This is a genomic window from Haloarchaeobius sp. FL176, from assembly GCF_024609245.1.
Classification (GTDB): Archaea; Halobacteriota; Halobacteria; order Halobacteriales; family Natrialbaceae; genus Haloarchaeobius.
In genome coordinates this window covers 1-48,515 of the sequence record NZ_JANJYH010000018.1, presented here as the reverse complement: position 1 = coordinate 48,515, position 48,515 = coordinate 1, and the positions used below count along the sequence as shown (strand labels likewise).

38 protein-coding genes and 3 pseudogenes are annotated in these 48,515 nt (G+C 54.8%); 18 read left to right on the top strand and 23 right to left on the bottom strand.

All coding sequences use genetic code 11. The annotated features are described in order from the left end of the window. Positions 1-127 precede the first annotated feature (127 nt). Positions 128-296, top strand: a pseudogene (locus NO978_RS19190) (IS5/IS1182 family transposase); the annotation flags it as partial. A 92-nt stretch (positions 297-388) separates the two neighbouring features. Here NO978_RS19190 and fni read toward each other — a convergent pair. Then, positions 389-1,471 (bottom strand): type 2 isopentenyl-diphosphate Delta-isomerase, encoded by a 1,083-nt coding sequence (gene fni, locus NO978_RS19185; protein ID WP_257301144.1) that lies wholly within the window; start codon positions 1,469-1,471, stop codon positions 389-391. A gap of 661 nt (positions 1,472-2,132) precedes the next feature. Further along, positions 2,133-3,179 carry a LamG domain-containing protein gene (locus tag NO978_RS19180; protein ID WP_257301143.1) on the bottom strand — a complete coding sequence of 349 codons (1,047 nt, stop codon included), beginning with the start codon at positions 3,177-3,179 and terminating at the stop codon, positions 2,133-2,135. A gap of 684 nt (positions 3,180-3,863) precedes the next feature. Between NO978_RS19180 and NO978_RS19175 the strand changes: the two genes are divergently transcribed. After that, on the top strand, positions 3,864-5,138 hold the full coding sequence (locus tag NO978_RS19175; RefSeq protein WP_257301142.1) for a hypothetical protein: 1,275 nt from the start codon (positions 3,864-3,866) through the stop codon (positions 5,136-5,138). 177 nt (positions 5,139-5,315) lie between these two features. Here the strand turns inward: NO978_RS19175 and NO978_RS19170 are convergent, their stop codons facing one another. After that, positions 5,316-5,816 carry a hypothetical protein gene (locus NO978_RS19170; RefSeq protein ID WP_257301141.1) on the bottom strand — a complete coding sequence of 167 codons (501 nt, stop codon included), beginning with the start codon at positions 5,814-5,816 and terminating at the stop codon, positions 5,316-5,318. An 18-nt stretch (positions 5,817-5,834) separates the two neighbouring features. Then, a complete protein-coding gene (locus NO978_RS19165; protein WP_257301140.1) occupies positions 5,835-6,590 on the bottom strand; it encodes an exonuclease V in 756 nt (251 codons plus the stop codon). Between the two features lie 991 nt (positions 6,591-7,581). On the opposite strand from NO978_RS19165, the gene NO978_RS19160 reads away from it, so the two are divergent. Then, the gene (locus NO978_RS19160) at positions 7,582-8,409 is read left to right on the top strand and encodes a hypothetical protein (protein WP_257301139.1); all 828 of its coding nucleotides are present in this window, start codon (positions 7,582-7,584) and stop codon (positions 8,407-8,409) included. 118 nt (positions 8,410-8,527) lie between these two features. Here NO978_RS19160 and NO978_RS19155 read toward each other — a convergent pair whose 3' ends face one another. Then, complete coding sequence (locus NO978_RS19155) at positions 8,528-9,541, bottom strand: nucleotide kinase domain-containing protein (RefSeq protein WP_257301138.1); 1,014 nt, start codon at positions 9,539-9,541, stop codon at positions 8,528-8,530. 118 nt (positions 9,542-9,659) lie between these two features. On the opposite strand from NO978_RS19155, the gene NO978_RS19150 reads away from it, so the two are divergent. The 4 genes from NO978_RS19150 to NO978_RS19135 are packed head-to-tail and all read left to right on the top strand — an operon-like array spanning position 9,660 to position 12,087. Beyond that, positions 9,660-10,547: a hypothetical protein gene (locus NO978_RS19150; RefSeq protein WP_257301137.1), complete on the top strand. Its 888-nt coding sequence runs from the start codon at positions 9,660-9,662 to the stop codon at positions 10,545-10,547. Then, the gene (locus NO978_RS19145; protein WP_257301136.1) at positions 10,544-11,116 is read left to right on the top strand and encodes a hypothetical protein; all 573 of its coding nucleotides are present in this window, start codon (positions 10,544-10,546) and stop codon (positions 11,114-11,116) included. The genes NO978_RS19150 and NO978_RS19145 overlap by 4 nt, the downstream gene beginning before the upstream one ends. Before the next feature lie 15 nt (positions 11,117-11,131). Beyond that, entirely contained in the window at positions 11,132-11,572 is a 441-nt protein-coding gene (locus tag NO978_RS19140) for a DUF4231 domain-containing protein (RefSeq protein ID WP_257301135.1), read from the top strand. 44 nt (positions 11,573-11,616) lie between these two features. Further along, a complete protein-coding gene (locus tag NO978_RS19135; protein ID WP_257301134.1) occupies positions 11,617-12,087 on the top strand; it encodes a TIR domain-containing protein in 471 nt (156 codons plus the stop codon). 55 nt (positions 12,088-12,142) lie between these two features. Here NO978_RS19135 and NO978_RS19130 read toward each other — a convergent pair whose 3' ends face one another. Then, the gene (locus NO978_RS19130; RefSeq protein ID WP_257301133.1) at positions 12,143-12,406 is read right to left on the bottom strand and encodes a hypothetical protein; all 264 of its coding nucleotides are present in this window, start codon (positions 12,404-12,406) and stop codon (positions 12,143-12,145) included. 382 nt (positions 12,407-12,788) lie between these two features. Further along, positions 12,789-13,532, bottom strand: a complete 744-nt coding sequence (locus tag NO978_RS19125) for a hypothetical protein (protein ID WP_257301132.1) — start codon at positions 13,530-13,532, stop codon at positions 12,789-12,791. A gap of 131 nt (positions 13,533-13,663) precedes the next feature. Between NO978_RS19125 and NO978_RS19120 the strand changes: the two genes are divergently transcribed. Then, on the top strand, positions 13,664-14,251 hold the full coding sequence (locus tag NO978_RS19120) for a hypothetical protein (RefSeq protein ID WP_257301131.1): 588 nt from the start codon (positions 13,664-13,666) through the stop codon (positions 14,249-14,251). A 614-nt stretch (positions 14,252-14,865) separates the two neighbouring features. Here the strand turns inward: NO978_RS19120 and NO978_RS19115 are convergent. Beyond that, the gene (locus NO978_RS19115; RefSeq protein ID WP_257301130.1) at positions 14,866-15,666 is read right to left on the bottom strand and encodes a helix-turn-helix domain-containing protein; all 801 of its coding nucleotides are present in this window, start codon (positions 15,664-15,666) and stop codon (positions 14,866-14,868) included. 650 nt (positions 15,667-16,316) lie between these two features. Between NO978_RS19115 and NO978_RS19110 the strand changes: the two genes are divergently transcribed. Continuing rightward, positions 16,317-17,027: a hypothetical protein gene (locus tag NO978_RS19110; RefSeq protein ID WP_257301129.1), complete on the top strand. Its 711-nt coding sequence runs from the start codon at positions 16,317-16,319 to the stop codon at positions 17,025-17,027. Positions 17,028-17,369: 342 nt separating this feature from the next. Here the strand turns inward: NO978_RS19110 and NO978_RS19105 are convergent, their stop codons facing one another. From NO978_RS19105 to NO978_RS19055, 11 genes are all read right to left on the bottom strand, one after another. Next, the gene (locus tag NO978_RS19105; protein WP_257301128.1) at positions 17,370-20,846 is read right to left on the bottom strand and encodes a UvrD-helicase domain-containing protein; all 3,477 of its coding nucleotides are present in this window, start codon (positions 20,844-20,846) and stop codon (positions 17,370-17,372) included. Continuing rightward, complete coding sequence (locus NO978_RS19100; protein WP_257301127.1) at positions 20,839-22,077, bottom strand: hypothetical protein; 1,239 nt, start codon at positions 22,075-22,077, stop codon at positions 20,839-20,841. The genes NO978_RS19105 and NO978_RS19100 overlap by 8 nt, the downstream gene beginning before the upstream one ends. Beyond that, the gene (locus NO978_RS19095; protein WP_257301126.1) at positions 22,074-23,033 is read right to left on the bottom strand and encodes a hypothetical protein; all 960 of its coding nucleotides are present in this window, start codon (positions 23,031-23,033) and stop codon (positions 22,074-22,076) included. The genes NO978_RS19100 and NO978_RS19095 overlap by 4 nt, the downstream gene beginning before the upstream one ends. A gap of 435 nt (positions 23,034-23,468) precedes the next feature. After that, positions 23,469-23,843 (bottom strand): hypothetical protein, encoded by a 375-nt coding sequence (locus tag NO978_RS19090; RefSeq protein WP_257301125.1) that lies wholly within the window; start codon positions 23,841-23,843, stop codon positions 23,469-23,471. Between the two features lie 930 nt (positions 23,844-24,773). Beyond that, entirely contained in the window at positions 24,774-25,940 is a 1,167-nt protein-coding gene (arsB, locus tag NO978_RS19085) for an ACR3 family arsenite efflux transporter (protein WP_303647386.1), read from the bottom strand. 6 nt (positions 25,941-25,946) lie between these two features. After that, positions 25,947-26,792 carry an arsenite methyltransferase gene (locus NO978_RS19080; RefSeq protein WP_257301123.1) on the bottom strand — a complete coding sequence of 282 codons (846 nt, stop codon included), beginning with the start codon at positions 26,790-26,792 and terminating at the stop codon, positions 25,947-25,949. Then, the gene (locus NO978_RS19075; RefSeq protein ID WP_257301122.1) at positions 26,785-27,228 is read right to left on the bottom strand and encodes a low molecular weight phosphatase family protein; all 444 of its coding nucleotides are present in this window, start codon (positions 27,226-27,228) and stop codon (positions 26,785-26,787) included. The genes NO978_RS19080 and NO978_RS19075 overlap by 8 nt, the downstream gene beginning before the upstream one ends. Beyond that, positions 27,225-27,623 (bottom strand): metalloregulator ArsR/SmtB family transcription factor, encoded by a 399-nt coding sequence (locus NO978_RS19070; protein WP_257301121.1) that lies wholly within the window; start codon positions 27,621-27,623, stop codon positions 27,225-27,227. Before NO978_RS19070 ends, NO978_RS19075 begins: the two co-directional genes overlap by 4 nt. Before the next feature lie 99 nt (positions 27,624-27,722). After that, a complete protein-coding gene (locus NO978_RS19065; RefSeq protein ID WP_257301120.1) occupies positions 27,723-27,929 on the bottom strand; it encodes a hypothetical protein in 207 nt (68 codons plus the stop codon). A 298-nt stretch (positions 27,930-28,227) separates the two neighbouring features. Beyond that, complete coding sequence (locus NO978_RS19060) at positions 28,228-28,767, bottom strand: hypothetical protein (protein WP_257301119.1); 540 nt, start codon at positions 28,765-28,767, stop codon at positions 28,228-28,230. A gap of 3 nt (positions 28,768-28,770) precedes the next feature. After that, entirely contained in the window at positions 28,771-29,355 is a 585-nt protein-coding gene (locus NO978_RS19055; RefSeq protein WP_257301118.1) for a helix-turn-helix domain-containing protein, read from the bottom strand. Between the two features lie 457 nt (positions 29,356-29,812). Between NO978_RS19055 and NO978_RS19050 the strand changes: the two genes are divergently transcribed. The 5 genes and pseudogenes from NO978_RS19050 (at position 29,813) to NO978_RS19030 (ending at position 36,361) form a co-directional block, all read left to right on the top strand. Beyond that, complete coding sequence (locus NO978_RS19050) at positions 29,813-30,211, top strand: hypothetical protein (RefSeq protein ID WP_257301117.1); 399 nt, start codon at positions 29,813-29,815, stop codon at positions 30,209-30,211. Further along, on the top strand, positions 30,204-30,872 hold the full coding sequence (locus NO978_RS19045) for a recombinase family protein (protein WP_257301116.1): 669 nt from the start codon (positions 30,204-30,206) through the stop codon (positions 30,870-30,872). The genes NO978_RS19050 and NO978_RS19045 overlap by 8 nt, the downstream gene beginning before the upstream one ends. Before the next feature lie 84 nt (positions 30,873-30,956). Then, positions 30,957-32,185 (top strand): annotated as a pseudogene (locus NO978_RS19040) (AAA family ATPase). Next, complete coding sequence (locus NO978_RS19035; RefSeq protein WP_257301114.1) at positions 32,185-33,942, top strand: McrC family protein; 1,758 nt, start codon at positions 32,185-32,187, stop codon at positions 33,940-33,942. Before NO978_RS19040 ends, NO978_RS19035 begins: the two are co-directional and overlap by 1 nt. A 58-nt stretch (positions 33,943-34,000) precedes the next feature. Next, complete coding sequence (locus NO978_RS19030; RefSeq protein WP_257301113.1) at positions 34,001-36,361, top strand: hypothetical protein; 2,361 nt, start codon at positions 34,001-34,003, stop codon at positions 36,359-36,361. A 72-nt stretch (positions 36,362-36,433) separates the two neighbouring features. On the opposite strand, the gene NO978_RS19025 is transcribed toward NO978_RS19030, so the two are convergent. The 3 genes from NO978_RS19025 to NO978_RS19015 all read right to left on the bottom strand — a co-directional run bounded on the left by NO978_RS19025 (position 36,434) and on the right by NO978_RS19015 (position 40,476). After that, complete coding sequence (locus tag NO978_RS19025; RefSeq protein ID WP_257301112.1) at positions 36,434-36,817, bottom strand: hypothetical protein; 384 nt, start codon at positions 36,815-36,817, stop codon at positions 36,434-36,436. Between the two features lie 67 nt (positions 36,818-36,884). Further along, complete coding sequence (locus NO978_RS19020) at positions 36,885-37,421, bottom strand: hypothetical protein (protein WP_257301111.1); 537 nt, start codon at positions 37,419-37,421, stop codon at positions 36,885-36,887. A 391-nt stretch (positions 37,422-37,812) separates the two neighbouring features. Then, the gene (locus NO978_RS19015) at positions 37,813-40,476 is read right to left on the bottom strand and encodes a DUF1156 domain-containing protein (protein ID WP_257301110.1); all 2,664 of its coding nucleotides are present in this window, start codon (positions 40,474-40,476) and stop codon (positions 37,813-37,815) included. An 86-nt stretch (positions 40,477-40,562) separates the two neighbouring features. Between NO978_RS19015 and NO978_RS19010 the strand changes: the two genes are divergently transcribed. The 3 genes from NO978_RS19010 (at position 40,563) to NO978_RS19000 (ending at position 44,247) form a co-directional block, all read left to right on the top strand. Next, positions 40,563-42,062 (top strand): AAA family ATPase, encoded by a 1,500-nt coding sequence (locus NO978_RS19010; RefSeq protein WP_257301109.1) that lies wholly within the window; start codon positions 40,563-40,565, stop codon positions 42,060-42,062. Positions 42,063-42,112: 50 nt separating this feature from the next. Next, entirely contained in the window at positions 42,113-43,951 is a 1,839-nt protein-coding gene (locus tag NO978_RS19005; RefSeq protein WP_257301108.1) for a DUF262 domain-containing protein, read from the top strand. An 83-nt stretch (positions 43,952-44,034) separates the two neighbouring features. Continuing rightward, entirely contained in the window at positions 44,035-44,247 is a 213-nt protein-coding gene (locus NO978_RS19000; RefSeq protein ID WP_257301107.1) for a hypothetical protein, read from the top strand. Positions 44,248-44,258: 11 nt separating this feature from the next. Here the strand turns inward: NO978_RS19000 and NO978_RS18995 are convergent, their stop codons facing one another. Continuing rightward, positions 44,259-47,465, bottom strand: coding sequence for a DUF499 domain-containing protein (locus NO978_RS18995; protein WP_369684167.1), 3,207 nt, complete (start codon positions 47,463-47,465; stop codon positions 44,259-44,261). A 139-nt stretch (positions 47,466-47,604) separates the two neighbouring features. On the opposite strand from NO978_RS18995, the pseudogene NO978_RS18990 reads away from it, so the two are divergent. Next, positions 47,605-48,390: pseudogene (locus NO978_RS18990) on the top strand (SNF2-related protein); the annotation flags it as partial. Between the last annotated feature and the right edge of the window lie 125 nt (positions 48,391-48,515).

Sequence of the window (48,515 nt, the reverse complement as noted above, 5' to 3'; positions counted from 1 at the left end):
TGAGCCGACGCATAATCCGAGATGAGGAGTCCTTGTCGTGCACAGACTGGACTTCCTCATTCCTTCCGAAAGATGCCTCGATAAGCCGCCGCTATCACGCGTTTTCTCGCTTAACTAAAGACGGATGCACAGAGAGTTTCCTCGGTCCACAAGACATGGGATGCTCGACTGGATACAGGTCTCTATGGTCAGCGTAGTCAGAACGGAACGGTGAACTCCCAGGTTAAGCGCAGGGGAAACAGTTTCGAGAACTCACCATCGCCTGCCTTGCTCACAATCCCGACCAATCACTCTAAACGGTAGATGTAGGTTCGACAAGTATCGGAGTAGGATCTCTCTTTTTCCTGGTGTTGTTCTATCTATCCTGCTGAGACTGGGAAATTCGGTACTACTCGCTACTGGTTCGTTGTTCCACGTACTCGCGCGTCTCTCCGTGCAACACGTATTCCACCTGCTGGAGCTCGTCGATCGACCCCGAACCGGTGACGAACATCGCCGTCCGCAGCTCGGCGATCAGGTCCTCGACTCGTTCGATGACAGCGTCTGGCCCGTCTGTAGCTGGCTTCAGGAACGGTTTCGCCAATCCGCCGGCACGGGCACCCAGCGAAATCGCTTTTGCCACATCCAATCCCGTTCGTACACCACCACTCGCAATTACGCAGTCGTGTTCGGCAACACACTCGATCGTGCTTGCAGCGGTTGGAATACCCCATTCTCGGAACAGAGTGCCGATTCGTTTCTGTCGTGGCGCGTTCGCGGCCGCTGCGCGATAGGCTTCGATCCCGGACCACGTCGTGCCGCCTTTTCCAGCGACGTCGATCGCGTCAACGCCTGCCGCAGTCAGCTCTCGGGCAGTCTCCCCGGAAATTCCGTTGCCCGTTTCCTTGACGATAATCGGAACCGAGAGTGCCTCAGACACTCGTTCGATCGCAGCTACACAGTTCCGGCCATTGACATCGCCTTCAGGTTGGGTGGCTTCCTGGAGGAAGTTCAGGTGGACTGCGAGCGCGTCGGCATCGATCATCTCGACTGCCTGCTCGACCATTTCGATGTCGTACTCTCGGAGCTGTGCAGCACCGAGGTTCCCGTAGATGAACGCATCGGGAGCGACATCGCGGACGACTGTGTACGATTCGAGGACGCGTTCGTCGTCGAGTTCGAGGCCTGCTCGCTGGCTACCGAGACCCATGGCGATACCGGTCTCGCTGGCGGCCCGGGCCAGTGCCCGATTAATCTCTGTCGTATTGTGGTGCCCGCCAGTCATGCTCTCGATGAAGATCGGGGCAGATAGGTTGTGACCCAGGAAGTCGATGGAGGGGTCGATTGCGTCGTAATCGAGTTCCGGAAGCGCGTTATGGATGAGTCGGACGTCGTCGAAGCCCGTACCTGTCGTTTCGACATCCCGCTCCTGAACGATTTGAAGGTGGTCGTCTTTTCGGTCTTCAGTCTCCGAGGAGTCCTGCGCCGTCATTAGTCGAGTTTGTACAAGAGATGGGAAAACAATACTGTTGTATCGACTCGGCTCCCTCCTAACGATTCTTGCAATGACAACATGCTGGGATCGCTATGCGTCTGTACCCAACATTGCGCTGCTATACAGCATGCATTGACAGAGCTGCCAGTGATAAGTTCGCACCAACTACCGGACGGTTGTTGCAGCAGCAGCAGCGAAATGAGTATATATTAATAGATCTATGGAAATCTAGTTGGGCCAATTAGTTTGTTATATGAATTAAAATGGTGGCACGACTATGTTTTATTTTGGTTGGTTGGGCTATTCATGCCCTCGAAATAGGTTTTGAATACTCCGAATCGGTGTTGCCTGGCGGGCAACCATCTCGGGATTTAAGTAGGTAGATGGTTTAAGAGTGGGTAGTAGCAGCCAGATAGCAGGGTTACGAAGGAAACCGGTGCTCGTGTCGTTGGAGTGCGTCCACGACAGAATTTGGGCCTCTCACGGCAAGGACCAGGGTTCGAATCCCTGACGGACCACTTCTCACGACGTGAGTCACCGAGCAACAGCGAGCCGTCTACCCGACCCGGGTCTGACGGCTGACAGGGGCATCGCTCAGCGCTGTCCAGATTCGGCTGGCCAAGCTCGCCCCGGGACGTCTAAGGGCCAGGCTGACGCCTCACGCGGCTGTACTGTTGCTCTGCATCGCCCGCGTGAGGACACCAACTTCGTCGTCGCTGAAGCTGGTGTAGTAGAGCCGCATCTCGTAGATACGGCCGTCGATGTTCTGCCCGATGCCGTACGGGTCGGAGTCCGCACCGAGGATGACGTCACCCAGTGCGACATCGCGGTCGAGCGGGACCGACCCGACCCGTTGGCCGTTGCGGTAGAGCACCATCTGGTCCCCGTCGAACGTGCCGATCAGCACCTGCGGTTCGCCCTCGTCGATGTTCCCGGTGTAGAGCGTCCCGCTCGGCGGATTGTTGTATCCGATGGTGTACCTCATCCGGTGGGGATCGACATGGTTACCGTCGGTCTCCATGTACCACGCGAACCCGCCTTCCTGGTGTTCGATGAGGTTCTGGATGCTGTTGGCACCACCGTCTTTCCGGTAATGAATGGCGATGGTGAGCTCGTCGACACTGGCCGGGCCGTCCACGGAGAGGTCGCCGATGTTGACGTGGGTGCCGCTCGTTCCATCGAAGTCGAGCGCGGTCCCGGTGTCGTCGCTGACGCGCGACCAACCCTTGAACGCCTCGCCGTCGTTCCCGTTTCCGGACCGGTCGACGACGGTACTCCCGGTTCCCTGGTCGAAGGTGTAGTACGAGATGAGGTCGCCGACATCCTCCCGACTGTCCACCTGTCTGTTCACGAGTACCGTCTGGTCGCCGTCGCGAGAGACGACGGTGATCCTATCGTCCGGCGCGGTCGGTAGGAGCACCGTCTTCCCGGCCTCGTCGCTGTCGAACGACGCGACGGACTGGCCGTTCAGTTCGACGACGACGTCCTCGCCGATGCCGACCGCCGTCATCTCGAGGCCGGCCGGCGTCTCCGTGTACTCGAACGCGGCCTCGGCTGTCGGCGCACCCTGGCCCGCACTGAGGTCCAGCACGAAGACGCCAACGCCCGCGGCCGCGACGAGGGCCAGCGCGACGAGTAACAGCGTTCCAATCGGCGATGTGGCCCCCTGCTCGTCGGTCGCGTTCCCCCTCATGACGTACGCCATTCGTGGTTGCGACGTGATTTATTTCTGTTGACAGACGGGTGGCCGGTTGCCCCCAGCGACGTACAGATGTCACCGGGTGCGGCCCCCACTGGTCAGCAAGGAGCGACCGCTCACGAGTGACGAGCGTGACCGAGACCGGTCACACAGACAACCGCCGTGCGATATCGATAGCCGAAACAGAAACGCAGGCCGGGTCAGTTCCCGAACATCGAGCGCGACATTAGAAGAACGGCTACCCCAGTGGGGTGGCCATTCAAATCAGTTCAGAGCTGTCGAACGTCTCATCACGCTCGTACTCGATGACTTTCAACAGAGCGTTCAAGAACTCTGTCTCGTTGTGATCATCTACGTTTCGAAGCGCATCTCGCACACGCTCTCGGGTGTCGTCATCTTTGGGTACATTCAGCCCGTTCATAAGATGGATTCGAGTTGCTCATTGAAGTACTTCCTCCCCATACCAGCGGTCATCTTGATAATCATCGTTGTGAATGAGAGTGGCATGAATAAATTCACAAGGAGGTGATTTCACCCTTACCGTCGGTGAACTGGCTGTTAAGTAGACGTGCTTCCTGACCGGTTAATTCAATCGACTATCGATGAAATCTCGTGAGGCGTTTCCGTGACACTCTCTCAGAACTGGGTTTATGTACAAGTCAGGGAGTATTCACGTACCAACCAAGACTCATGTTCAACGACGCTATCACGACCGAATCCGTGCTTCTTGATGGTGACACGGACGGTGAGAGCGGTGTTATTGACCTGTCGCTGACCGAATCCGGTGACATTACTGGTGACGTGACCGGTGATGTTGAACCGTCAGAGACAGCCGAAGAATCCCTCGGACAGGTAACTGGTTCTCAACCCCCGCAATTCGATGAATTCCGCGGGGAGACTCGTGATGGCGTTTCGGTGATGTTGGAAAAAGTAATCACGTCAACGGAATTCGATGGCAGGGACGGGACTGCCCAGGTAACCGGGATCACTCCGTCTGTTGTTGTGTTCGACTCAGCTCCGGACGACGCGTTTGTTGGAGAAGACGTCACGATCGAATTTGATGTGATGAATTTCCGTACTCCGAATACGTGGTTTCCGCAACCGGACGACACACCGCTGTTGGACCGCGATGAGTTCTCGATTCAATCACACCGAGTGGACGGGTTCGAAGAGCGAATGCAGCAAATCAAAGAATACAGACGGTCACTACGCACTGCGACGGTTACGCTGACGCACTCCGTTAACGGCCCGGTAGACATTCAATTCGATCACGCGTCGTGTACTCTTCAACCCGCGATGTGGTTGATAGCGTTCGTTCAAGGCGTATTCCCCGCACCGGTTCGAGCTCGAATCACTGCGGTTGATGGGGACGCGGTGCCGTGGACATACGAGCGGTGGATGACGACATGGCGTGATGATATCGGTCATGCCTTCTCTGGTGGTCGGATTGACGGTGCGAACGACGTGCGGGTGTTCCTCGATCACGGATATGACCGGTTTGTTGAGCGAGCGGACCAGTACCGGTACAAGCGGTGTATTTCGTGGTATCTCGATGCGATGCTGCGTGACCGGACGGTGAATTCTCGGATCGCGTCGATTGCGGCCGGGATGGAAGTTCTGGCTGAACGGTACGCAGCGCACGACGAGACTGTGGGGAGCACCACGGCTGACAAGATCCGGAATTTAGTCACGTCGCTTGATGTTGATGTGATTGATCTTGCTGCGTTCTCTGAAACGTTCGAGGATACGCCGGATGGGACGAGAGAGTACTTCTACTCTAACTCACGGAATTTCGTGTTGCACAACGAACGGGACGATATGCCATTTGATAATCTCTTCACGGATTACGAGGCTGCGATTACACTGTTCAGGCGGGTGCTTGTCAACGAATTCGCTCTCGACGAGGAACGCGATCGGTACACGTCGTTACTCGACCTATCGCCGACAGACCAACGATTCGAATAGCTTAGATCGGACACTACTTTCGCTGTACTCACCGATCCACAACAGACATATTATCTGATGGGATTCCAACAGAGCTGGGCCCACATCAGAATGATGGGGTCTCGCGGTAAGACAAACCACACCTCCAAAGGAAGACGTCTGTAAGCATCGGTACCACTCAGGATAACTTGTCCAAGATTAGGTGGCGTTGTCGTATTGTTGCTGTAGAAGTTCTCCGAATTCTGCCGCATCCCGAAAAGCTGCCTCTCCATCGGGATCCACTTGTCGCTCAACTACTTCGCTTACGTCGCCGCTGGCTTCCATCTCGGCAGCTGCTCCTTCAAGGGCTGCCTCAGCCTCGTCAAAGACCGAGTCCACGACGCCCTCAGCATTCTTCTCCGACTCCGGTCCGTTCTCGTCCTGGAATACCTTCGACCAACTTCGCTCATCCGGAAGGTATTCGATGGAGACGATAGTGCTTTCCGTGACAAAGATTGCTCCCACAACTAACGATCTCCTCCGGTCTTTGTCCGGATCCGTGACGGCGTTAATCGGGACCACCGCTACGAACTTCCCGCTGGTGTGGAGGGCGTATAGTTCATCATCGGTCAGGGGCCGAGAGGGAAGGCTGGAAACTAATGCCATATTTGGCAATCTCATTACCGGTTTATCGGGATTTCGCTTCTGACGAACCGTCAAGATGTACAGTAAGGGCTTTCAAGCCCGAGAATCCGGGCAAGCGTCATTGTACTCGCACGCACGGCACTTTCCAGCCTTCTTAGTCGGTATCGGTTCACGTTCGTCTCGCCAGTAACCGAGAGCCCAATTAAGATCCTCCAGGAACTCTACCTTCGAAAACTCGGAGAGATGAAGAACAGATTTCGGTGACTCAGTCAACTCTTGGTCTCCGAACTCCCATTTGTCGTAGTTGGCGATAACCGACTGTTGGAGTTGCTTGCCAGTTTCGAGCGCAAGTGATTGTTCGTGACTGAGGATAGCAATCTTCAGATTGTCTGTCCCGAATCCCAAACTATCGAGGATGAATCCGTAAAGCCACGCTTGGATACTCTGATTCTTGTACAGGTGATCTGGTCTCGATGTCGTCTTTCGCTCAAAGATCAGCTGTGGCTTCTGGCTCTCGAAGAGCACGGCGTCGGGGATTCCACCGATGAGGAAGTCGGCTGCCTCACCAACGAACGGACTCTCCACGATTATTTGTCGATCGCCAGTCTCCAGGGCGTTCCAGAACTCTTCGTCAGAAACCTCCTCGGAATCCTCTGCCGCTTTTTTGTGAGTCTTACTGCCCCGTGTCTTTGCTGGGGTTTCTATATCTCCGTGTTTGCGTGTGAGGTCAACCTTCTTTTCGCAATAAAATTGGCCAGCAATCCGGCTTGGTGCGAGTGAAGAGCCCTCAGATGTCGCTAGTTGTTCGAAGAGCGAGTCGTGTTTCGCCCGAACGCTCCTGAGACTCATACACCGAAGTTGCACTTCTGGGGCTTAATGGCTACTCTTGGATGACACGTACAACGGACCTCTATTGAACTGATGTAAGATTGCTAATTAGTGAACCGTAGCTCCCGTCCAGTTTTCGATTCCCCTGCTCCAACCCACCTTCAAATGCCACGGTCGGGTGACGCCAAGCGATCCAATCACCGGGGTCCGAAACCATTTTGATGTGACTATGCTGGTTGTCCTCGTGCTCTAGCGGATTCCGGTTTCTGGACTGTTGGTGAGAACAACCACAATGACTGGAGGTGTTCGTTTTGTTGGGTCCGTGTTGGTGGTCCTCTGTGGGATACATTACAGAGTGGTCGTCATCAACGTGGAGATCGCCTCTGTTCCTTGCACGCGGAGTACTATCACTCGCGGCAGTTCGACGGTGGAGTAGAGCAGCTTCGGAGTGATTTTTCGAGATATAATCTGCCATCTCATCCATACGTTCGAAACCGGCAGTTACGAGAGCAACCGAAGCAAGCCAATTCTGGTGCTTCTGTGCTTCTGGAGGCGTTGTGTGGTACTTATCCGGATCACGAGTTCCGAAAACCGCTACGAAGAAAGGGTACTTCGGACGTCGAACGCCATCTTCTGTCTTTGATCGAAATTGCCTGTCAACCGTTCCGTACCCTCGCATTGTCTTTTTGCAGGTGGCTAGAGACCAAGTTCCGCCATGGTACCCCGGAGCGCTTCCCGTCTGTGTTAGCCCAGCCTCTGATTGATACTCAATTGTTTTTGCAACGTAGAACCGACCTCGTGGATTTGTGCCTTCTACATCGTATACATCAGCGTAGTCCCTCGCTTTGTTAGACATCCAGTCTTGGATGTCATTGGGTGTTCTAAACTCAGAGGAGTCAGGCTCTTCCCCTTGTTCCGCTTCAATAGAGTAGTCGTGTTCCGTGAGTGAACGCATGTTCTTAGGAATTATCCTGCGTAGTGATAATTCTTGAAGCCTGGTTCCATTGAGTTGATGAGTAAGGGATCAGTTGATGACTGTATGTCTGAAGAAAATCAAGGCTCCAAGGTTTTACTAATTGGAATCGGAGCTGATGGCACTAATACAAAGCCACTTCCCCCTATCTATGATGATGGGACGTTTGAGTACGTCCCGATTCCTGAAACACAGACAGGAACAGCCGAACCTATGACCTACGTGAATTGGGGATTCGCGTACCAAGACACGACAGCAGCGTCCTACTTCCGTCGTATACGGCCGAGTAAAGACGAGGAGTGGATTCAAGGAGACGAACTCGATAACCATCCTTTCCATCGAGACCCGAATTTTGAGGCGCTTACCTTTGGAGATAAGAAAGGAGATAACGGAACCGGTAGGGCACTGAAAAAACTACGGCAGGGGGATGTTCTCGGCTTCTATGCGGGGCTTCAGAATGAAGGCCGAAAACATCGCTATGTGATTGGCCATTTCACCGTCAACAACGTAATCGACTTAGAACATCATAGAGGCGAGCGTCAGGCTGAGTTGCTTAATGAGTCTCCGAATAATGCTCACTCACTCCGTTTCCAAGGTGAGGGAGAGTCAAAACACGATGACGTCGTAATAATCGATGGCACAGACCCAGGAGGATTGCTTTCACGAGCACTCCAAATTAGTTCGTATGATCGATTTGGCTCTAGCCAGTACTACCTCACTGATGACTTCGCTGGTGAATTTTGCGTCCGCGGTCATGATCCTGACGGGGCAGAAAAGGACAATAAGGAATGGCTCGGATTCAAGGATCCACTTTGGTGTGATATAACCCCGGAGAAATTCCGTAGCAAGACACCAGAACTCCGGTGACTAGGTCGGCTCTGGATCGAATACGGGTTAGGATTAAATTCACCACCTCGCGGTGCCCGTGTTCAATGACAAGATGTTGCCTCGACAGTATTCCGTGAGAGCGTACGAAGTAAATGCTCTACTCGGCGGTGTTTGGGAGGCTAATCACAGGTGATCCTTCATACAGGTCACGCAGTTCGTCATATGAGCGTGCTTCGGTATTCCGGAAGCAGCGCCGGGCACGGCCGTTCGAGTGCAGAATCTTATGGTACTTGTAGAACTCACAGAGACAGTTCTGGATATTTGCTAATGACAGCTCCAAACGGTTCCCATCTTTTGTCTCCAGGTAGGGAAAGTCCAGGTCCAATCGTTCGAACTCCTGTTGCTGGTTTTGGCGGAGCCACCGCATCACGTCAAGACGATCAAAACCGTTGAACTCTGTGACAAGCTGTTTTAGCCCCTTCTGAGCACCCGGGCCGGGAGCCGACCAGTCATCCGGAGAAAACGAGAGTACAGAGCCGCCATCGTAGTAGTCTACAGGGTATAGAAGATCGACAAGAACTTGGTACGAAAGGAAATTCCCGAACCCATGCTGTGAACGGATTAGCTTGTAGGCCTCTTCCAGAGATTCGGTAGAAAGCATGTTGTCAAAGAAATCGGTCTCATCCGTGATTTCATTGAAAAGCGCAGCTACATTTTCCACCTTATCAGAAGAACCCATCTGATTGTAGCCGCTCACCATGTACGCCCCGGTGAATACCGTCTCCTCTAAGTCGTCCCGTCGATGTTTCAGCGCCTCTTCGAACTCTGCTGCATCGAAGGTCTCCAGTGACTGAAACCCGAGATACTCGTGGGTTTCGAGCCGGCCGATCAACCGGTATAGCATCACATTCAGAATCTTGTCCTGACGCGAGGCGTCCGCCTCCAAGATGTTCTGAATCACGTACTGTGTCCCGGGGTCCAGCTCGCGGTAGACGTTCGTGAACCGGTACTCCTGCAAAATCTCGTCATCAGTCCATGGTGACGGTCGGCCTTCAATGACCCGACGATACCATACCTGCTGTCGTTCGGTGATGAACTGCCAGAACAGATCAAGTGATTCCTCATCGAGACTATTCCGAATATCATCGGGCTGTATCAAGGACTCAGACATTACTCGTATGCTCTGAAAGCCAATCGTTGACTCATTGAATCTTACGACACACCTGTCCTCACGGAATATTCGGTAGGAGAAACACTTTATGGGGAGAATACATCAACCCAGACGTAAAATGAGGTATGAATCCGATGGGGCTCCTGATTACGCGCCTCCTAACGGCTCGTGGGAGGAGCATCAGGCATCGGAAGATGCCCAAAGCTATCTGACACTCTACTACTGTGAGGACGAGATCAGCAAATACCCCGTTCGAGAGGTGACCAAGGTCAACGACAACAAAAGCGACCCGAACCTTGAGACGATGAGTTACGGGTTGTGCTCTACCTGTACCCGAGACATTCGATCCGGCCTGGTGAAGAACAACCGCCCCTACCTCTTCTTCTGCACGAACATCAAAGGTGAGCGTCATCTTACCGGGTACTACCATATTGGCTGGTACTCACTGGGTCCACCGCTGCTCACTAACTACCGGAACGGTAGTATCCAGGACGACTACCGTCTCGTGGCGGACGAGATGAAGTGGATCTACCCACCGATCAGCTTCGAAACCGTAGCCGATGAAACTGGGTTCGACGGGATTTTGACCGGGTTCAGAAAGAAACTCATCTCCTCCGAGACAACCGACGCTCTCCTTGGTCTCTTCGAAGAGCGGGAGGACTGTTCCCAACAGTACCTCGACGAGGTCCGACGACTGGAACTGATCAACAAGCGGTATCACGAATACCGGTACCCAACTTGGGAGAGAGAAGCCGGATTCGACTGGGGATCTGTCCAGGACTACGTGGGGACGATGCAAGCCGGGGAAGATAACGGAACAAAGCAGATTCTTGAAACGAAAATGGAGACGATGAACATTGACCCATCTCTTATCGCCTCAGAGAGCGTGTCCAACTGGGTCTGTCTCTTATGTGACCATGAGTTTGAAAATGAGGCTCCACTGAAACTGTGCCCTAACTGTGATAATGGTGGGGGGATTATTCCCGCAAGAGCGATCAACACATGAGCAACACCACACTACTTGACCTTCAGAAACGGCAGCAAGAACACGATAAGGAGCATCACCGCGATATCTTTACACTCCCATATCCGGACAGGATGAACCACTACGTGCATCACTTTTCGAAGTACGTAGGCCGTATGTCCCGTGATTATGCCGATGATGATATGCGGATTGAACAAATCGAAAAGACGCTTGCTGACAGCTTCATCGTCGGACTGGCAGCGGCGAACACACTTAACTTGGACTTGCAAAGTGAGCTGGAGGGGATGTTCGGCCTTGAGGCAGACGGAGTCGCTGAATGGGGAGAAGCGCTGAATCCTTCCGATGAAGTGATGGATTCGGAGGAGCTGAAAGAGTGGCTGTTCACGCGAATGGCCTCTCCGGCGGGTCGTATGGCGAACGCGATGGAATCGCTGGACCACATGGAACCGATGAACACCCGCGAAGTCTTGGAAGAGGAGACAGTAGAAATCGTCTCTAACCTTCTCATCGCTGCAGAGAACCTGGGCACCGACCTTGAGCAGATCCTAAGCGATCGATGGACCAAAATTGAAGAAGAGTCCATTCTGTAAGACAGTGCATCTCATATGGTAGAGAACTTCGACGAATTCTACGAAGAATTCTATAAGCCGCAATTCGAGTGGTATGATACGAAGGCGATGAGCAACAAGAAGTATCATCGAGGGATGAAGATATCCCAGATTGCTTTAGCTGCGATTCTTCCGGTCGCCGTCACGTTGTTCCCGGTGACATCCAGCGCGTTCTGGAAGAATACCATCATCATCGCCTCTGTTCTACTTATCATCCTGGAAGCCCTCGAATCGTACCTGAACTATCAGAAGAAGTGGATGAACTATCGGACCACTGCTGAGGGACTTCGACGCGAAGAGCAGATGTTCAAAACCGGAACGAAAGAATACGAGGGCGCGGAGAACCCCGAGAAGCTGTTTGTCGAGCGGGTGATGGCGCTCACAAGCCAGGAGAACCGATACTGGGAGATCACTACGCGAAAAGCACAAGAGGCCTAGTCACATTGTGTCAGTAAGCACGGCTTACCAGGCCACATGAAAGAATGACCACCCGTCGAGTCTTCATCAGTTACGAGGGAAGCGATCGAATGAAAGCCAAGGGGTTCCGGCTGCTTCGATGGAACAAGAACGTCAATGTCGAGTTCCAAGACCGGCACCTCCTTGATCCTGTTGACAGCACGAACAGAGGGTACATCCAGCAGTGTATCCGGGATGAGATCAAGGGAACTTCTACCACTGTCGTCTTAGTAGGCGAGAACACGAAGGACAGCGACTGGGTGGACTACGAGATCGAACGGTCACTGAAAGACGGGAATGGTCTGGTGGCTGTCAAGGTGGATGACAGCATCAGCGACGAGGATGTGCCGGACAAATTGAAAGAGAACGGTGCAGAAATTGTCGATTGGAATCCTGACGAGTTCGGTGATGCAATCGAACGGGCAGCGAGCCAGCGGAGCAAGGTCGGTGAGTCCACCGTTAGAGGCCGTGCAGGTACCGGCTGTGGACGATCTTAACTGACGGTCGGAAAATCTCACTGGTTTTTCGTCGATATTCGGTCTGTTGACGTAGCTACCGCCACTTCGACTCGATGGACGTTCGGTATCGTAATCTAAGCACAGACGTGTTGCAGCACTGTTTAACCTGCTGCGCTGGGTACTGATTGCGGACATCCTCTAGGTTCTCATGTGACTCGATGAGGTGCGTCAGTGCGGCATCAATGACGTCCGACATCGGCGGGTCGTCCGTCGGGTCGGAGGCTACGATCGTGCTCGCTTGGTCAAGCAGCCGCTTCCGGTCGTCGCTGAGTCGGAGAGTAGTGCGGTCAGTCGTCATAAAGCGTTGTGCATACGAGGGTCGTCAGAGCGTGAATCTGCGGTGACTGAACCCGGGTCTGTTTATATGCGGTGCTTCTCCGCCGCGTCGCGGCCGTGGCAACATGGGCGGTGGCGAGGACGAATCTATGCACGTTCGTCCGGGTAGTACATACATTGGCGTGCATACATCGAAGCCACTGCTGACATTGCCGTGTGAACCCGTGGGGTCGGCCTCGAAGACTCGGTTCCAGATGTCTGAGTTGCCATTCGTTTCGCACACACGCTGTTGCTCTTGGATTGTCGTATAAAGTTGGAAAGTTTCCCGCTGGGTGTTCAGGCCTTGCGGCTGTATCCAGGAGTCTGGATTATAGATATTCATCATTCTCTGCCGTTCTGCCAAGTTATTTCAGGAGCTGCCCGAGGACATCTGCCTGCCAATAAGCGATAGCCGGATGTACGCTCTTTTCGCCAGTCTCTGGGTTTATCGCCGTTATTCCGACATCTGCGCAGTGAATGCCCGCGAGGTTGTCTCCGAGGACAGGCGAACCACTATACCCCCTATAGTCGGGAGTACTATCTTCTACACCAGTTACGATTCCCAATGCAATCTGATCGGCGGAGGGTGATCCCTCTTGGTGAGTGGGGAAGTCGTTTTGAAGCGTGAGAATGTACGGTTCAGTGATCGTCTGTGCGTAGGTCTCCCTGTCGTATGGGCCAGGGTCCGGGAAGGATGGTCCAGGGTAGCCAATTATATCAAGGAATTCAGACGAGTTCTCGGAGGTAATATCATCAAGCGTCCAGACAACATACCCGTAGTCTTCGGGCGAGAAGGTAATGGGGACGCCGATCACGTCAATAGCGGCATCAAGAAGGATGCCTGATTGTTCGGTGAGATCAACTCGTTTCACCGTGAAGGAGGGATCATCTCGCAGGTAGATGTCAACCGTTGGGAGGTAGTCCTCGGTACGGTAGGAAAGCGAGAGTCGGCCCGTGGCGAGGGTTGACGCATCGGTGGGCAGGAGGTTGTGGCGAGCGGTGATGAGGTAGGTTTGATCCGCAGCGTTGAAGAAGAAGCCACTTGCGCGCATGTATTCACCACAGACGATCGGACAGCTGACGTGAGGGTCTATTTTTGCCAATTCCATAGTTCAGTTCGTATGCATGTACCACTCAATCCGGTAGCCTGTTAGTAAAACCGGGAACACCGTCACCGGAAGCAGATGACGGATAATGCCATATATTTATATGAAGACAGGATTGTAGATTGAATCGGATTATGGCTGGGCTTGACCGAAATCGTGGAGTTCTGACGAAAGATGACAGACAATACCTGCTCGGGCGAAAGAACCTAAATCGAGATAGTGAACGGAATGCGCGGCTCAGGATCCGGAACCGAGCTCGGAACGCACTCTACGACTTCGAATACCTTGCAACAGAACTAGCAAGCAAAGACAGAACCCAACTAGCTGTGGACGACGGGATTGCCGACGAAGAGTTATTCACCGCCGCAGAAGATGCGATCGCATTCCTGTTCTCCCTCTGCCAGCACGCACCCAACTCAGAGTCATATTCGCCCGACGATCGATTCCGTGACATCCTCAAGAACGGGGTCGAGAAAGGGCTTACAGGGGAGCAAACGGTCCTTGACTTCAGCCTCGACCTACAGTACGGACTCCCACGCGAAGCACAAGCCCGAATTCAACGAAAACTCCGACAGGGAGAAAGCCTAACATTCGCCGAACTCCGGGAGGCCCTCAACAACGACTATCTCAATGACACTTACCTCTTCCGTCCGCTTGACACAGCAGATGGACTCCCAAAGAATGTCGAAGGAAAAGATCTGCTCTCACACGAGGATTACTGACAGTACAGCCGAGAACGCGGTTCTCATACTCCAGACACGGTGTAGAGAGGGCTTCCTCAAGCATGACGACCCCGTCATAGACGTTCAACACCGACCCGACACGGACCACTCCGCTGAAGAATCAGGGCGATGGAGAGCGTGTTATCGCCCTCTCACCCGGTGAAAGAGACTGTCAACGACTTCATCGACACGAACAGACACGACGTCGAAGACGGGTCCGAGGGGCGTAAACCGCTGATAACAACCGTGCACGGGAGACCGCATGTGCAGACAATTCAGGCGACAGCATACACCAATACGCGCCTGTGTGCTGTCGGGCAGGAGTGTCCGCATGCCCGTGACCCGGAGGAATGTGACGCCGCGCAGGACCGGCAGTTAGCGTATGAGTGCCCGTCGTCGGTGTCACGCATGCGATTCGGCAGGGGGCGATCACGCACTGGTTGCAGAGTGACGTTCCGAAGCCCGCGGTGAGTGACCGGGCGGACGTGCAGTCGGACACACTCGAAAAGCACTATGACCAGCGTACGGAACGGCAGAAGGCAGAGCAGCGGAGGAAGTACTTAGACCGAGTGTAGGAACGTGGACGAGGGGGCTGCACTCCAGACTCGCCCACGTCACTCCTCAGTGTCCTCCCCTTCGAGACCGTACCGACCAGCATTATCAACCGCCCTCCCAATCGTCCGCGGCGACACACCCAGACGCTCAGCAGCCTTCTGCTTCGGGATATCCTCATTGAGACGCAGCGACACCACGGCGCGCACCTCATCGAACCGCGGGCCGGGGACAGACTCACCATCGATCTTCGTGAACCCTAACGCCGGCCGTCCAGCTTGAGCGGCATCCGGAAGCCACCGCTGCACGTCACGGACATCCGCCCGTCGTTGCAGCTCCAACCCTGCAGCATCGAGCCCGTCCAGCACCCCCAGTACATGCTCGCAATTCTCGGCATCGATATCGAACCCGCGCGAGACGACATGCACCTCAACACCACCTTCGACCAGTTCACGGACACGATCGGCAATCGCACCATGACTTTCCCCGAACGACGCGAAGCTGTCAACGAAGAAGTGAGGGATCTCACGCCCAGTTGCGGTCGAGATCGCACTGTCAATACCAACACCACTTGCTGACGACGCCACTCCCACGAACCCCGGATTATCGACCCCGACCGTCGTAGGTAAGTCAACATCCCGATTGACAACCTTTCGAACGAACTCGTCGCGTTCCGCAGCACCAAGCCCGCTATCCGCAACAGTACGCGTCGCCGCAAGGACCTGCCGGAGTGGGGCGTCCACCGCGGCACGCGACTCTGCAGTCACGACAGCGACGAACGTCTCACCCGCAGTGCCACCCTCTGTGCCGTCACCATCGCCGTCGTCGTCAGTGTCGAACTCTAAGATATCTGTCTGTGTCATGATTTGCGGTTAGAGGTTCTGCGTGTGGTGGTATATGCTTTCGCGGGGTATTCTGCGCGGTGATCTGAAAACCACTCGCAGAACACCCCGGCGGAAGCGAAAAACGGTTGCAGAATACCCTGCAGAAACGAAACTGGGGGTGCAGAAATCCCACGCAGAACCCGTTTCACCACCCCACCTCAGATATTTGAGGGTTGAAAACTCCGCGCGGTAGTTAAGGCCCTTACAGGCTCTACAAGGAGTTCTGTGGCCACAGATAGGGTTTGGCCAGGGTGTAATATCGCCTCTCACGCCCGCATATGTGTTTGGATATAGAGGGGTGGAGGATTTACCTCCCAGGAAGTTGAGACGTTTTCGCCAACTGGGGGTGCCGGGTGCTCATGCGCCACTGGGCTTCGAGACAGCGATCGCGGTCAGGGTGAATGTAATCCAGTCTGAAAACCACACGAAGAACCCCACAGCAAGGAGACATTATACTAGGACCAGAAAACAACGCAATGCGAGAGCACCCACCGGATCCACGCGATCCACACGACCCAACCCGGCAAAGTAGTGACAGCGCACCCACTCCGCTCACCCGAGTTGGGAATCGGGGATACACGACCTCGCACTTGGAGGAATACGGAATCACGCGAGATGAAGCAGAGTTCATGCTGGCAGTCGTGAAGGCGATGAATGGCGACCTGGATGGGTACAATCTCACAGAATCAATGACGAGTATCAAGAGCCTGTACGAGATTCACGAAGAGAAACTACAGGAACTCGGGTTCCTGAAGATCCATAGTGGAGTCTCTCGCCGCAAGTACTACTCAATCACAGCAGACGGACAAGAAGCGTGCCGCATGACGAAGAAACACGGGTTCGACATCGGTGACGCCGGCGATGATACACCTCACCGAGTCGGTGTGGAGCTCACCCGGCAGTACTACGGAACGCGCGGCGACGTCACCCGGGTCGAAGTCTCACCGAGCGAGGGCGGGAGCAGGACTGACTTAGTCGTCGTAGATACTGACTTCAACCGGGTCGCTACGGTCGAGGTGGAAGGTGGGCGTGTCAGCGCTGATCCTGGGGTGCCTGACGATGCGAGCCCCGGAATTAACGACTATTCGAGCCTCCGCCACGACTACCGAGTGTTAGCGGAAGCCGATGGGGAGTCCGTATGGGTCGTGCGGAATCACGAAATCGCAGCTAACGTGTTGCGGGCACTGACTGCGGGTGATTCAATTCCCGTGAACATCTGCCGTAACTCGCTCAGAGGAATCGAAAACGGTCGTATCAAAATCGGAGAGTTCAACGAGCAAGTCGATGCTCCGGGTCTCGATACTATCCTGACGTTCCAACAGCTTCGTAACCGGCTCTGATTTTCTTGGGAATTGTTGTTTTCCGGCAGTCGCGCTCATGCGCCGCTGAGCTTCGAGGAATGCTCGCCAGCGGTAGGGGCAGTGTCATACACAACTGCCCTGGGTGCCAGGCTGGCGACGGCATCGTCGCAGTCACCAACGACACATACGATCCTGTCAACACCCACCTATTACCTCTGGCTCACCAACGACACAACGCGTATCCCACCCACGCGACGGTTGTCAACACGTATGTGTCAGCAAAACACAGAGATCATCGAGCTAGACAAGCCCTCGCCTGGAACACAATTGAGCGACCGCCGGTGTCACCCTCCTTCAGCAACAGTACACTCCGAGTGGCGGCTACTGTCGAACCAGAGCCGCGAGTCTCTGTTCAACGATGTTCGACGGCCATGACGATTCGATTGTGTCTCGTTCGACACCGAATGTCTCTACTGTCCGTTTCACAGGGCTCTCCGAACTCTCCCGCTGCTCGAAGAGGTACGAGTAGGCAGTTACTTGGAGTTCGTACCGGCGTCTCGTCTCGGGTGTTTGGTCCGTCAGCGTAATCTTCAAATCGGCTACGTACTGTTCACCGGAGGGTGATTCGACGACGAAATCGCTCGTGCCATGAATCTCGATTTCGACGTCGTCAACAGTAACGAGACCATCAATAGGCCTCTCAACGGTAACCCGTTCGGCTCGTTGGATTCGATTCCACAAGTCCGACGCAAGGAAGTCGTCCAACACGTCCTCCCGGAAGAAGGTAAACAGTCCGTCACGTTCGTCGTCGTCGATTCGCGGAGCGTGGTCATCCACGACGTCATCGAACACGCGCCGAACTTCGTCACCCAGCGATCGAAGAGTGGGTTCCGGAACCTCGCGTTCGACGAGCGTGGTCAACACCTCGTGTAGGCAAAAGCCGACGTCGTCTGGGCCTAACCGGTCGAACTGCAGGGGGACGTCGTCGGGAACGTCGTTAGCTTCAGTGTGCAGGGCATTCCCGAGGAGGTGGTTGAGTACCTGTCCGTCCGGATCGTCCGTGAGGGGGTACATCGTACTCGGGTTGATGAACCGTGGCACCCACGGGTCGAGACCCGTACGGCGCGGTGGATTGACGGCGACGTCGTCGCCGTGAGTAGTAGGCGTGTTCGTCCACGTCGCACGAAGTGCGACATCGTTGACGCCGATGTCGAACGCTCTAGTCTCCGTATCGACCGTGTACGACCCAGTCTGTTCGCCGGTGAAGTTGAGCCCGTCCCGTATCGTGTCAAGCCACCGATTACGAGGACGGGGTTCACCGGGCAGCGACCGTGGGAGGGGAACGACGAGGTGATCTTTCGCCCGCGTGAGCGAGACGTACAGGAGTCGCCATGCTTCGGCTCGTTCGTTCGCCGCAACCCGATTGAGACAGTCGGGGCCGACCAGCGATGTCGAATCCATAGACTCAGTGACATCGTCGCACCAGTGGCCCGTAGCCCACCGTAATCCCACATCCCGGTCCCACGTGTCTTCGGGGTCGTAGAGTCCGTTGACAAACGGGGGGAGCGCAATGTCTGAGAGGGTGTCGGTGTTCGTTGGTGGAGCGAGCCCGGCAATATTCCCTTGAGTGATGAACCGTTGGGCCTGCGGCCCGTGTTTCCAAAGGCTGAATCCGGGATTCGCAATGGCGACGACGTCGTCTTGGTCGCCCTTAGCGTCGTGTATCGTACGGAATTCGACGTCGTGACTCATGTCGGCGGTACTCGGCTGGTTCGGTCCCATGTACGGGTTCTCTTGAAACGGTCCGATCAGTTCGGTGAGTTCATGTGGCGTGAAGTTTTCGTCTACTTCCCACTCATCCAGAGTCTCTACGAGTGCATCGAGGTTGGCGACCCGTTGTGCGGGATCGACGTCGAAGCACCCATAGGGATCTGCGCGAAGGGCGAGTGTCTCGATGATGTCTTCGGCGTAGGTGCCAGCGGGGCGGGAGAGGAAGCCGTCACGTCGGTCTCGGAGTTCCGCGAGGCCGTCGATTGTGTGTTGATGTGGATCAGAGAGGTCGCAGTCGTGGAGAACCGCATCGATGTTCCAATGATGGGTCTCGAAGTTGTCTGCGAGTGATCCGAGACCGAGATTCGACTCAGTAACCAGCGTGCGGGTTCTCTCTGGGTCGGCGGGTGCGACTAGCCATTCACAGACGTCAAGGACTACATTGACGACTGAGCACCCGAAGAGATCTTCACTTGCGTTCCGAACACTGAGTCCCAGTTCCTCGAATGCCTCTTCATACACATCCATCTTCGACGACCATCGGAACAACACGGTGATTCCGAGAGGGTCATCGTTCTCGTCAGTGAACGTCCCATCCGCGAGCCCTTTCGAGAGGAGCGTCGCCAGTGTCGTTGCTTCTCCACGACCTTCGACAGGATTGACCCAGGCGTACGAATCAGGATCTGAAGCTATCGGATCGAAGGCCGCGATGTGGACATTCGACTCGTCGGTCGAATCACGATCAGCTTTGAGCCCAGGGTATCGGACATCCAGTACTCCGAGGTTCCCACGTGCTGGATCCGTGAGCGCTGCTTCCGAGATTTCGTTGATCGCACTGGCGACATCGGGGACGCACCTATACGTCGTCTTCGCAGTCCGGTGCTCGTGGATATCCCAGTCGATTCCGAGGTACTCCCCATCGTCTGTTGCGGTCTCGAAGAGCGTTGGTTCAGCATGCCGCCACAGATAGACGCTCTGGAGCAGGTCGCCCGCGCCGAACACACGCGCACTAGAGGTGACCAAGTGGGACAGTGCGGCGTGCTGTATCGACGACACGTCTTGGGCCTCATCGATAATCAGACTCTGTATTCTTGTCTGGTATCGCTTTCTGATTCTGGCCCGGTGAGCATCATCGACATTACCGAGCCGGTCGTCGAAGTACGCGTCAATGAGGTACGCAACATCGGTGTGTGAGACAACGCCACGGTCCCGGATAGTCTGACGATACGTACTTCGATACTTTTCGAGTACTGTACAGAAATCGTCGATACGGGCACGCCAGTTGTCGTGAAGTCTCGAATCTGCGTCACAGATCCTGTTTCGTTCGTCGTCGCCGATGTCCTCGTAGACAGTCTCGTCAATGTCTGCCCCGACACAATGTTCCACCGCGGCGACGACGTCGCTGAATGATCCTGGGCGTCCCTCTGCATAGACATCTTCAACCGTCTGTTCAAGGTTGTAGTGGAACCTCTCCGTAGAGATACGGCGATCTCGGCAGTAGGTGACGGCGGTCTCAAGCATCTCGCTCACGTCGTCGTCGTACTCGCCAGTGGGATACGCATCCTCCAACCGCTCTACTCGCTGCGCCAAGTCCGGATCCTCCTGAACAACCCGGTAACAGGCCTTATGCAGATATTTCTGCCGAGCCGTGTTGCCAACAACCGGCATCTCCTCAAACCCGATGTCGGAGGCGATCTCACTCAGCACATCCCGAAGGATACTGTCGATAGTACCGACGAACGGTGCTTGTCTGACCCGTTGGCTCAGATACTCGACCTCGGAATCTGAGATCTGGCTTGCGGCAGGGACGAGATCGTGTTCGACAATCTCCCGAAGACGAGTACAGATATCCGGAATAATGTTCTCTGCCTCACTACGGTTGAACGAGATGGCTGCGACTCGCTGTTCGGGCGTCGGGTCTCCAGCAACGTACCGGCGGAGAATGTCCTCTGCGGAGATATGGTCTGTGACCTCAGATTTCCCTGCACCAGGGACGCAATTGAGCGTATACAACCCCGAATCATGGTCGAAGTACGCGTCCCGAATGTCTCGTTGCGCGTTCTGGAGACGGATCGGATCGTCACTCACTGTCGGTCACCTCGTGGTTGAGCATCGCTCGAACGCCGTTCGGGAGTTCTCGTTCTTCGCTCATCAGCTGTCGGCGCTCGTCGGGAGGAACAAGGTCGGTATTCAGATGGTCTAGCAGTGGAGACGGGCGGCGTTCTTCTCCAGAAGTGGATTCTGTGTGGCGAGTCACAATCAGCCCATTTCCAGCGGCCCGCAACGTGTCGTCAAACTGGTCACGGTCTCGGCCCGTTGTCCACGCTGTTCGTGGTGCGAGCGTTCCAATACGCCCGTCGCCACGGAGGATTGCTTCTTGGAGTTCCGGGGGGACGGCACTCTCTGTTTGCTGAGGCCACTCACCGTCGATCAATCCGACGGCGAGGACGTACGGCACGTTCAACAGCCAGATATCGTTTGCTTCGAGGATATCGATAGCACGTGCGTTTGAGTGCTCACGTCGGCCTGGGCGCTGGGTAGCGATTAGCTGACTTAATTCTGCGACGCTACTCCACGACCGGTCAAGCGTTCCTTCATCAAGTCGATCTGCGTACTTGTGGCGGAGCTGTTGGACGAGAGTCTTCACACGAACAGTTGCTCGGGCGTCACGCTCTGTTGCGATAAGGGAGGGCGAATCGTTCTCCTTGGTTACCGGGAGGCCGAGTTCCTCGTACGTTTCGACGACATCGGTAAGGACGTTCGTCACGGCTTCTGGGGCCGGGTCGGGACAGTCTCCAAGCCACTCAGCATATGTCACGAAGCGCTCGTCGATCTCCGGATTTCCTTCGAACTCGTCGTGCCACTCACTGAGCGTTCGTGATTCGTTCGGTAACGCCTGCATCGACACCTGAACCGTCTTGGGATCGATTGGCCACTCTGACGACGTCGCCGACGGAGGGGCCCAGCGGTGTTCGAGCGGGCGACATAGGACTTCACGAGATGGGTTATCAGAGGCGAGGACGTCGCATACCGACTCGATGAGCGCAAATGGGCGTGTCTGTGTTACCCTGAGCTGGACCCAAAACACGGGGGTTAGTCCATAGTGAACGGAAGCACGGTACAACGGTTCCTCGTAGTTGTCGAGGTCGCGTACTACTACGGCAATATCCCGGGTTGGGACACCGTGGTCTCGGAGACTTGCTACGGTAGCCATCACATTTCTGGCCTCCGCTCGCCGTGTCCTCGCTTCTATCTCAACGATGGGCACGTCAGGAGCGTCAAGTGGTTGCGAAAGGCTGAGGCGATCTTCAGCGGTCACGACTCGAACACCACCGTACCAGGCTCGGTAACATCGAGAAGTTCAGGGAGACGACGCGAAAGGTATGATCCGGTTCCACGACGGAAATGGATGTGAACCGGAACCTGCGTTGCTTCCAGAATTGCGTGCAGTAGATCGACGTGTGCTGCAGGGAGACTACTGACTCCGACAAGCGAGATTCGTTCGACATCCGGAAACGCGGCTTCCAGACAGGTTCCACTAGTCCGAAGAAGATTCTGTGTGGCACGTCGAACAAATTCGACGTCGGAAACCACCTTCTCGGTATCGTGACGGAGGGCACGCTCGACTGTTACAGCTGCCTCCAAGATCTCAGTCGAATCGGCATCAATCGGCGATGGGAGTTTCTCCGAAGTTCCGTGAAATGTCTCAAGACGCTCTGGGTGGAACCCCGTTACACTCTCAACTACCGTTCTAATCTGCTCAATCTCTTGCGGAGCAGACGGTATCGTTGGTTCAGAGGCGTCCAGCCCATTATTCTCTTCCAAGAGCGACTGAATCATCGATAATCGGTCAATGCGATCGATCGCATCTCTCGACTGCTGGCCGTCTGGAAGGAGTTGTCTTCCAACCTCTGGTGGATCTGCGAAGTGGAGGCGATCTTTGGGGAGTTGAGCTTCACGAAGCCGGCGCTGTATGTTTCTCCGGTGTAACTCGACTGGTGCGAGAACTAACTCCGTTCTATTGGTGGAGTGCCGAACACGCTCCAGGAGCGTCTCTTCGTGACCGACATGAAGCATTAGGTTCCGTGGGAGTTGGGTTTGGAGGGTTCGTTCCATCGATTGATCAGAGTCTGCCAATGTAGGGAGAGTGAGATGCAGAATCTCATCGTCGGCAGATCGTTCTTCTCGGATAGTTACATTAATCATAGCCACATCAACTATCTGTTTCTTCTGGTTTCGCCGACCGTCCACCAGCGGGACGGTAGCAGGATCCACTCAATTGTTCAATGGTCACTTGTCGAAGACACAACCCCTCTCCGTGATCAACGCTGCTTAGTCGTGCAGTCGCTACTACATCTAAGCCATCTGGCTTCGGATTCAGAGTCAGGTTGCAAGAGTCACAAGCGAAAGCCTCGATGTACCAGGTAAGCAACCCAGCAGGACGACGTCCACGGACCTGTATAGAACTCCCCTCAGACAGGGATCGACCACAGTGGTCGCACTCTGCTGTACTCTTGGGGAATGACTGACCCGTTAACACCTGCTTTGCAGCCTTCTCTACGTCATCACTGGAGTACGCCTCTACGATGCAAGCAAATGGATCAGTTCCGTCTGTGGATAGTCCTTGGAGCAACTCCTGAAGTCGAACCAGTTGGTAGCCAAGCTTCTGCTGGATTAATTCATCAGAGACGCTACGTGCTTCTTCCGTAGTCATAGATCTTCCTCCGAGGGTTTGTAACACGCAGTCGAAATCTGGCGGATGTGGGTGGCCAAAGGGTCAGTTCCTTCCGTCGGTGCAACCTGCTTGGATCGGTTATCGTATACCGCAGCACCCGTGTCGTCAAGCGTTTCCAGATGAGATTGGATAAGAGAGATGTAAACGCGTGTGCGCTGCTTCGAGGTGACCTCACTTGGATCGATAAGGTTCTCGATCGCCGCAATTTCGACGGCGAGATCCGAGACGGAGAGAGCATCCCCACTTTGTGCCAACGACAGAATGACGCTCCGGCGACGGCTATTCGAGATTGCGCGGAACGCATCGTCTGGCTCCATCGGGATCGCATGGCCGGAGCTAGTCTGCACCATTCTCCACCTCCTGAAGTCGATCCATTACTTGGGAAGTGACCTGTACATCTCGGTCTTGTTTCCCGTGTCGTGGAGGAACCGGCCCCTCAATCGCGTGAGAGACAGAGTTATCACTCACGACACGAGTAGTGTCTTTCGCTGTCATAGCTGGCAGCATCTGCCCGGTGCTTCTACCACCGGGCGGCGGTTTCACGCCGTCAGAAAGTACTGAATGGAGTATAAAAACTATTTGTATAGTTAGTGAGCAGTCAGTGACTTTGACGCTCTCCAGTCATAGAAGGCAGTTTAGGCTACGCAGTTAACAGAACCCTATCGGGCTGTTGGTACGATTCGTCGAATACGACCATATCTCTGAGCAAACGGTGGAGAAATATCTCAAACGCAGGATCGACGAAGTGGGTTTCATTTACCCGCCCGTGACCTTGAGGTCTTTTTCGAGGGGTGAACGCTAGAAATCACTCTGTTTCAATAGTGTCTCGATTATCCCTCTGATATTCAGAACCGCAACTTACGAAGTGATATACGACTGTTTATGTGGATCTCTACACTGTCTTTAGTTGCCGTGGGAACACGGCCCCACGAGAGAGTGTTCCTCGAAAAATGCCAGACCATCGTGTGGCGTGGTGGCCACCAAGATGGTCGCACTGGCATTGATCGTCGCCTAATTCTATTCCGGTGGAATAATCGCCAGACAGCGTGGCAATTGTCGGTCGAACGAGCCTGATTTTGCTTTCGTTCAATGGGCGAACGAGGGAGCGGTTTCCAACGGAGTTCGCGTACAGCCAAACTCGTCGGAAACGAGAAAATCAATCGCCAATTGACGCCATCTGACCGGAAAAATGCGTAGGTGGTCTGCGGAGCTGGACCGCTCCAGGTCCTGTTAGATGTCACGTGCTGAACAGAGCAGATGAGTTCAGCAGTGCGTGTCTGTCAATCCTCTTCGGGAACGGACCTCGACGAAGAGGGGGACAGGGTTCGCGCAGCTGTCTCGCCCCAATCCAGCCGACGTTGGAAGTACAGCGCAACGTTGACCAGCGCAAGCAACACCGGCACCTCGATTAGCGGGCCAACTACAGTCGTGAAGGCAACACCCGACCCGACACCGAAGACTGCGACCGCGACGGCGATTGCCAACTCGAAGTTGTTTGAGGCAGCAGTAAAACCGATGGCGGTCGTCGTTGAGTAGTCTGCACCGATTCCCTTCCCCATACCGAAGCTCACGAGGAACATCACCACGAAGTAGATCGTCAACGGGACGGCGATCAGGAGCACGTCCCCGGGTGACGCGACGATATTCTCACCCTGTGTGGCGAACATCACAATCACGGTGAACAGCAGCGCGACGAGTGTCAGCGGGTCGATTTTCGGAACGAGCACGTCATCGTACCATTCCTCACTTTTCGCTCGGGTTCCGACGTATCGAGTCAGGAACCCCCCGGCGAACGGAATTCCGAGGAATATCACAATCGCTTGGAAGACCTGCATCGGCGTGATGTTGAACGTCTCAATTCCGGCGACGAGCGTCTCCATGCCGAGCAACGGTGGAAGGAACAGTCCGAAAAACCAGACGTACACACCGTAGGTGATAATCTGGAAGAGGCTGTTGAACGCGACCAGCCCGGTGACGTACTCGGTTGAGCCCTCGGCGAGTTCGTTCCAGACGAGCACCATCGCAATGCATCGAGCCATCCCGATGAACACGAGCCCGAGGAAGTACTCGGGACGAGCGGGTAGTCCCGGAACGAGCCCGCTGAAGAAGACCACTGCCAGCCCGAACATCAGGGTCGGCCCGATGAGCCAGTTCTGGACGAGACTCAATCCAAGGACGCGCCAGTTACTAAAGACGGCGCGGAGCTGCGAGTAGTCTGCCTTCGCAAGCGGCGGGTACATCATCAGAATCAGTCCGATCTCGACGAGGTGAAGATCCTGAATCGGCTGTGTCACCGACGGGGCGACGAACCCAAGTCCGACACCGACGGCCATCGCACCGAAAATCCAGACGGTGAGATACTTGTCGAGGAAGTCCATCGCCCGCGGGTCTCCGCAACTCTCGCATTCACAATTCGGCCCGTGTTCGTGGGGATCAATGTTACTCATCAGTTGTCACTCCGGTTTCCGACCAGTGATGCTCGCAGAGACAAGGAATTCGCTCACGTCGTATTCGTCATCCCATTCACGGATGAACTGGTCGCTATTATCCTTCGGGGAGATATCGATTTGCTCGAATCCAGTGTCAGTGAGCATCTCTTGAAGTTGGTCAATGGTCGATGCGCCCGCGACACAGGAGGCGACAGAGTCCGGATCGGCACGGATGTCCTGTGGCACGTCCGCCGTCATGACGACGTCCGAAATTGCGAGTCGCCCACCCGGTCGAAGGACGCGGAATGCCTCTCGGAAAACCTGTGGTTTGTTCGGGGAGAGGTTCACCACGCAGTTCGAGATGATGACGTCAATACTGTCGTCGGCGACTGGCAGATGCTCGATCTCCCCCAGTCGAAACTCGACGTTCTCACTTTCGTTCTCGGCAGCGTTCGCGCGGGCTTTCTCGACCATTTCCGGCGTCATATCGACCCCGATTACTTGACCTGCTTCACCGACTTCCTGCGCTGCGAGGAAGCAGTCGAAGCCAGCTCCGGATCCGAGGTCCACGACTGTCTCACCCTCGGTGAGCGAGGCGAGCGCTTGTGGGTTACCGCAGCCGAGTCCGAGATTTGCCTCGCCTTCGACGCTCTCGACGTCATCCGTCGAGTAGCCGAGTTGCGTTGCCGTCTTAGCAGTATCTCCCGTGCCAGACGCATCGTCGTCGGTGCAACACCCATCCGAGGAACTGCAACAACCCTCCTTCGCTTCGGTTTCCGTCGCAATCCGAGCGTACCGTTCCCGAACGATGCGCCGTTGCGTTGCCGAATCAAGGGACTTGTCGGTTTTCGTTGGCTCTGAGTCAGACATCTTCGGTCACCTCCACCTCGATTTCGTCGAAGAGGTCTCGAATTCGCTGCCGGACCTCTTCCCGGATTTCACGTACCTCGTCGATATCCTTTCCATCGGGGTCATCAAGTGCCCAGTCTCGAACATCGACCGTCGTGACGTCAGCCTCAAGTTCGAGCGTCGAGCACCCCATCGTCGCCACGTAATCACAAGACTCCAGTTCAGATGTCGTGATTTCACGTGGCGTTCGGTCAGACAGGTCGAACCCGTCTTCTTCCATCACTTCAAGGACAATATCGTGGACGTGATCTGCCGGGTACGTTCCACCAGTGAGAATCTCGACCTCGTCCTCCAGTCCTCTGTCTCGCCGTTCTTGCTCGGCGAACGCGGTTGCCATCTGACTGCGGCCAGCGTTCTGAACGCACATGAACGCCACGCGAACGGCAGGCGAACTCATTGGGATGCCTCCCGGGTTTGATCGAGCGCATCGAGAAGTGCAGTTGCTCGGTCGGTCGCTTCGTAGTAGCGCCAAGTGCCGTCTTTACGTCGTGTGACGAGACCAGCGTCGTAGAGGTCGGAAAGCGCGTGGCTCACCGCGCTGTCACTGACATCGACGACGGGCGTGATTTCGCAGACGCACAGTTCCCGCCCAGCAGCGGCGAGAAGTCGAACGATTGTGTATCGGGTGTCATTACTGAGGGTCTTGAGTGCCGCCTGGTCACGTGCAGTACCTGATGGGGGGTCCGTGACGTGGCGTTCGAGCGCTTCGATGCGAGCGTCGATATCGGCGGCACAGCATTCACCTTCTTGATCGGTTATCAGCCGCTCAAGTCGTTCTGACTGTTGGCCCATAACTGAGTGTATGAACAACTCTTCAGATAAGGCTTCTGAAAGCCTGGTCTCCAGAATCCGGACTTGAATATGCAGAGATGGTTGTTCGAGAGAGTAGCGTTACTCTGGCGACCACTCGCAAGCGTTGGCGTAGGGCAGTTCATTCTCCTCGATGTGTGCCGACAGACACGCATAATTACAGAAGTAACCAGATGAGCCACACTCGGCAGTGCAGTCGCACACAAAGATGGGCTCGTGATCGAAAATCCGTGAGCCACAATACGTACACGTCTCGTCGCTGTCGGGGGTATCGACTGTCGTGGCCATAGTCATCGTTCTGGACTGAGGGACGGAAGCATTACCGCAGTCTACAATGGGAGGTGTGATTCCTACAAATGGTGGTGAGAGCGTCGCGTGACCAATACGCATACAGTTCATTGAGGATGCATTCACCCCCAATTATTTGCCAAAATTCGCTTTTTTGAGACGGCCGAATTCGGACGCCTCACGCCTCAAGGGACGATTCGTTCGACAGTCGAACTCAAGCCACCCAGAGTTCAAGACGAAGGTATCATAGAACGATTCGCACACTTTCTCCGTACTCCCCGAGGAACGGGACAGTATCTTAGGTAATCTCGTCAATCAGTTCGAATCCATCTTTGAACCTGGCGCGGTCTTCAAATCCATTTGCATCAAGGGCCGCGACAACTCCTTCCCCCGCATCGGTATCTGTCGTTACAACGACGACGAACTCCGTATCCCTGTTGAGCAGGCAGTTGACGGCGACCGCTCCGAGCGCTGCATCGGCCTTCTCAATGTGATCCTCGTTGCGGCTCGAAGAGTCCGCAATGTATCTCCGAACACTGTCCATCACATGTGACACGGTGCTGTTCGTGTAGTCTGGGTCGTCTGCAACTGTGACCCACGCGGCGTCGATTGCGCTATTGATTGGTGTCTGTCCAGGTGTGCTCCGGTCGGGGGCACCACCAAGCTCCGCGTAGACGCGCTGTGGAATCACGAACGTGATGTCGTGGCGGCGAGCGAATCGTTCGAGGGCGGTGTACTTGTTGTTCTGCTGGCGGCCACACGCGATGAACAACCCCGAATCACCGACCCACGCGACCGCTTCATCGACATCGTTGAGTAGCAACCGTTCCTCATCCATTTCTCAGTCCTCAGAATTTGGACCCTGCTCGCGTGCATCCTGAATGTCCCCGAAGTATGGGTCAACCGACTCCATCGTGAGGACGACATCGCGGAGTGCCTGTAGCACCGCGATGCCGAATGCGTACTGGAGGCCAAGTTCACGGGCTGCAACGCGCTCGGACATCTCTCCATCCGCGTACGGAACCGCATAGGTGAGTGCGGCAGCCAGTTTTCCGAGCCCGTGGCGCTCAAGGAGTAGATCGAGATCCTGGTCGTGCGGGGCGCGACCGAATGCGGCGATGAGGGTTGGCGTGACGGTGTACTCGTCGCCGTCAAGCGTCGCGGTGAGGGTGATCGGAATGGCCCCGTATGTGTGTGTCTTCTGGTCATCGTCTCGTGTGAGGGCACCAAGATCGACGAGCGTCCCCGTGTCCGAGTAGGCAGTTGTCCGAGGGATGTCTAACCCATCGGTGACATCATCGATTGTGACCTCCTCGTTACGGAGCACAAACGTGTAGAGGCGTGCCAGCCGTGGCTCTTCGAGGAGTCGGGCAACCGACAACAGGCCGTTGACCGCTCGTTCGGGGCCGCCGGTAGCCTTCGACATACAATACATAATTCGTGTATTGAGTAATAACGCTTTGGTTGATCGGGGAGCTTGCATGCACAGACTCTCACAAGGAGAGTTCCAACTCCTGACCTGATACGCGAACCCCACAACCAGATTGGCTCGCACATGTAATGAATGGATAGTTCAGATCGACTGAGTCGAAAATGCCATGAGAATTGTTCTGTGACACTTTTTGGGATAGTTACAGTCTAACGAACCTACTGCCAACCGCACTTGTTCGAGAAACCGGGGTTTCTCGAAAACACGGATTAGTACTAAATATAGGCCTATCTAAAGGCCTATACAGAGATGCCAAAGACAAGAGTCAGTCAGGGGGCGAATGGACAGTACAAGATCACGGTTCCGAAGGGGATCGCGGAAGCGATGGCCTTGGATGGACGACGATTAGAATGGAAAGTCAAGTCGGGGAATACATTGGAGGTGACTGTTGTCGATGAGTGACGTTGCCGTGCTTGAATGGGACACCGAATGCTGGAAGTGTGAACGGGAGACACCCGTTGTTTGGCCAGAGGAGGGGCACCTGAATAGTGACGTAGGTGAGAAGTTAGCGGAAGCAAGTGAGCACCCAGTTCAAAAGGTGTACAGTAAGACTCAGGGGAGAGAAGTATGGGGGAATATCTGTACCCATTGCGACGCCTACCAAGGAAACCACTATATCGAGCAGGAGGCTCTGGAGCAGGATCCCCCGCTGGTAGAGTGTGACGTCTGTGGAGAGATGCACGAATGGTATCCCGACAGTGGGATGGGAGGCGCATTCGGACAAGGTTGGATTGACTGTCCCGAATACGGGGCGGTTCCGGTCGGTGACCCACGAGGTGAAGACGATGGCTGAGGTAATCGGATACACTCGCCTCTCACAGGACTCAGATACCTCTATTGAGCGCCAAAAGCGCCATATCCGGGAATACACCGTTGAACACGGGATGCCACTCGAACGTATCTACGACGACGGCGAGCGAACGTCAGGTTGGGACGAGAGCAGGGAGAAGTACCAACAGGCCCGGAGTCGTGTCCAATCTGGAGAAATTGATGCGATAGTCATCAACGATAAACGCCGTCTCGCACGCGACTTCGACGAAACGATGAGACTCATTCTGGACCTCCGTGAATACGGTGTTGAAGCCCATACCTTCGAGGAGGGGAAGCTCGACCTCTCCGATCCGGTTCAAGCTGCTGTGGAAGTCCTCCAGGCAGCCAGCGAACACGAAGCAAAAAAGAAAGAGATCGAGCGCGCACGCGAGGCCGTACAAGAACGGATGGAGAACGGATACGACCACGGTCGCCCACCGATGGGATTTCGATTCGATGATGAGGGAGAACAATGGGTGCCTGATCGTGACGGGGAATTTGACACCGTACTCGAAGCAATCTGTATGGTTGAGACTGGATCGACCTACCGTGAAGTGGAGGGCGAACTGGATATTCCCCCATCAACGATGTCCGGTATCATGGACAGGAGAGAACAGTATCTCGGCGTCTGTAAGAACGAGTGACTGGATATCGAACCTGTGAGCCAATAGAACTCAGCTTGGCTCTTGAATGGGATTTTATATACTCCGGACTACCTGTATCCGATAATGAGTGACTCGTCGGACGACTACACACTTGAGGATGCGAAAGACGAGGTCGGAATTCTCCGCCGTGTTACCGACGACGTCGTCGAAGCAATCCAGAGCGCGGAGAACGAGAAGGTACTAGAGTTCCTGATTGAAGAGGAAAAACTCGACGTAATCCACGATGGAGAACGGGGACTGGGACAGGTTCGACGGGCCGTACTTGTGTCTCCATTGGCGTCAGATCGGCTCAAACGTATTGTGAGCCTCCGCGGCGACGAAACGCCCGAAGAGATCCTCGTCCCGAATGACGTGGAGCGCAACGCCAAAGTCGCACTCGAAACGGGCAAACCAGTCGTCCTGTATGGCCCGACCGGGACAGGGAAGACAACGTTTGCCAAGCAGCTCGCTCGTGAGACTGGAATCGGATACACCCTCAACACTGCCACTCCCTCATGGACGCCGTCGGACATCATCGGCGGCATCAGTCCGGACTACACCGGTGACTCGCTAAGCTACCGGACAAAACTCGGGTGCGTGTCCGAAGCCGTGCAGCGTGCCCGCCGGTTCGACGTCGAATACGGCGTCATCCTCGATGAAATCACGCGAGCAGACATCTCGAAAATCTTCGGCCCGCTGTACACCGCCATCGAGAACCCCCACCAGACCATCTTCGAGACCGACGAAGGTGAGACCATCGAGCTGGACGAACGGGTGAATATCATCTGTACGATGAACATGTCTGACCGGACGGTGAACGAACTCGATAACGCCATCACCCGCCGGTTCGCCATGATCGAGTTGGACGAGTACGAAGAAGACAAGCGCCGACAGCTGTTCAAAGACTGGATCACCACGCACGTTCCGACCACACCGACCTCGGAGAAAGCAAGATTCTCCGGCTATTCGAGCGTGACTACCAGGGTATCAATCACGGCCACGAATCGACGTCGCAAGGGTCGATCATGCGGTTCGGTCCGATGCACTACCGCGACGTCGCCATCTTCCTCGGCGTCGGCTGCCGGGAAGGGGGAGAGTACGAGTACGACCAGACCGATGCGGTCGGACAGGCGTTCCGGACCTACATCGTCCCGCGGCTCCTGAACGCCGCCGCATTCCCGCAGATTGAGCGAATCGCTGAGCATTACCGCGCGATGAACGGCGAGTTTGAGGAGTTCGATCTCGCGCCGGCGGCTGAACTCGCCGAACGAGAACTCGAACAGGAACGACGCCAGATGGGCTCCTACGAGTAATGAGCACCGTTGACGAAGTCTACGAATACGGGCAGGACACCTTCAACGTCCCCGAACGCGGGGAGATACGGATAGAAGGCTGTCCGTCGTCCATCGGGGACCAGCTTCGTCGCGCGTCATTTACACAGGAGAGTCCCGGTGTCTTCACGAAGAGCCAGGCAGCACTCGATGGTGAGCAGGAATACGAGGTTGTGACGGTCACAGTAGACGGCGACGAGAACGAGGTACTCCACGTTGAGGCGACGGACATCATCGGTGTCGTGAGCCTCACACCGTCATCGAAGGTTCAGGTCGATCCGAAAATCGACTGGGAACACATTTTCGACATGCTGCTGGCCGTCTACGATCAGAATCGGTCCATCGAATATCACGGGATTCCGCTGCAGGACTTCCTCTCCGACGACATCCACCTTGACGACGTGTTCGTGGTGCTGGCGATCAACTACCTGGATGGCTTGGAGACGATCCACCGGCAGGGTTACATCCGGGATCTGGTCATCCGACGACTCGACAGTCTCGATGGGCGGGGGGAAATCGACGTCGAACAAACGCTGTTGAACCACGGGCGCGGAACGTTGGAGCCACACTGGATCCGCAACGAGATCGAGTACGACAACGCCGCGAACTCGCTTCTCCACTTCGCTGGAAAGACGCTCCTTCGACTCTTCCGACAGAATTCTCACGAGAACGACCACCCTGCATACGATCGAATCTTCTCGGAAGTACACCGCGAGGTGGAGCGCCTGGAGAGTATGGGTGTCAGCAGCGGGTTGGACCGGATGGACGAGTATCGACGGCTCTCACTGAGCGACCTTCCGAAACAGCGACGGTACTACCAGAAGGCGTTCGACGTCGCCAAGGCGGTAATGTCGTCGTCGCTCGGCCAACAACTCCGTGATGGCCCACGAGAGCTGGTCGTGGACTACGTCCTGAACATGGAGTCGCTGTTCGAGCAGTACTCCCAGGTCGTCATCGAGCGCGAACTCTCGTACATCAAGTCCTACGACCATCTCGGCGACCTCGACGACGTGACACCCGTTCGGTCACCATCGGTTAACCCGTTCGAGGGTGAAGGGCAAATATACCACGAACCAGACCACGCGCTGCAGGAAGGTGATGAGACACTGGCTGTACTGGACTCGAAATACTACGCAGAAGGTCACGATCCCGTGAAAGAATCGCCGTCCAGATCACGGCTCTTCAGTTACGCGTATCTCCTCCACTCAGATCGGCTCGCATTCCTGTGTCCGCTTCTCGAACCGAAGCGACGGCGAGTTACCCAGACAGATGCCGAACTGCAGATCGTTTCGCCCGAGCAGGAGTTTACGTTGGGTGGGTATGGCGACGCCGTCCACGACTATCTGCACGACGTACTTGTCCGCAAGTCTGCTGAACTCGAAGCCTTCCGGGCTGTCGCGGAAAACCGACTGTGCCTTGACGGTGTCGAAGAGACGGATCTGACCGACTCGAAGTCGATGAGCGGTCCGTTCACGTTCAAGGATTCTCGGGATTTCTCCTTGCGTGTTCTCAAGGCTGCCGCCGACGAACACTCTTGGGAGGTCCGAAACCGGTACGATCTGGAGCAGGACGGTGACTGGACGCGGGAACAGATTGAAACGCGGTGTGAACAGCGTTACGAGCATACGACGACGTGCGTACCGGTGTTCTGTCGTGACCAGGGGCAAGAGTGGATCGACCTGTACTTCCTGGACGGCAGTGGTGGAGTCGAGAAAGAGGGTCCTTTGAAACTCCTCTAATTAGTAGTCCTGTCCGACAGTCTCTTTATACTTGGTTTCACATTACTCAGATAACCGAATGAGTAGCGAGATGACATCACATGACCCTCTCTCGAACGATGATGGGTTCTGGGGTCTACTGCTTGGGAAGAAATATGACAAAGTCCCGGAGTCAGAACGGACGCTTGAAAATCTCGTCTCGGAATTCTACGTTGGGCGTACGAAACGTATCGACACCCGGTTTGAGTCGATCGACGACCTAATCGCAGGATTAGAAGACCAATCGGCAGATCAGGCTCAACAAACTCTCCTCACAATCTGGGCAGAGGAAAAATGGGCTCAAAAGAGCAGCGGCAGCAACGGCTTTCAGGTGGAATCTAATTTCGAAGATGAGCTTCAACGACTCAAAGAGGAGGGGCTCTTCGTGGAGCAGTTGGCTAACAATTTCACATTGGTATGGCCGAGTAAGGAGGTCCGCGTAACCACTCGGGAAGATGATCGTGTCAGGAGCCGACTGTTTGAGCAAGCCCACCCACTGTTCGTACGGAAAGAGGATGGTAGTGAAGTAGAGGTACGGGGTGCAAAAAATCGAATCAAGAAGTTCTCAAAGACCTTCACAGACAGTGATGGGGTTGATAGAATAGAGAGATCACAAACGACTCAACCCGTTATTGATGGCCTTGCGTCCATCTTCAATGACGAGATTGAAGCGCTCACACTCACAGAGGTGGAGTTCCAACGAACGTATCTCCCTGATGGATCCTCACTTTCCCTCAGCAACCCTGCAGGAGTTCGTAACGACCTCAACTCGGAAGCTGTCTTTCAGGAACTGGTCGATCTACAAAGCCTCTCCGAACTCTCCCATCTCGAATTTAACCACAATAAGACTGGGAAGAAGGTTGAGTTGAAAGTAGAGCGTGAAGAGACTGGATTCTACTTCGAAATCCAAGACCGGTATCTTCCTGAGTCAGAAAAAGAGGCAATCCAATTACTGATCGAGGACAAACTGGGAATCTCGTTCGACAGCATCTATCCTTATGACGTCCAGTTACGTGATTCATACATTTTCCACCAGATTCTCACTGGCGCAGTTGACACTTATAATCGATATTTCGATGACCTGCCAGAGGAAGAACGGTCGCTCCTAAACAAATTTATCGAAGTGTCTGAAATTAATACGTTTGAGTGCTACCGGTGTCACGAAGTATATGAAGGAGAGGAACCGGATGAATGCGAGGAATGTGAAGGGGACAGCTTCAGAGATGAAATTCGACGAGAGGTTAGCGTTGACGATGAGGCAATCCATGAAGCAGCACTTGAGGCACTGAAAGAGACCGGTGACACGCTATCTGATAATGGAATTAATTTCTTAGACGTCACAATCGATGCGTATGAGACAAAAAACAACGACTACATCAGAACCACATTCCAAGAAGTGGCGAGTGCAGGAAAAGAAGCCAACACCCACCGATACGAGTATATCAACTACTGTCTCGGAAATGGTCGTCTTCCTCGACGCATCAATCAATACCTGCTAAACTCAGTTCTCATTGTTTACGGGAAAGCATATCTCAACGGACGAGAGCACTTTGGAACTATCAACCTACATGACCTGTTGATGACCGATTCCCCAGAAGACCTTCTTGTCTCAGCGATTCGTAACAGCAAGTCTCAGTTCAGGAATCGGATTATCGGGCGGGCTGATGATGCGTTTGAGCGTCTCCAAGACCTTCATCAGCGCGGTACAGCAGGCGAATTTGACGACCTATCACAGGAGGAACGGAAGGAACTGAAAGATGACTACGATTACAACGGGTTTGAACGGGACGTATTCTATCTCCTGAAGTTTATGTTCCTCTTCACTGAGCGGTGGGGCCGAGAAGGAGAAACAGAAACAGACGGCTGCCTCGTAATTCCGGAGGAGGATGGATACTTCATCGCAAGTTACGATCCAAAGCTCACCTACACTAAGAAGGGATACGACCTAGATGCCGGAGAGAAGAACAAAGCGGCATGGTACATGGTTACGGAAAACCTCGGCGGCGCTCTCTCAGTTTCGCTTTCAGACGACGAAAATCTGGATGCCCACCTCTTCGTCTCGAATAACTTCCGGGAAGGTCAATTCCCCCATGTCGCCTCTCGTGTTCAGGAGTGGTTCGAACAGAGTGAAGACGTTGAAAAAGGGGGAATCCCGGTTGCATTCCTCCCACTCGAATCCTTGTTGTCACTTTACGAAATCTTCGATCGGCATTACGATCCCATCATCGAATACCCCTCAGTGAAAGCTGCATTCAGAAGAGCGTTCACAGAGAAGGTCAAAAATGGAGAGGATGGATACTCTGTTGTTGATACAGACGCTTGCGACACCGTCGAAGAGCAAGTACTACAGGCATTGAGGGGGACTACCCGGAGTAGAACGCTCAAAGACCACACTGAATAGAGCTTGTTAGTCCCACATACTGTTCGAAACAAACCAATCAGACTGCATGTTGGTGATCTTCGCTGGTGAAGATTAAAACGGTGCGACGAGCCACTCACCGTCTTCCTTTCGTTCAAGCTGCGGGCCGAAAACCTGCTGGAGAGAGTGAAGTTCATCCTCGTACCGGAGATCGTACGTTTTGCCACTTCGGTGGAACGACCCTTCAAGGACGAACTGTACCGTCGGACTTTGGTACTCTAAATCGTTTGCGCGTCGGTCCATCTCATGAGCCAACTCATTAGCCAGGTCCTCCTCCGACAAGGCTTCTGAGAGACCAACAACACTCACACTATCCGGAACGTCGTCTTCTTTGAGTCGCTGTACAAACTCCTCTACAGGAATCTGATGCTCGAAGGTCTCATACGCACCTTCGATAACGAGATTGTAGCGTCCGGGTATTTGTCCGGGTCCTGCCATTACGCTTACAACGTCTCCGAAGGGACAAAAATGGATACGGTAGCGTGAACTCACTCGTGGTCAGCGATTAGTCCGAGGTAGTGAACTGTAACAAGGTGGACTGCGGTTCGTTCGTTCCTTGGTGGGTGGAGGCGTCCAGACAGTCAATTGTCGTCGAAGGAGTGATCTTGGGATCGAGATCCTGTAGAAGATGGTGGCCCTCCGACGAATCGATCGTTTCGAGGCACTCGCTACAGACCAATACGAGATAGTAGTCATGGAAGTCTATCTGCCGGTCGGCAGAATCGCCACACCAGTAACACTGTGGAGTTGCCTCCCGGAACCGCTCCAGGAGGCCTTCCGAGTCCATTACCTGGGTAAGGAGGGTGGACAGATTAGCGTGGTCCGACATATCAAGTCGGAGTGTCGAAACGGACTCCTCAATCACGGGCCGCAGATTTTCCAACCACGGTGCTATACTGTCCCTAGTCGGATCTGAACGTTGCTTGTCCATCTCTCTGGTCACCTGCCGGAGAAGGGTATCCCGTTCGTCCCGCGAGATCGAGAACGTGCAGTATGGTTGGATCGATCCCACGAGCAGAACCCGATGATCAGTGTCACTCATCGCAACTACCACTCTTTACGCGCGAGAAAACGGCTGATCGAGCGATTCGAGTCAGAAGGGGGACAGAGTCAATTCTTGACCACCTTCGCCGACGACCCGCCGTTTCGAGCTGTTGTTTTGCCCTCATCGTTCGGAATAGGTGAAATAACCAGGTGCGTAAAAACCTCTGCCCTGGGAACACCGTGATATCGCCCCAACAGAGCCTATACGGTCAATATCCATATTGAGGGCCCGGGACGCAGACTCACGGCACGACCATATCGCCGACTCGCCTTAGACAGGTTGTAGGAAGAAGGGTGCGGCAAGCAACAGAAGCACTCTCAGCGAGAGTCTCGAAATGGATTGTCGAAAATCCCCACCGAGCGTTGTCTTCGCGTTCTGCGTCGGGTTCCTATTCGCTGTAACTCGTGATGTCTCGATCCCCGAGGACGCGCGTGTAGGTGTCGTCGCCGGTCACGTCGGCGAGCCGCCCGGCGAGTTCGCGCAGGTCGTCATCGACGTCCCACTTTTCGACATAGTTCTGGACCGCCTGACCCTTCTCATAGCGATACCGCAGGAATTGGAGCTTGTCGAGGTTCGAGAGGTGCTCGCCGCCGTCGCCGTTGACGCGCTCCTGGATGTACGCCTGGCGCTTCTCGTTGTCCCACGTGCCGAGCTCGAAGCCGTCGTCCTGGTTGTATAGGTGCGTCTCTTTCAGGTCCTCCGGCGTGGCATTCGTCCCACGGCAAAGCTTGTTAACGTCGTCGAACGATGGGTTCGACGTATCGAGCAGATCGATGAACACGTCTTCGACACCGATGTCGCTGGCTTCCTGGATGATGCCGTAGATCTCCTGGACGACCTCCTTAGCGGACATGATCTCGCCGTCCCGCTGTACCTTTCCGTGGTGCTTGGAGTACTCGCGGAAACACGCACCCATCTCCATCACGCCGATGTCACCACGGGAGAGGTCGCGGTTCTCTTCAAGTTGCTGGCGGGTCCGTCGGGCCGTGCGGTAGATGTCCCGGCGGAGGGAGTTCCACGAGGCAGCTTCGGTGTCGTCGATGGGGCGGGCGACGACGACGATGTCGAACGAGACGGCCTCCCCGCCGATGAATTTGTTAATGTCCGCAGTAATCGGATAGGTCGCTGTCACCTCGAACCCGACGTTGCAAAGGGATTCGAGAAGTTCACCCCAGGATTCAGAATCACTGTGATGGTATGTGAATGTGAGAGATCCGTCATCTTTGAGTGCGCGCTTGATGACGGCGAATGATTCTCCAAGTTCGGATTCAAAATCTTCTGCTGTCTTTCCTAAGTACGGATTCGTGACGATGGACTCCGCGCGCGGTGTTTTATCTTTATCAAACCCGGGGCATCGATCTTCGAGAAGAATTTTTTGCCAGACATAGAAGTAATCTGCAACCTCAGAGTACATAATATTATCGTAATATGGGGGGTCCGTAATGACTGCATCATACTCATCTTCTGCCGAAATGGACCTAGCGTCACCTTGGTGTATTTCGAAGGTTTCCCCAACTGGCTGCGAAAACGGTTCTGTTTCTACCGTTTCGCCATTCTCAACATATCGCTCTGTGGGTGCTGAAGCATACTCAACGCCGGAAATGACAAGGTCCCAAATAGACTCAAAAGTCCCTCTGCCAAATTTCGCTCCCCAAACATTGCCCTCACAAGGCGATTGAGGGGGATCAAACGAATTTGACTTGAATATATTCACAATTTTATTATAAGAGTAGTCATATCCAACCATCATGTTGTTGGTTCTCAGTATCCCGCTAACAGCCATCAGGAGGAAATCCTGGCTATTCTCACCTTCCACGTCATCGACCGCCTTCATTAATTTCGACAGACAAAGTAGCTGACGCTCGTTATACATGTCTGACCAATGAGAATATCCGTGATCGAAAACTGGGTTCCTCTCGGAGGTCATATGCCCCGGTGGGATTTCCTCATTCGGGACGTACTCATGGAGGTCTTCGCTCTCTTCCCACTCCCGCCCGGCCTCCCGGTATAAGTCCTGGTCAAAGTCTTCTGCGCGCTTGTACCCCTTGTGCGCAGATTTCGATTTGCCAGCATCGTCGCACTCTTCACAGTAGTATTCCAACGCGTAAAGCCGCAGATCGTATCCTCCTTGCTCCTGAATCGCGTCTGTAATTGCGTACTTTTGACCACAGTCGGGACAGTTGTATTTGCCGCCACGCGAGACATTCCCTTCCTTTGGAACGAACCCGTGTCCACAGTCGTTACAGACACTCTCCGACTGCCAGTCGTCCACCAGCGTCACCGCTCCACAGTCCGGACAGAGGACGTTGTACTTATCGTCGTTCTCATAGCGACCCTTGGCGACCCGGTAGTCTTTGAACAACGGAACCGTATGCCCGCAGGAGACGCAGTCTAACTCCTTAACCCAGAAGTTGTACATCACGTCAGCGTGGTGGTCGCCATTCGGACAGGGTGTCTTGTAGTACTGCGTGATCTCGTTGGCGACATCCTCCTTCACCTGTTCGAAAGCCTCTTCGAGTTCTTCGACATCAGTCTGCCCAGCTTCGAGTTCCTTCTTCGTGACGAACCACGCGACAGGGTTCAGGTCATTACCGACGACCTCAGCGCCGAAACGCGACGCCTCGACGAGCGACGTGCCACCACCCATGAACGGGTCGAGGATCTTCTTGTCCTCGACGCGGACGTCCTTCGAGTAGAGCTCCCAGAGGCTCTCCGGGTCGGTTATGTCTACACGTTCGAGTAACGAGGCAACGTCAAGGTCTGACTCTGCATCAGCGTCCTCTCCCCAACCAGCGAGTGTGCCCCCCTCGTGACCGGGTTCGAACACCGAGACTTTCTCTGGGTCGTCAAGCAGTGTGTAAAGAGAGATGGCACGGAAGACGCAGCCCAGGCGGCGAGCCCACCACTTGTGCATCGTGTAGATCGGGCGGTAGTACATCTTTGCCCGGCCTTCCTTCTCTGCAATCTCGTTTATTCGCTCAATAGGAAATCCCTTCTCGATTGGGAGGGTTTGACGCTCTGTGATCTGCTTCCCTCCAGAGCTATCGGTCATATAAGTATAAGCCACAATCTGACCGCATAAGGATTCGGGTGTCTCGACAACAATTATACCACAACGTTCTGAAGCCTATTGTAACTGTGTCAAACGCTGTCCCCTTCGTCAATCGCAAAGAAGAGCTGGGCAAGCTACGAAGCAGCTTACAAACCGATACGGGGGACTTCCATGTTCTGGTCGGTCCAAGTGGATCTGGCAAGTCGGCACTCTTGGACCAATTCCAGGTGCAGTGTGAGGAAGACGGAGTCCGTACTGTTCGTCACGATATCGGCGAACCGAAATCGGAAGCTGCGTTCATTTATCGGTTGTTAGAAAAATGGAATCAGGAATTACCAAGTTCGAAGTGGGATTCAATCAAAGAACGTGTTAAGAGCACAAATACGGAACCGTTGGTTCAAGCTGCCAAGTTTGCTGACCCTGCCGTAGGTACAGGTGCTCGAATGATCAATGCAGCCCTGTCTGGAGCAGTAGAAGACGAAAGTCTGGGCAATGCTACCGACGAAGTGGATTTTCTTATTAATGTGCTTGAAGCCGGCCCAGATGAGAGAATCGTTGTTATAATTGATCAGTTTGATGAGCGCCGTTTGTCTAAACCTGTGTCACAAGACCTTGGTCGGGCATTTAGAGAGATTGCGAGAAAGTCACCTACGAACATCGTCTGGTGCATCGGATCAGATCACGAATTTGATGGGTATGAAGATCGGATTACTCGTCTGCAAGTTGGCCCGCTGGATAGTGGAGCGATAGAGCAACTCCTTGACAAAACAGGCACTGACTTTGGAGAAGCTGAGACTGACGGCGGTCACGCTGAAAACACCGCCAGCTTTGTAACCGAAATAACGAACTTCGAAGGTCCAAATCTGACTAAGGAAGGCCTGGTTGACGAAATAAAAACAAGAACAAAGGGACATCCGTTTATGCTCGCTCTGTTTTTACAAACGGTTCGTGATGAGGACATATCCTATGCGATTCGGGATCTGCCAATGAGCCAACAGAGGGTCCGAGATTATCTTGAAGACCGGTTGCTGGATCGGTTGGAACCTCAGGAAGAGGATCTAATGCGGGACGTTTGTGTTTTGGAACAATTCGACGCGAAGTTGGCGGCTCACTTATCGGGGAATACGGTCGCAGAAGCGAGACAGATTCTGACAAATCTGAAGGAGCGATCCATTATCAGAGAAGTGGAGAGTATCACGGATACACAGACATTCAGAACCCATGACCTAATTCGTGAATATCTCCAAGGTGATATCATGGGTGCCAGGGAACGTCAGAGCCGATACATTGCGATTGCAGTGTTCTCTTCAAGATTGTATGATCTATCAACACAAAATACAGAGGAGCAGATCTCGGGATCCAAAATAGAGTCCCTGCGGGAAAATATCAAACTCCACTTTGAGAAGGTCCTTGACCGTAAAGAAGCGGAATCAGTGGTAAGTTCGGTGTATTCTGCTTGTGAAGGCTTGAACTACATTCAACGAACGGACGTAGAGGACGGGCTCCGATACTGTTACTCGATCCAGGATTCAGTGTCCATACCCAGCGTAGTAGAAGAGATGCGATTGCAGAGTGACTCGCAGTAGCAACGTCTGGGAATCCTTTTTATGTCCTTCACCGGAACCTTCCGCTATCAATGAAGGCGGACACGCTCGATCTAAAGGATATCTTCCGGAAGGACACTCGGTACGTCGTTCCACGATTCCAGCGGCCGTACGTATGGAAGGAGGAGGAACACTGGCAGCCCCTATGGGAAGACCTCCAACTCGTTGTGAACGAGTTGATGGATCGGCAGGCAGATGCGGATACCGATATCGAACGACAGGAGGCTCAACAGGACACCTCTCCACATTTCTTGGGTGCCATCGTCCTCGACCAGCAATCGACGCCGACGCAGAAGCTGGAGACACGTGAGATCATCGACGGGCAACAGCGGCTGATCACGCTCCAAGTCTTGTTGTCGGCTACACATTCCGTAGCGAAGGACTTCGAAGACGACGGGTCGGCGTCCTTGGTCGAGAAGCTGATGTACAACGACAAGGATCTCACAAGGATGGAGACAGATCGGCTGAAGGTCTGGCCCATTGAAGCCGATCAAGACGCGTTCATCGACGTCATGACGCTCTCTGATCCGGAGTCCGAGCACACCGAACTTGACGGCGGCGACAACTTGGAAGAGTGCTTCCGCTACTTCAGAGACGAAATCCGGGAGTGGGCAGAATCCGGGGACGAATCCAGCGAGGAGCATCTCGATGCGCTCGTCACGACGATGTGGCACCTGCTCCGCGTAGTCGTCATCGACCTCGAATCTAACGACGACGCACAGGTGATCTTCGAGACGCTGAACGCTCGCGGGACGCCATTACTCGCCGCCGACCTAATCAAGAACTACCTCTTCCGGGAAGCATCCGTTCAGCACAACGACCCTGGCGACCTCCACGACAAGTACTGGAAGCAGTTCGACGAAGATGAGTGGCGTGTCGATGTCTCGCAAGGACGGCTCGACCGCCCGAAGATAGACGTCTTCATCATGCACTGGCTCACGATGGAGATGAGCCAGCAGGTCCGTGCGAAGAAGCTCTTCCCCGCGTTCCGGAAGTACCTCGATAGAACCGACAACTCTGTCGAAGAGATCGTAACGGACATCGACTACTACGCGTCCATCTACGAAACGATCTCTGAACCCGACCGTGGGTCTCGGGAGGGGATCTTCTTCCACCGGCTGGACATCCTCGATACCACGACACCGTACCCGGTTCTCCTCTGGATCTTCGGCCACGAGGACATCCCGAACGAACAGCGGGTGAAAGCCGTCGAAGCAATCGAGAGCTGGCTGATGCGTCGGATGCTCTCCCGACTAACGTCGAAGAACTACAACAAGATCTTCATCGAACTGCTGGACGAGCTCAAAGAGGGGGACAACAAGCACGTCGGTGACGTCATCGTCGAATTCTTCCGGAGCAAAGAGGGTGAGAGCGATTACTGGCCCGGAGACGAGAAGCTGGTAGACTCGATGGTGAACATGGAGTACTGGGCCGTCATCAACCAGCGACGCCTCAAAATGGTGTTCGCGGCTATCGAACGCGAGTTGCGTAACACTGGGTACAGCGAGACAGTTGAGTTCACGCAGGATCTGGAGATTGAGCACATCCTTCCGCAGAAGTGGTCCACCCACTGGTCACTCCCAGGAGACCGCCCAGCCGAAGTCGAACGGATGGAGCGTGACGATGCAAAGGACCGAATCGGGAACCTGACAATCCTCACCGACAAGCTGAACCCCTCGATTTCGAATGCAGCGTGGGACGATAAACGAGAGGCGATTCAGGAGCATACTGTCCTGCGGCTGAACAAGCACTTGGTAACAGACTGGCCCGACGAATGGAACGAGGACACGATTGCCGAGCGTGGTGAGTGGCTCGCAAAGCAAGCAAGTGAAGTCTGGCCTGAACCCGACTCAGAGTACTGGGACAGATAGAGTCGCACCAATACCGTTCCACGTCGATTATCGAGTTGGGAGACAATCGAACAGGCTATTCAGCATGCGGGGGATTGTTGGGTATGACGGATTTGCTGGAAGTGCGAGAAGACGGAGATTTCGTAATTTCTGGAACAGTAAGCCGAGATGAGCTTGAAGCGGAACTGACACCGCTGAACCCACGCAGTTTGTTCGATAGACGACTGAAGGCTGTGCTGAGAGATATGCTGGATAAGGCGGACAGCGACGAGATACTCGTTGAAGCCTTAGTCAGAAACGCGGACGCCGACCAGTAGGAGAAGAGAGTCTACTTCTGGAAGGTGATCTCGATCTTCAGACTTGACGCCTCATCGGGCATCCGCTCGAACAGATCCTGCACCTTCGTGTAGTCCTGTCCAGATCGCAGCGTCAGGCTGACTTGCGTCCGTTCGACATCGGCGGTTCCCTGAAGAGCGCCGGGAACACCCTCGCGGTCGGGCAACATGAACGTGACGTCGCCGTAATCGACACTTCCGGTCTGGTGGTTGTTCCGCCACTTACTCCGCATCGCGGCGACGTCGTCGCCGTTGTACTCGAAGCGCCACGTGGGGATCTCCGTGTCGGCTTTTCGGAACGGGTATCCCGGAACCCAGTCGGAGGCTTTCTCCGAGCCGGTCGTGTTGACGACGTACTCGGGTTCTTCGTCCTTCCCGATGTTCTCCAGTAGGTACGTCCGAACCATGTACTCGGTAACACTGCTGTCGAACCGGTCCGTGACCTTGTTCACCGTGAACTGGTCGCCCGGTTCTAGGTCCTCGATGTACTCCAGGATCTGGTCGCCGATCCGTTCGGGAACGGTCGGGACGATCTTCACCGTCGTCGGGTCGCGGTCGCCGAGCGATCCAAGATACCGACCACCGGCTTCCAAGACGTAGTCGTCTACGAGGAATTCGTTGACTGCCTCGCGGGCGACGGACTCGGTCTCGTCCGGCGGGAGGAACACCGACTCCTCGGCACGAACCTCGCCGATGATCGTGTCGAGGTTCGCGTAGCCGTCGTCGTTGATGTGCGTCTCGATGCGATCTACGAGGGACGACGCACCGACGACCTCCGCGCCGCCGACGTCGCGGACCGTCGCGTCGGACTGTGGTTTATCGAGGATCTCGTTCCCTTTGACGATGACGTACTGTTCCTCACGAGCGAGCCGACCGATGGCCCGCATCACGACGTCGTGGCTGTCGCCGTCGATCCAGATCTCGCCGTCTTCGACGAGTTCCAGTTCGAGGTCACCGATATCGAGCGCGGTCGTTCCGCTCCCGAACCGCTGACGCAGTTCCTGTTCGACGTCATCGACGCCCCAGACGTCCACATCGTCTTGCTGGACGAGGACGGTGTCCAGCGAGCTTCCGGAGAGATCATCGCGGAACCCGCCAGTGTCACGGGCGAGCACCGGTTTGTCCGAGAGCGCTTCGACGGTTGCATTCAGCACGTCGTTCGCACTACCGGGGATCGGAAGCTCCGGATCGCGGAGGAACTGCTCGTAGATATCCTCGACCGAAATCTCACCGCGCCGCTCCAAGAGATCCTCGGCGATGTCCCAGACGTCTGACTGGAGGTCGAACGGATCAGCAGATGCCGAATCCGCGATGTTCGAGGCGTCCAGCTCGGCCTCGTCGTGAACGTACACGTCAAGTTCCATCGGCGTCATCTGTCTCCAGTCGTTGAGCAGGTCGTTCCCGTCAAGCACCTCACCGTACAGGAGTTGGAGTTCTTCACGGAGTTCGTTCTCTTCCTGCTCCCGCATTCCCTGAATCGACGTGCGAATCTCGTCATCGAGGGATTCGTCAGCGAGTACCTGCCGTGCGCCCTCGATGTACCGCGCCTTGTCGATGTACCGTGTCCCCGACTCGATGGCCTTGTCGCCAGAGGGCTGGACGAACACGAGGGTGTTACGCCACTCGCGGCCACGACCGTCGTTCGTGATGACTTTCTCAACCTCCTCGTTCGTCCACTGGTCGTCCTTCACGACGACCTTGACCTCACGGTCGTCCGGGATGTCCCGCATGTCGTTCGTCCGGAACCCTACCGGATGCGCGTTCGATCCGAAGATATCGGTGATGAAGTCCGCGACCTCAGCCTTCGCCGATGTCTCGGAGACGTCTACGGCTGCATTTCGGATGAGTGCGTTCGGGTTCTGCCGGTCGCGGATCGCGTACTTCCCGTTCAGTTTGTGGAGATGCCACGCGACACCGTGGAGACGTTCGAGATTGAGGACAACGTCGGAGACGAGATCCCCTGTCTGGTAGGCACCCATAACAATTTCCGAAACATCTGCTCCCTCACCCTCGCTGGGCTTCAGCGAGTACAACAGGATCGTGTTCAGGATACGACGACCGTGAGGCACTTCCTCTGTGTCGATTCGGCTTTTGATGTCACCAGTTGCAGCGTTCAGTCGCTCGTAGTTGATCTTCGCCAGTTCGTCCTCGAACTCGATGGCATCAATATCTCCGTGAGTAATCAGATCCGTCTGGTCCTGCATCTCCAGGAGAACCTTCGAGAAGAGGTAGATCATCCCTCGCGTGTTCTGGTTATCCTCGTCCGCGTAGTACCGCGTCTCAAGCGCATCCAGAAGCACAGGGTGGAACGGATACAGATCGTGCATCTCCGACAGCAGATCATCGGGAATGGAGACGTGATCAGATTGGTCGTAGGCATCGAAGTACCCGTTGACGATCTCCCGGGCAGCGTTCTCGTTAACCGAATCGATCAGGCGGTGACGTAGAACCTCGCGTTTGTCCACCTGGTTGTTCATGTTGACCTCGACCGCCTGTTCCCGGTTCAGGATGTCGTGGACCTCGGAGCCTTCACGGAGGACAGAGACGATGGTGTAGAGTTCGAGATCGGAGAGTGCCGTCGATTCGAGAAGGGACTGGAGGAAGGCTTTGTTCGCACTCTTACGGTCGCCCTGGAGTGTATCGAACCAGTCCTCAAGTTCGTCCACGAAGAACGCGACCGTATCGTCGCCGACGGCTTCCTGAATCGTCTGCATATCGGGATACCCTCCCGAACTGTACGTTCCAGGATCGTAATCGAGTGCCTCGAAAAACGGTTCCCACAGATACTCGTACTGCTCGTTCTGCATGGCGACCGTAATCGGCGTCGCCGATTCAGGGAGTGCTGCGTCGAACCCTTCGACCGAGTCGCTTGCCCAGTGGCCTGCTGCGTCGGGGTCGTCGAAGCAGTGGTACAGCGCGACCATCTGGTGGGACTTCCCACTGCCGTACGGCCCGTATAGGATGTGCGTCCCGCGCGGGTCATCGCCTGTGAGCGAATCGCGGAGAATGGAGAGTGCTTCACGGAGCCCCTGGGTCATCAGGGTTCGCTCGAAGAAGAGTTCCGCGTCTGACTCGAACTCGTCATCGTCATCCACGTTGTAGAGCTTTACCTGGCCGTCGATTTGCCCCTCTTCTCGAAGCTCACGGCTGAGTGTTACCGTGTCTTTGAGGGTATCCGACAAGGATCCTGACTGTGCCATCTTGATACTTAAACACACCTCTTGGACACCCAATAAACACTATGGTCTTTCGAATCCCCCTCTCGCGGCCAAGCAGACGGACCGTCTCGTGTTTTCCGGTCACCAAACGTATTTGACGCGAACATGTCTCTACGAAACCATGGGAAGCTACGACCTCGTTGATGTTGAGGTCACACACGAGTCTGCGGACGATATTCTCGATTCATTGTCTGGAGCTGGTGCAGAGGAGGATCATTTACAAACCATCCAAGCTGTTCGTCTCCAAGCGGGCCAGCCGGACTCCGAACTTCGCTCGCTGAAAGAGTTGGACGAAAACTCTGTCAAGCTACTCGAACATCAGGTGGATGCTGCCTATCGGGCCCTTTTCGAGATGGATGGGAAAGCCCTTCTCGCGGATGAAGTTGGGCTTGGGAAGACCATCGAGGTCGGGATGATTCTCAAGGAGATGCATTTCAGGGAGACAGATGAGTCCGTCCTCATTCTTACGCCTGCACAACTGGCGAAACAGTGGCAGGCCGAACTCCGTGAGAAGTTCGGGCTCGACTTCGTCTGCAACTACGACGACAAGTTCGAAGACTTCGACGCCCACGACTACATCATCGCAAGTATCGACACGGCGAAGAGCGAGCGACACCGTCAGACCGTCCTCAACCACGACTGGGACGTTCTGGTCCTCGACGAAGCCCACTACGTCAAAAACGAGGAGACGGACCGCTACGACCTGATTGACCGGCTCTCCTACAACTACGCGTTCTTCCTCACGGCGACGCCGATTCAGAACGAGCTGACCGACCTCTACAACGTCGTCTCGCTACTTCGACCCGGACTGTTCGGCACACGCGATGTCTTCCACCAGTACTTCGTCAACAGCAATCAGGAGACGCTGGTGAATCGAGACGAACTACAGGACCGCCTAAACAAGGTGTATGTGTTTACCCCGAGGTCTCGACAGCCGGCACAGCGTGAGCCCGTGAGATCATATCATTGCTGCTGACGACTCGACGAAGCTCTTCGTATGGATTGCGTCCCTGCTGGCGCCACGTCGCCAGC

What these genes read in the sequence shown, in the direction of transcription:
- NO978_RS19120 (WP_257301131.1), top strand. Translation starts at nt 13,664, where the DNA reads ATGGCTGGGCTTGACCGAAATCGTGGAGTTCTGACGAAAGATGACAGA.
- NO978_RS19160 (WP_257301139.1), top strand. Translation starts at nt 7,582, where the DNA reads ATGAGTAAGGGATCAGTTGATGACTGTATGTCTGAAGAAAATCAAGGC.
- NO978_RS19115 (WP_257301130.1), bottom strand. Translation starts at nt 15,666, where the DNA reads ATGACACAGACAGATATCTTAGAGTTCGACACTGACGACGACGGCGAT.
- NO978_RS19145 (WP_257301136.1), top strand. Translation starts at nt 10,544, where the DNA reads ATGAGCAACACCACACTACTTGACCTTCAGAAACGGCAGCAAGAACAC.
- NO978_RS19150 (WP_257301137.1), top strand. Translation starts at nt 9,660, where the DNA reads ATGAGGTATGAATCCGATGGGGCTCCTGATTACGCGCCTCCTAACGGC.
- NO978_RS19045 (WP_257301116.1), top strand. Translation starts at nt 30,204, where the DNA reads ATGGCTGAGGTAATCGGATACACTCGCCTCTCACAGGACTCAGATACC.
- NO978_RS19110 (WP_257301129.1), top strand. Translation starts at nt 16,317, where the DNA reads ATGCTGGCAGTCGTGAAGGCGATGAATGGCGACCTGGATGGGTACAAT.
- NO978_RS19080 (WP_257301123.1), bottom strand. Translation starts at nt 26,792, where the DNA reads ATGTCTGACTCAGAGCCAACGAAAACCGACAAGTCCCTTGATTCGGCA.
- NO978_RS19140 (WP_257301135.1), top strand. Translation starts at nt 11,132, where the DNA reads ATGGTAGAGAACTTCGACGAATTCTACGAAGAATTCTATAAGCCGCAA.
- NO978_RS19135 (WP_257301134.1), top strand. Translation starts at nt 11,617, where the DNA reads ATGACCACCCGTCGAGTCTTCATCAGTTACGAGGGAAGCGATCGAATG.
- NO978_RS19065 (WP_257301120.1), bottom strand. Translation starts at nt 27,929, where the DNA reads ATGGCCACGACAGTCGATACCCCCGACAGCGACGAGACGTGTACGTAT.
- NO978_RS19030 (WP_257301113.1), top strand. Translation starts at nt 34,001, where the DNA reads ATGAGTAGCGAGATGACATCACATGACCCTCTCTCGAACGATGATGGG.
- NO978_RS19055 (WP_257301118.1), bottom strand. Translation starts at nt 29,355, where the DNA reads ATGTCGAAGGCTACCGGCGGCCCCGAACGAGCGGTCAACGGCCTGTTG.
- NO978_RS18995 (WP_369684167.1), bottom strand. Translation starts at nt 47,465, where the DNA reads ATGGCACAGTCAGGATCCTTGTCGGATACCCTCAAAGACACGGTAACA.
- NO978_RS19015 (WP_257301110.1), bottom strand. Translation starts at nt 40,476, where the DNA reads ATGACCGATAGCTCTGGAGGGAAGCAGATCACAGAGCGTCAAACCCTC.
- NO978_RS19035 (WP_257301114.1), top strand. Translation starts at nt 32,185, where the DNA reads ATGAGCACCGTTGACGAAGTCTACGAATACGGGCAGGACACCTTCAAC.
- NO978_RS19175 (WP_257301142.1), top strand. Translation starts at nt 3,864, where the DNA reads ATGTTCAACGACGCTATCACGACCGAATCCGTGCTTCTTGATGGTGAC.
- fni (WP_257301144.1), bottom strand. Translation starts at nt 1,471, where the DNA reads ATGACGGCGCAGGACTCCTCGGAGACTGAAGACCGAAAAGACGACCAC.
- NO978_RS19180 (WP_257301143.1), bottom strand. Translation starts at nt 3,179, where the DNA reads ATGGCGTACGTCATGAGGGGGAACGCGACCGACGAGCAGGGGGCCACA.
- NO978_RS19060 (WP_257301119.1), bottom strand. Translation starts at nt 28,767, where the DNA reads ATGGATGAGGAACGGTTGCTACTCAACGATGTCGATGAAGCGGTCGCG.
- NO978_RS19070 (WP_257301121.1), bottom strand. Translation starts at nt 27,623, where the DNA reads ATGGGCCAACAGTCAGAACGACTTGAGCGGCTGATAACCGATCAAGAA.
- NO978_RS19025 (WP_257301112.1), bottom strand. Translation starts at nt 36,817, where the DNA reads ATGGCAGGACCCGGACAAATACCCGGACGCTACAATCTCGTTATCGAA.
- NO978_RS19125 (WP_257301132.1), bottom strand. Translation starts at nt 13,532, where the DNA reads ATGGAATTGGCAAAAATAGACCCTCACGTCAGCTGTCCGATCGTCTGT.
- NO978_RS19005 (WP_257301108.1), top strand. Translation starts at nt 42,113, where the DNA reads ATGAAGGCGGACACGCTCGATCTAAAGGATATCTTCCGGAAGGACACT.
- NO978_RS19130 (WP_257301133.1), bottom strand. Translation starts at nt 12,406, where the DNA reads ATGACGACTGACCGCACTACTCTCCGACTCAGCGACGACCGGAAGCGG.
- NO978_RS19090 (WP_257301125.1), bottom strand. Translation starts at nt 23,843, where the DNA reads ATGGTGCAGACTAGCTCCGGCCATGCGATCCCGATGGAGCCAGACGAT.
- NO978_RS19000 (WP_257301107.1), top strand. Translation starts at nt 44,035, where the DNA reads ATGACGGATTTGCTGGAAGTGCGAGAAGACGGAGATTTCGTAATTTCT.
- arsB (WP_303647386.1), bottom strand. Translation starts at nt 25,940, where the DNA reads ATGAGTAACATTGATCCCCACGAACACGGGCCGAATTGTGAATGCGAG.
- NO978_RS19165 (WP_257301140.1), bottom strand. Translation starts at nt 6,590, where the DNA reads ATGAGTCTCAGGAGCGTTCGGGCGAAACACGACTCGCTCTTCGAACAA.
- NO978_RS19050 (WP_257301117.1), top strand. Translation starts at nt 29,813, where the DNA reads ATGAGTGACGTTGCCGTGCTTGAATGGGACACCGAATGCTGGAAGTGT.
- NO978_RS19020 (WP_257301111.1), bottom strand. Translation starts at nt 37,421, where the DNA reads ATGAGTGACACTGATCATCGGGTTCTGCTCGTGGGATCGATCCAACCA.
- NO978_RS19075 (WP_257301122.1), bottom strand. Translation starts at nt 27,228, where the DNA reads ATGAGTTCGCCTGCCGTTCGCGTGGCGTTCATGTGCGTTCAGAACGCT.
- NO978_RS19155 (WP_257301138.1), bottom strand. Translation starts at nt 9,541, where the DNA reads ATGTCTGAGTCCTTGATACAGCCCGATGATATTCGGAATAGTCTCGAT.